At 56.0% G+C, this 57,139-nt stretch carries 53 protein-coding genes and 1 pseudogene (1 of these 54 cut by a window edge); 29 read left to right on the top strand and 25 right to left on the bottom strand.

The window, feature by feature from the left end:
- The 3 genes from ACLTXB_RS00270 to ACLTXB_RS00260 form a co-directional block, all read right to left on the bottom strand.
- A protein-coding gene (locus ACLTXB_RS00270; protein ID WP_428225970.1) for a TRAP transporter large permease crosses the window boundary here: on the bottom strand, window positions 1-1,042 show its 5' portion. The gene continues 155 nt to the left of window position 1, outside the view; the window shows 1,042 of its 1,197 coding nt (coding positions 1-1,042); it begins with the start codon at window positions 1,040-1,042; the stop codon falls past the left edge of the window.
- A gap of 89 nt (window positions 1,043-1,131) precedes the next feature.
- Window positions 1,132-1,704 (bottom strand): TRAP transporter small permease, encoded by a 573-nt coding sequence (locus ACLTXB_RS00265; RefSeq protein WP_151075148.1) that lies wholly within the window; start codon window positions 1,702-1,704, stop codon window positions 1,132-1,134.
- 26 nt (window positions 1,705-1,730) lie between these two features.
- Complete coding sequence (locus ACLTXB_RS00260; protein ID WP_428225969.1) at window positions 1,731-1,901, bottom strand: hypothetical protein; 171 nt, start codon at window positions 1,899-1,901, stop codon at window positions 1,731-1,733.
- A gap of 88 nt (window positions 1,902-1,989) precedes the next feature.
- Between ACLTXB_RS00260 and ACLTXB_RS00255 the strand changes: the two genes are divergently transcribed.
- From ACLTXB_RS00255 to ACLTXB_RS00230, 6 genes are all read left to right on the top strand, one after another.
- Complete coding sequence (locus ACLTXB_RS00255; protein WP_428225968.1) at window positions 1,990-3,012, top strand: alcohol dehydrogenase catalytic domain-containing protein; 1,023 nt, start codon at window positions 1,990-1,992, stop codon at window positions 3,010-3,012.
- 107 nt (window positions 3,013-3,119) lie between these two features.
- Entirely contained in the window at window positions 3,120-3,644 is a 525-nt protein-coding gene (locus tag ACLTXB_RS00250; RefSeq protein WP_428225967.1) for a GntR family transcriptional regulator, read from the top strand.
- Window positions 3,596-3,799 carry an FCD domain-containing protein gene (locus ACLTXB_RS00245; protein WP_428225966.1) on the top strand — a complete coding sequence of 68 codons (204 nt, stop codon included), beginning with the start codon at window positions 3,596-3,598 and terminating at the stop codon, window positions 3,797-3,799. The genes ACLTXB_RS00250 and ACLTXB_RS00245 overlap by 49 nt, the downstream gene beginning before the upstream one ends.
- Window positions 3,800-4,620: 821 nt before the next feature.
- The gene (locus ACLTXB_RS00240) at window positions 4,621-6,021 is read left to right on the top strand and encodes a YfcC family protein (protein ID WP_151075147.1); all 1,401 of its coding nucleotides are present in this window, start codon (window positions 4,621-4,623) and stop codon (window positions 6,019-6,021) included.
- 34 nt (window positions 6,022-6,055) lie between these two features.
- Window positions 6,056-7,747 carry a M28 family peptidase gene (locus tag ACLTXB_RS00235; protein WP_428225965.1) on the top strand — a complete coding sequence of 564 codons (1,692 nt, stop codon included), beginning with the start codon at window positions 6,056-6,058 and terminating at the stop codon, window positions 7,745-7,747.
- Between the two features lie 24 nt (window positions 7,748-7,771).
- On the top strand, window positions 7,772-8,947 hold the full coding sequence (locus ACLTXB_RS00230; protein WP_428225964.1) for a M20 family metallopeptidase: 1,176 nt from the start codon (window positions 7,772-7,774) through the stop codon (window positions 8,945-8,947).
- A 151-nt stretch (window positions 8,948-9,098) separates the two neighbouring features.
- On the opposite strand, the gene ACLTXB_RS00225 is transcribed toward ACLTXB_RS00230, so the two are convergent.
- From ACLTXB_RS00225 to ACLTXB_RS00195, 7 genes are all read right to left on the bottom strand, one after another.
- Window positions 9,099-10,124 carry an acyltransferase gene (locus ACLTXB_RS00225; RefSeq protein WP_428225963.1) on the bottom strand — a complete coding sequence of 342 codons (1,026 nt, stop codon included), beginning with the start codon at window positions 10,122-10,124 and terminating at the stop codon, window positions 9,099-9,101.
- 64 nt (window positions 10,125-10,188) lie between these two features.
- Window positions 10,189-11,364 carry a DNA gyrase C-terminal beta-propeller domain-containing protein gene (locus ACLTXB_RS00220; protein WP_428225962.1) on the bottom strand — a complete coding sequence of 392 codons (1,176 nt, stop codon included), beginning with the start codon at window positions 11,362-11,364 and terminating at the stop codon, window positions 10,189-10,191.
- 11 nt (window positions 11,365-11,375) lie between these two features.
- Window positions 11,376-12,869: a hypothetical protein gene (locus ACLTXB_RS00215; RefSeq protein ID WP_428225961.1), complete on the bottom strand. Its 1,494-nt coding sequence runs from the start codon at window positions 12,867-12,869 to the stop codon at window positions 11,376-11,378.
- Window positions 12,869-14,335, bottom strand: a complete 1,467-nt coding sequence (locus tag ACLTXB_RS00210; protein WP_428225960.1) for a hypothetical protein — start codon at window positions 14,333-14,335, stop codon at window positions 12,869-12,871. Before ACLTXB_RS00210 ends, ACLTXB_RS00215 begins: the two co-directional genes overlap by 1 nt.
- 128 nt (window positions 14,336-14,463) lie before the next feature.
- Window positions 14,464-15,801, bottom strand: a complete 1,338-nt coding sequence (locus tag ACLTXB_RS00205) for a hypothetical protein (RefSeq protein WP_428225959.1) — start codon at window positions 15,799-15,801, stop codon at window positions 14,464-14,466.
- A 43-nt stretch (window positions 15,802-15,844) separates the two neighbouring features.
- Complete coding sequence (locus ACLTXB_RS00200; protein ID WP_428225958.1) at window positions 15,845-16,960, bottom strand: tyrosine-type recombinase/integrase; 1,116 nt, start codon at window positions 16,958-16,960, stop codon at window positions 15,845-15,847.
- A gap of 51 nt (window positions 16,961-17,011) precedes the next feature.
- Window positions 17,012-18,484: a hypothetical protein gene (locus ACLTXB_RS00195; protein ID WP_428225957.1), complete on the bottom strand. Its 1,473-nt coding sequence runs from the start codon at window positions 18,482-18,484 to the stop codon at window positions 17,012-17,014.
- 412 nt (window positions 18,485-18,896) lie between these two features.
- Between ACLTXB_RS00195 and ACLTXB_RS00190 the strand changes: the two genes are divergently transcribed.
- Together ACLTXB_RS00190 and ACLTXB_RS00185 are read left to right on the top strand one after the other, a co-directional pair.
- Window positions 18,897-19,085 (top strand): hypothetical protein, encoded by a 189-nt coding sequence (locus ACLTXB_RS00190; RefSeq protein WP_428225956.1) that lies wholly within the window; start codon window positions 18,897-18,899, stop codon window positions 19,083-19,085.
- The gene (locus tag ACLTXB_RS00185) at window positions 19,078-19,269 is read left to right on the top strand and encodes a hypothetical protein (RefSeq protein ID WP_110442352.1); all 192 of its coding nucleotides are present in this window, start codon (window positions 19,078-19,080) and stop codon (window positions 19,267-19,269) included. The genes ACLTXB_RS00190 and ACLTXB_RS00185 overlap by 8 nt, the downstream gene beginning before the upstream one ends.
- Before the next feature lie 93 nt (window positions 19,270-19,362).
- Here the strand turns inward: ACLTXB_RS00185 and ACLTXB_RS00180 are convergent, their stop codons facing one another.
- Together ACLTXB_RS00180 and ACLTXB_RS00175 are read right to left on the bottom strand one after the other, a co-directional pair.
- A complete protein-coding gene (locus ACLTXB_RS00180; protein ID WP_302668726.1) occupies window positions 19,363-19,542 on the bottom strand; it encodes a hypothetical protein in 180 nt (59 codons plus the stop codon).
- Window positions 19,543-19,619: 77 nt separating this feature from the next.
- Window positions 19,620-21,515: a PfkB family carbohydrate kinase gene (locus ACLTXB_RS00175; RefSeq protein WP_428225955.1), complete on the bottom strand. Its 1,896-nt coding sequence runs from the start codon at window positions 21,513-21,515 to the stop codon at window positions 19,620-19,622.
- A 295-nt stretch (window positions 21,516-21,810) separates the two neighbouring features.
- Here ACLTXB_RS00175 and ACLTXB_RS00170 point away from each other — a divergent pair, with 295 nt between their 5' ends.
- The 8 genes from ACLTXB_RS00170 to ACLTXB_RS00135 all read left to right on the top strand — a co-directional run bounded on the left by ACLTXB_RS00170 (window position 21,811) and on the right by ACLTXB_RS00135 (window position 31,011).
- On the top strand, window positions 21,811-23,205 hold the full coding sequence (locus ACLTXB_RS00170) for an acyclic terpene utilization AtuA family protein (RefSeq protein ID WP_428225954.1): 1,395 nt from the start codon (window positions 21,811-21,813) through the stop codon (window positions 23,203-23,205).
- A complete protein-coding gene (locus ACLTXB_RS00165) occupies window positions 23,183-23,506 on the top strand; it encodes a DUF4387 domain-containing protein (RefSeq protein ID WP_428225953.1) in 324 nt (107 codons plus the stop codon). Before ACLTXB_RS00170 ends, ACLTXB_RS00165 begins: the two co-directional genes overlap by 23 nt.
- 12 nt (window positions 23,507-23,518) lie before the next feature.
- The gene (locus ACLTXB_RS00160; RefSeq protein ID WP_302668722.1) at window positions 23,519-24,442 is read left to right on the top strand and encodes an ABC transporter permease; all 924 of its coding nucleotides are present in this window, start codon (window positions 23,519-23,521) and stop codon (window positions 24,440-24,442) included.
- Window positions 24,442-25,329, top strand: coding sequence for a carbohydrate ABC transporter permease (locus ACLTXB_RS00155; protein WP_428225952.1), 888 nt, complete (start codon window positions 24,442-24,444; stop codon window positions 25,327-25,329). Before ACLTXB_RS00160 ends, ACLTXB_RS00155 begins: the two co-directional genes overlap by 1 nt.
- A gap of 22 nt (window positions 25,330-25,351) precedes the next feature.
- Window positions 25,352-26,854 (top strand): hypothetical protein, encoded by a 1,503-nt coding sequence (locus tag ACLTXB_RS00150; RefSeq protein ID WP_428225951.1) that lies wholly within the window; start codon window positions 25,352-25,354, stop codon window positions 26,852-26,854.
- Window positions 26,855-26,932: 78 nt separating this feature from the next.
- A complete protein-coding gene (locus tag ACLTXB_RS00145; protein WP_428225950.1) occupies window positions 26,933-27,919 on the top strand; it encodes an ADP-ribosylglycohydrolase family protein in 987 nt (328 codons plus the stop codon).
- Between the two features lie 16 nt (window positions 27,920-27,935).
- Window positions 27,936-30,029, top strand: a complete 2,094-nt coding sequence (locus tag ACLTXB_RS00140) for an ADP-ribosylglycohydrolase family protein (RefSeq protein WP_428225949.1) — start codon at window positions 27,936-27,938, stop codon at window positions 30,027-30,029.
- A gap of 94 nt (window positions 30,030-30,123) precedes the next feature.
- On the top strand, window positions 30,124-31,011 hold the full coding sequence (locus ACLTXB_RS00135; RefSeq protein ID WP_428225948.1) for a ribokinase: 888 nt from the start codon (window positions 30,124-30,126) through the stop codon (window positions 31,009-31,011).
- 74 nt (window positions 31,012-31,085) lie between these two features.
- Here ACLTXB_RS00135 and ACLTXB_RS00130 read toward each other — a convergent pair whose 3' ends face one another.
- From ACLTXB_RS00130 to ACLTXB_RS00110, 5 genes are all read right to left on the bottom strand, one after another.
- Entirely contained in the window at window positions 31,086-31,805 is a 720-nt protein-coding gene (locus tag ACLTXB_RS00130; protein ID WP_428225947.1) for a putative ABC transporter permease, read from the bottom strand.
- Window positions 31,806-31,977: 172 nt separating this feature from the next.
- Window positions 31,978-32,532: a DUF308 domain-containing protein gene (locus tag ACLTXB_RS00125; RefSeq protein ID WP_428225946.1), complete on the bottom strand. Its 555-nt coding sequence runs from the start codon at window positions 32,530-32,532 to the stop codon at window positions 31,978-31,980.
- Window positions 32,533-32,616: 84 nt separating this feature from the next.
- Window positions 32,617-34,392, bottom strand: a complete 1,776-nt coding sequence (locus tag ACLTXB_RS00120) for an oleate hydratase (RefSeq protein WP_428225945.1) — start codon at window positions 34,390-34,392, stop codon at window positions 32,617-32,619.
- 116 nt (window positions 34,393-34,508) lie between these two features.
- A complete protein-coding gene (locus ACLTXB_RS00115; protein ID WP_428225944.1) occupies window positions 34,509-36,062 on the bottom strand; it encodes an S-layer homology domain-containing protein in 1,554 nt (517 codons plus the stop codon).
- 447 nt (window positions 36,063-36,509) lie between these two features.
- Complete coding sequence (locus tag ACLTXB_RS00110; protein ID WP_428225943.1) at window positions 36,510-37,088, bottom strand: hypothetical protein; 579 nt, start codon at window positions 37,086-37,088, stop codon at window positions 36,510-36,512.
- Window positions 37,089-37,295: 207 nt separating this feature from the next.
- On the opposite strand from ACLTXB_RS00110, the gene ACLTXB_RS00105 reads away from it, so the two are divergent.
- The 3 genes from ACLTXB_RS00105 to ACLTXB_RS00095 all read left to right on the top strand — a co-directional run bounded on the left by ACLTXB_RS00105 (window position 37,296) and on the right by ACLTXB_RS00095 (window position 39,901).
- A complete protein-coding gene (locus ACLTXB_RS00105) occupies window positions 37,296-38,003 on the top strand; it encodes a Crp/Fnr family transcriptional regulator (RefSeq protein ID WP_428225942.1) in 708 nt (235 codons plus the stop codon).
- Window positions 38,004-38,192: 189 nt separating this feature from the next.
- Complete coding sequence (locus ACLTXB_RS00100; RefSeq protein WP_428225941.1) at window positions 38,193-38,813, top strand: HdeD family acid-resistance protein; 621 nt, start codon at window positions 38,193-38,195, stop codon at window positions 38,811-38,813.
- 134 nt (window positions 38,814-38,947) lie between these two features.
- The gene (locus tag ACLTXB_RS00095; protein WP_428225940.1) at window positions 38,948-39,901 is read left to right on the top strand and encodes an alpha/beta hydrolase; all 954 of its coding nucleotides are present in this window, start codon (window positions 38,948-38,950) and stop codon (window positions 39,899-39,901) included.
- Between the two features lie 44 nt (window positions 39,902-39,945).
- Here the strand turns inward: ACLTXB_RS00095 and ACLTXB_RS00090 are convergent, their stop codons facing one another.
- From ACLTXB_RS00090 to ACLTXB_RS00065, 6 genes are all read right to left on the bottom strand, one after another.
- Window positions 39,946-40,644 (bottom strand): DUF6320 domain-containing protein, encoded by a 699-nt coding sequence (locus ACLTXB_RS00090; protein WP_428225939.1) that lies wholly within the window; start codon window positions 40,642-40,644, stop codon window positions 39,946-39,948.
- Window positions 40,617-41,930 (bottom strand): hypothetical protein, encoded by a 1,314-nt coding sequence (locus ACLTXB_RS00085; protein ID WP_428225938.1) that lies wholly within the window; start codon window positions 41,928-41,930, stop codon window positions 40,617-40,619. Before ACLTXB_RS00085 ends, ACLTXB_RS00090 begins: the two co-directional genes overlap by 28 nt.
- Before the next feature lie 153 nt (window positions 41,931-42,083).
- Complete coding sequence (locus ACLTXB_RS00080; RefSeq protein WP_428225937.1) at window positions 42,084-43,250, bottom strand: 2Fe-2S iron-sulfur cluster-binding protein; 1,167 nt, start codon at window positions 43,248-43,250, stop codon at window positions 42,084-42,086.
- A complete protein-coding gene (locus ACLTXB_RS00075) occupies window positions 43,250-44,803 on the bottom strand; it encodes a phytoene desaturase family protein (RefSeq protein WP_428225936.1) in 1,554 nt (517 codons plus the stop codon). The genes ACLTXB_RS00080 and ACLTXB_RS00075 overlap by 1 nt, the downstream gene beginning before the upstream one ends.
- An 18-nt stretch (window positions 44,804-44,821) precedes the next feature.
- Window positions 44,822-45,262 (bottom strand): hypothetical protein, encoded by a 441-nt coding sequence (locus tag ACLTXB_RS00070; protein ID WP_428225935.1) that lies wholly within the window; start codon window positions 45,260-45,262, stop codon window positions 44,822-44,824.
- Between the two features lie 10 nt (window positions 45,263-45,272).
- On the bottom strand, window positions 45,273-45,671 hold the full coding sequence (locus tag ACLTXB_RS00065) for a helix-turn-helix domain-containing protein (protein WP_428225934.1): 399 nt from the start codon (window positions 45,669-45,671) through the stop codon (window positions 45,273-45,275).
- A 235-nt stretch (window positions 45,672-45,906) separates the two neighbouring features.
- Between ACLTXB_RS00065 and ACLTXB_RS00060 the strand changes: the two genes are divergently transcribed.
- Together ACLTXB_RS00060 and ACLTXB_RS00055 are read left to right on the top strand one after the other, a co-directional pair.
- Complete coding sequence (locus ACLTXB_RS00060; RefSeq protein ID WP_428225933.1) at window positions 45,907-46,890, top strand: MarR family transcriptional regulator; 984 nt, start codon at window positions 45,907-45,909, stop codon at window positions 46,888-46,890.
- On the top strand, window positions 46,884-47,636 hold the full coding sequence (locus tag ACLTXB_RS00055) for a hypothetical protein (protein WP_428225932.1): 753 nt from the start codon (window positions 46,884-46,886) through the stop codon (window positions 47,634-47,636). The genes ACLTXB_RS00060 and ACLTXB_RS00055 overlap by 7 nt, the downstream gene beginning before the upstream one ends.
- A gap of 244 nt (window positions 47,637-47,880) precedes the next feature.
- Here the strand turns inward: ACLTXB_RS00055 and ACLTXB_RS00050 are convergent, their stop codons facing one another.
- Entirely contained in the window at window positions 47,881-49,089 is a 1,209-nt protein-coding gene (locus ACLTXB_RS00050; protein ID WP_428225931.1) for a MalY/PatB family protein, read from the bottom strand.
- A gap of 550 nt (window positions 49,090-49,639) precedes the next feature.
- Here ACLTXB_RS00050 and ACLTXB_RS00045 point away from each other — a divergent pair.
- Together ACLTXB_RS00045 and ACLTXB_RS00040 are read left to right on the top strand one after the other, a co-directional pair.
- Complete coding sequence (locus ACLTXB_RS00045) at window positions 49,640-50,548, top strand: four-carbon acid sugar kinase family protein (protein ID WP_428225930.1); 909 nt, start codon at window positions 49,640-49,642, stop codon at window positions 50,546-50,548.
- Between the two features lie 421 nt (window positions 50,549-50,969).
- Window positions 50,970-51,224 carry a DUF6061 family protein gene (locus ACLTXB_RS00040; RefSeq protein ID WP_428225929.1) on the top strand — a complete coding sequence of 85 codons (255 nt, stop codon included), beginning with the start codon at window positions 50,970-50,972 and terminating at the stop codon, window positions 51,222-51,224.
- A 49-nt stretch (window positions 51,225-51,273) separates the two neighbouring features.
- On the opposite strand, the gene ACLTXB_RS00035 is transcribed toward ACLTXB_RS00040, so the two are convergent.
- A complete protein-coding gene (locus ACLTXB_RS00035) occupies window positions 51,274-51,423 on the bottom strand; it encodes a hypothetical protein (protein ID WP_428225928.1) in 150 nt (49 codons plus the stop codon).
- A 257-nt stretch (window positions 51,424-51,680) separates the two neighbouring features.
- Between ACLTXB_RS00035 and ACLTXB_RS00030 the strand changes: the two genes are divergently transcribed.
- From ACLTXB_RS00030 to ACLTXB_RS00005, 6 genes and pseudogenes are all read left to right on the top strand, one after another.
- Window positions 51,681-53,141, top strand: coding sequence for a ParB/RepB/Spo0J family partition protein (locus ACLTXB_RS00030; protein ID WP_196011294.1), 1,461 nt, complete (start codon window positions 51,681-51,683; stop codon window positions 53,139-53,141).
- Window positions 53,142-53,434: 293 nt separating this feature from the next.
- Entirely contained in the window at window positions 53,435-53,776 is a 342-nt protein-coding gene (locus ACLTXB_RS00025; protein WP_196011293.1) for a hypothetical protein, read from the top strand.
- On the top strand, window positions 53,776-54,489 hold the full coding sequence (locus tag ACLTXB_RS00020; protein ID WP_196011291.1) for an antirestriction protein ArdA: 714 nt from the start codon (window positions 53,776-53,778) through the stop codon (window positions 54,487-54,489). Before ACLTXB_RS00025 ends, ACLTXB_RS00020 begins: the two co-directional genes overlap by 1 nt.
- 112 nt (window positions 54,490-54,601) lie before the next feature.
- Window positions 54,602-55,024, top strand: a complete 423-nt coding sequence (locus tag ACLTXB_RS00015; RefSeq protein WP_207747301.1) for a PcfB family protein — start codon at window positions 54,602-54,604, stop codon at window positions 55,022-55,024.
- Complete coding sequence (locus ACLTXB_RS00010) at window positions 55,011-56,864, top strand: VirD4-like conjugal transfer protein, CD1115 family (protein ID WP_428225927.1); 1,854 nt, start codon at window positions 55,011-55,013, stop codon at window positions 56,862-56,864. Before ACLTXB_RS00015 ends, ACLTXB_RS00010 begins: the two co-directional genes overlap by 14 nt.
- Before the next feature lie 98 nt (window positions 56,865-56,962).
- Window positions 56,963-57,091, top strand: a pseudogene (locus tag ACLTXB_RS00005) (Maff2 family mobile element protein); the annotation flags it as partial.
- Window positions 57,092-57,139 lie beyond the last annotated feature (48 nt).

The raw sequence follows: 57,139 nt of genomic DNA, 5'->3' as shown, positions 1-57,139 counted from the left end.
CGGTGCCCACCGGAGGGGTCAGCAGACCCAGCACACACATGAGGATGAACACCACGCCAAAGTAGCCGGTGTTGATGCCGGCGGCCTTGACGGCAGGCATCAGCACGGGGGTAAGGATCATGATGGTAGGAGTCACGTCCATGGAGGTGACTACCAGCAGAACGATGCCGCAGGTGACCAGCATGAGCAGGGTGGGGTGCTCGATGAAGGGAGCCAGAATGCTGGTGACAATGGCGGGAACATTGGCCACCGTCATCATCCAGGAGGACACCATGGCCGCCGCAGCCAGGAACATAATAATGGAAGAGGACTTGGCCGCAGAGACCAGGCATTCCATCAGCATGGAAAGCTTCAGCTCCCGGTAGACCACCAGGCCCACAAACAGGGCGTACACCGCCGCAATCACACCGGCCTCGGTGGGGGTAAACTTTCCGCTGCGCAAGCCCCACAGGATAAACAGAGGCAGAGCCAGCGCCCACAGGCCGTCCACAATGGCCTTGAGCACCTCTTTGGCGCTCTGGCGGGGCGCGGTGGGCAGCTTGTCCCGCTTGGCCACAAAGAACCACAGGATGCACAGAGAAATGGACAGGTAGCAGGCGGGAGCGATGCCGCCCATAAACAGCTCAGTGACCGACACACCCGCCTGCACGCCGAACACGATCATGGGCACGGAGGGGGGCATGATGGGGGAGAGGATGTTGCCCGCGGCGATCAGGCCGGTGCAGGTGTCCCGCTTATAGCCGGCCCGCACCATCATGGGAATGAGGATGGCGCCCAGGAAGGCGGTGGAGGCTACGGCGGAACCTACCATGCTGGCAAACACCAGGATGGCCAGAATGGATACGTAGCCCAGACCGCCCCGCACCGAGCCCACCAGGGCGTTGGCGGTGTTGACGATCCGCTTGGTAATGCCGCCCCGGTTCATGAACTCGCCGGCCATAATGAAGAAGGGGACGGCCATCATGGAGAAGGAGTCGGCACCGGAAAACAGGTTCTGGGCCAGGATCTGAGAATTGAATCCATCAGGAACAGCATCATACAAACGCCGCTGAACATCAGAGCAAAACACACCGGAATTCCGATGAGCATACCGCCTACCAGGGCGGCCAAAAATACCACAAGTGTCATTGCTTACTTACCTCCCTCTTCGTTCAGGCGCTTGGCATACTCCTCATCGGAGAGATCCTCGCTGCCCGTCTCAGCCATGATTTCGTCCTCATCGGTGGTCATGGACACGATGCTGGAGATCTCGGAGGGATGGGTCACGGCATACACAATGTTGGCAACCGCCATAGCTGCAATGGACACGCCGGTGATGATGCCCACAGAGTAGAGCAACGCATAAGAGATGCCCAGAGCGGCGGTGCGGGACTCGGTGTTCTGCAGAACCATCTTACCCGAACCGTGGACCAGGATACACATCAGCGCCGCGATCACCAGCTGAGAAACCACATACATCACCATCTGCAGGGGGCGGGGAACCCGGGAGATCAGTGTGTCCACGCCCAGATGGCCGTTGACGCGCATGGCGCTGATAGCGCCCACATAGGTAACAAAGACAAACAGGTAACGGGACAGCTCCTCAGACCAGGTCAGGCCGGAGTTGAAGCAGGTGCGCAGAACCACGTTCATGAATACGAACAGCACCATCAGACCGGTCAGAATACCGGTAAGATAGTCGATTCCTTTAAACAACTTATCCATTGTCGCGTTTTTCATCTTCACTCACCTCACTCAATGTCCGCAATCATCTGGCGGACTTCGGGGGCCCACTCATACTGGGAATCCAGATAGTCATAGACGGGCTGGATCATCTCCAGCATCTGCTGACGCTCTTCCTCGCTCATCTCGGTGACCGTCAGCCCCTCGTCCTTACAAGTTGTCTCGTGCTCCTCTCTCAAACTAACACGAGCTTCCCCCTTTCTGAATCTCTATGTTTTATGTCTGAGCACAATCATCATAATGCAATTATGAAAAGGAGTCTTAGTTATGAAAGCGGTCCGAATTGTAAAGCCTGAGCAGCTGGAGCTGATTGAAGTAGAAAAGCCGGTTATCAATGAAAAGGATAACGTCCTGGTTCGCATGACCGCCGCCGGTATCTGCGGTTCTGACGTGGGTATCTACCACGGCACCAACGCCGCCGCCACTTACCCCCGCATCATCGGCCACGAGATCGTAGGCGTGGTAGATCAGGTCGGCCCCAACGTCCAGAATCTTAAGGTAGGGGACCGGGTCATCGTCAACCAGGTCACTAGCTGCGGCGAGTGCTATCCCTGCCGGAAGGGCCGCGGTAATGTGTGCGATCACCTGGCTGTGCGGGGTGTGCACATTGACGGCGGTTACCGGGAGTTTATTGCCGTACCCGAGAGCGACTGTTACATTCTGCCCGACCAGCTGTCCGATGTGGACGCGGTCATGATTGAGCCCACAACCATTGCCATCCAGTCCTGCACCCGGGCTCAGCTGGAGCAGGAGGACATGCTTCTGCTCTATGGCGCGGGCGCTCTGGGCAGCTCCATTCTGCGTATTGCCCGTCAGATGTGCAGCCACATCATTGTCGCCGACATCATGGACGACAAGCTGGCCGAGGCCAAGGCCGCCGGCGCTAAGTACACCATCAACACCCAGAAGGAGGACTTCCTGGAAACGGTGCTGGAGTACACCCACGGCCGCGGCGCCACGGTCTCCATTGACGCCGCCTGCGTCAAGGACTCTCTGCTCAATCTGCTCAAGGCTACCGGCAACGCTGGCCGTGTGATCACCATGGGCTTCTCCACTGCTCCCACCGAGGTCAATCAGTTCCTCATCACCTCCAAGGAGCTGGATGTACGGGGTTCCCGCCTGCAAAACAAAATGTTCGGCAAGGCCATTGAGATGATCCACGCGGGCACGCTGAATCTCTCCGGCTCCGTCTCCCACACCTTCCCCCTGACCAAAGCCCAGGAGGCCTTTGATTTCCTGGATACCCGGGATCCCTCCATTCGAAAGATCGTTCTTACTTTCGACTTCTAAAAAAGAAGGTCTGGCATTTCCCCTGCTGAAGTGGTATGCTAGTATATGGATTTTTTTGCGGACCATTCCGCCAATCATATACCATATAACTGGAGAGGGGATCTTCCATGAAACTTCTTCCAAAGCTCCCCAGAGAAAATGCACGTTCCTACGCCATTCGGGTCTTGATGTATAATATTCAGACGCTGCAGCTGCCGCCGGGAAGCTCCATCAGTGAAAACGAGCTGTCCGCCGCGCTCTCTCTTTCCCGCACCCCCATCCGAGAGGCACTCATCGAACTGTCCCGCATGGATCTGGTGGAGATCATCCCCCAGCGGGGGAGCTATGTGACCAAGATCAGCTATGAGCGCATCGAGGAATCCAAGTTTCTGCGCCTGGTGGTGGAGGTTGCTGTCCTTAAGCTGGCCTGTCAGCAGGGCATCTCTCAAGAGTACCTGGACGCACTGGAAACAAACCTGAACGCCCAGCGGCAGTGTGCACAGACAGATGAATCGGAAAACTTCCTGAGCCTGGATGATGACTTCCACAAACTGCTCTTCCAAGCAGTAAACAAATCTCGTACTTACGATGTGGTAAAACGGATATGCTGCAATTTGACCGCCTGCGCATTATTTCCGCCACTTCGGGCATGAGCCAGTACACCATCCAGGACCACGAAGACATTCTCTATGCCCTGCGCCGCAGAGATGCCGAAATGGCCGAGATGCTCATGACTCGCCATCTCACCCGCCACAATCTTGAGAAGGATGAACTGCATCAAATCCATCCGGAATATTTTGTGGATTGAGCCGCTGTTTGAACATCGCTGCATTTCTCTGCCGGTACATTCCGCTCCTGGGTTCCACTGCCTGCAGGAAAGCACACAGATCTTACTTTTCAGCAAATATACCGATATCCTGACCGTGTTAAGACATACAACAAGAAGAGCCTTGAAATCTTTCGATTTCAAGGCTCTCTTTATATTTCGGCACAAAATTGTTTATTTCCGCCCTCAAACATAAACCTTTTCCATGGTTTTCGGGCGCAGTTTCCCAGAACACCTGCCGTATCTTTGCTGTTATATACGCTCCGTGTCCTATGTGTAAAACGTCACCACTGCTTCCGGCAGAGCATAGTACTTTAGATGCCGCGTCCCCAATTATTCTCGATGCACTCCGTTGTTCTATGAGTGGATATATTGAACAATTTTTCCCATTCATCTTCGTATGTTTTAGTTTTGGCCTTTTAAATTTTAATCAGCACTTTCTATAAACTGACTTACTTCATTTGCCTATTTTACATATTGCAGCACCCCCATGACACATCTCTTTCCAGCAAAATCATCCCAGCAACGCTTTCTTTCCGCCTCAGAATAGCCGCAATCTATCTGCGTCAAACAATAAAATGTTTTGCATTCTTTCGCCCCCTTTTATCCATGGCATATCTCATCAGAAAACACATTTCACTCCCCGCACTTTTTATCCCTTTTCAAATGCATAACATTAGATTTTAGCTAATATTATATTTAAAATAATATATTTGACGCAATAATAAATCTTCACTATGTTAAAGGCGTAAACTTTCCAACACATCCCGTTGGAAAAATAAGATAGTGAGGAGAGTGTTCCTATGGCAGCAGAAACAAAAGCAAAAAAGAGAGGGTTCCGCGCACCTCACGCACTGGTTATCATGGTAATTCTGGTCTGTATTACCGCGCTGCTCACCTATGTGGTTCCGGCAGGCGAATTTGACAGAACAGAAGACCCTGTCACCGGCAACACCATTGTGGTAGCGGATTCCTACCATCGGGTGGAACAGACCCCAGTCAGTCTGCTGAGAGTGCCGGGAATCATGTACCAGTCCATGGTAGATGCGGCCGACATCGTCATTTTCCTGCTGATGATCGGCGGCGCCTTTGAAATCATTCACTCTACCGGCGCCATCACTGCCCTGAGCTGCAAAGTGGCCCAGATTTGCGGGAAGCGAAAAAATCTGGTCATCATTTTCTTTATGGTGCTCTTCGCCATCTTTGGTACCACTATGGGCATGTCCACCGAGGTGTGCATCTTTGTCCCAATCGGTATTTCCGTCGTACTCCCAATGGGCTTTGACCGGGTAACCGGCACTGCCATGATCGCTATGGGTGCCGCTTGCGGATTTACTGCCGGCGTACTCAACTCCTTTAACGTAGGTGTGGCCCAGGAGATCGCAGAAGTTCCCCTGTTTTCCGGCGCGGGCCTTCGTGTTGCACTGCTGGTCGTGCTGGTTGCAGTAAGTAGCGCCTACATCATCCGCTACGCCAACCGGGTAAAGGCCGATCCTACTCGCAGCATCGTCTACGGATTGGGCAGCGAATATGAGTATGAAGAGGAGAGCCAGACCGTTGAGATGACCACCCGGCATGTTCTCATCCTCCTCACCGTCCTGGTTGCCTTTGTCGCCCTGATCTACGGCGTAAGCCAGATGGACTTCTGGTACGAAGAGATGACTGCTATCTTCCTGGTTATGGGCGTGGTAGGCGGCCTCATTGCCGGTTATGGCCCCAACAAGATTGCCTCTGTTTTCAGCCAGGGCGCCAAGGGCATCACCGGCGGTGCGCTGATCGTAGGCTTTGCCCGCGGCATCTCTCTGGTCATGGCCGATGGACAGATTATTGACACCGTTATCAATGCTTTGTCTCAGGTAGTCATGAACCTCAGCGGTCCGGTCCAGGTGCTTGGCATGTACGTAGTTCAGAATCTTATCAATGTACTGATCACCTCCGGCTCCGGACAGGCCGTCGTTGTGATGCCCATTATGGCTCCCATTGCCGACCTGGTAGGCATGAGCCGTCAAACTGCCGTGCTGGCTTTCCAGATGGGCGACGGTTTCTCCAATTCCATCCTGCCCACCTCCTCGGCTACCATGGGATACCTGTCCGCGGCTAAAATTCCCTATGAGAAGTGGCTCAAGTTCATGCTGCCCCTATTCGGCATTTGGTTTGTAGTAGGCGCCATCTTTATGCTCATCGCCTCTGCCATCGGCTATTAAGTGAACGCAAAACCCGTCAGAAGGAGGTTTTTGCATGACATACAGCGAGATCGCACTCCAACTGGATCAGGATCGGATCTGGGCGCATCTGACATATCTCAGTAAGCTGGACAAACTGTCGGGCAGCCCTGCTGCCCGGCAGGCCAGCACCTATATACTCCAGCAGCTGAAGCAAATCGGCCTGCCCTGCCACGAAGAGCATTTCGAGGAATTTTTAAGCAATCCAATTACCAGCTGCCTCACCCTGTCCGACGGCACCGTCATTTCCTCCCGTCCCCGTTCTTTTTCCGCCAACCGCCCGGAGGGAGTGACCGGAGAACTGGTTTTCGACCCTCACTGCCTGGACAAGCAGCCGGACTTGGTCCAGTGGGAGGCCCAGTTGGAGAGCTTCCGAGGCAAGATCGTAGTCGGACACGGCTTTGATGAACGATACATCAAGCGGCTGGAACGCCACGGTGTACTAGGCCTGATTCAGGTTTGGGAAAGCGGAGAACCCGGCATTCACGAAGACACCGCCAGCGGTGTATGGGGTACTCCCACCCAAGATTCCTCTCTGCTTCTTCCCACCATTCCCATTGCCGGCATCAGCGGAGGAGATGGACAAGCTTTGATCCAGCGTCTGGAGAGTCAGCGTCTGGAGGCCACACTGCAGGTACAGGTGGAGACCGGGGTATTTCCGGTAACCATGCCAGTGGCCGACATTCCGGGACGTACGGATGAATTTGTACTTCTCTCCTGCCACTATGATACCTGGTTTCTTGGCGCCACAGACAACTGCGCTGCCAACGCCACCGCCATTGAGATGGCCCGGTGCTTCTGGGTGCACCGGGAGGAACTGGAACGAGGAGTACGAATTGTCTGGTGGACTGGCCACTCCAATGGCCGGTATGCCGGTTCCACCTGGTACTGTGACCAGCATTGGCTTCAGCTCCACACTCACTGCGTCGCCCACATTACTGCCGATCTGTTGGGCAATCGGGGTGCAAACCGGGAAGGCATTCATACCACCGGGGCAGAGGGTCGGAAGTTTTTCCTGGAAACTGCGGCTGCGGCCGCTCTCGGCACAGAAGTAGACTTTTTTTCCATCGGACGGGGGGCAGACCAGTCGTTCTGGGGCACCGGCATCCCCTTCCATTTCTACAGCCGCTCCGTATGCAGATCGGAAGAAAAACAGACGGCTACTCCCGGCCCCGGAACCCCGTGGTGGCACACGGCAGAGGACACGCTGGATAAAGTAGACCCGACCGTGTTAGCCCGGGATGCCAGGATGTTCTATTTAAGTGCCTACCGTCTGGCTGCAGAACGCCGCCTCCCCTTTGCCCTGGAAGAGTACTTCTCCCAGACAGTACAAACGCTGGAAGACTGCGCCAAGCATTGCGACGTATGCTTTGATTTTGCTCCTGTACTGGATCAGGTGGCCTCCCTTTGGGCTGCGGTCCGGCAAGTAGCAGAAGACTGTCAGGAGGAGGACGCCCGCTGGAACCGTCTGGTCCGTGTGGTGTGCGGAACCATGAACCGGCTCAAGCAGAGCTATGGCTCTCCTTACGACCAAGATCTAGCCTTCTCTGCCAGCGGACTGTTTCCACGGCTTTGCTGCGTCAAGGGTAAACGAAGGGAAACCATGGGGGCGGAAGAATACCTGTTCCTATTCACCGATTTCATTCGCCAGAAGAACCGCATGATCGATGAATTGACCATACTGACCAACAAGATCCAGTCTTTCTGACAGAACATAGGAGGTCCCATAGATATGACAAATAAGCAGCTGTATCATCGGATCGACCAGGCTGCCGCAGAACTGTGTGCCATTTCCGATGATATTTTTGACCATCCCGAGCTAAGCGGCCGGGAGTACCACGCCTGCGAAGTACTTACCGCCTTCCTGGAACGGGCAGGCTTCCGCGTGGAGAAGGGGGTGGGCGGCTTGGAAACCGCTTTCCGCGCCACCTGGTCCAACGGTGCCGGCGGCCCCAACTTCGGCTTGCTTTGCGAGTATGACGCCTTGCCTGATCTGGGCCACGGCTGCGGCCATCACGCCCAAGGTCCGGCTATTCTTGGCGCCGCATTGGCTCTGAAGGATATGGCAGACGACAAGCCCTTCACCATCACGGTATATGGTACACCTGCTGAGGAGAGTATTGGCGGCAAAATCGTGATGCAAAAAAACGGCTGCTTTGAGGAACTGGACGTTGCTCTGATGTTCCATGCCGGACAAACTACCACCACTGACATCAAAAGTCTTGCCCTGTCCAGCTTCAAGGTCCGTTTCCACGGCCGCAGCGCCCACGCAGCCATGGCCCCAGAGGAGGGCCGCAGCGCTCTGGACGGTCTGATGCTTGCCTTCCAGGGAGTCGAATACATGAGGGAACATGTTCGCGAGGACACCCGGATGCACTATACAATCACCAACGGCGGCGGCGCGGACAATGTAGTCCCTGCCCTGGCAGAGGGCACGGTGACGCTGCGCTCCTATAACTGCGCCTATCTGGACACTGTAGTAGAGCGGCTCCGGGATATTATTGCCGGCGCCGGTCTGATGAGCGGAACCCAAGGAGAACTGGTGGAAGACCTGCCCTTTGACAGCAAGATCCCCGTGCTGCGTCTCAATCAGCTGCTGATGGAAAAGGCGCAGGCCCTTAACGCCCCCACCATCCGCCCCGCCCGGGAAAAAACAGGTTCCACTGATTTCGGCAATGTGATGTACCGTGTTCCCGGCTCCTGTATCCGGGTTGCCTTTGTGCCGGAGCACTGCGTAGCCCACAGCATGGAATATGTCCAGGCCGGAAAAAGCGAAGAAATGCATCAGGCGTTGCTCATTGCCGCCAAGGTTCTGGCGGCGGCCTGTGGAGACATGCTGGAACAGCCGGAACTGTTAACGGAAATTCGTGAGGAGTTTCGCCAGCGCAAGCAGGAACTGGGACGCTGAACCGCGGTATATGTTCCTGTTATCTCACGTTTGCCGCTGATCGCTCGAACACAAAACCATGTGTGAATCTGCAGCAAAAACACTACACAGATACGAATGAAAGAGCCCTGCCGGCCTTTTTGACCGGCAGGGCTCTTTCATTCTCTTTTCTTTATATCAGGACGCGACGCAAAACAGGAATATAAGAAACCATGGCAGCAAACAGGAAAGACAGCAGTATTGTGCAGCTGCTCCGAAGCAAAAGATAGGGGAGGAGTGCGGCATTTCCCAGAAACACCTTGGTAAACACATTTAAGCTCAGAACATGGCTCCAGTATATGCCAAATACCAAATCGGATGCTTTTTCCAGAGGGCAGGAAAATTTCTCCAGTCGGTCCGCGTACTTCTCAAACCAAGTGCGGAAAAACACCACGATCCCTGCCGCCAGCAGATAGTGGTTGAGCATATATCCGCCGTCCATGGGAAGAGAGATCCCTCCGGAAGACGCCTGGGCCAGATTGCCCAACAGACAGGCTCCGTAACCTGCCAGGCCCCCCAGATAGATTAGCACACGGGAAGCTTTGGGAAACTCTGCGCCGCCCAACAGGTATCCCAACAGGAAATACCCTATGTAGCCCTCCAACAGAGGGTTAAACAAATGGATATAAACAGGGAGAATATGATTTAAGATGGGCCGCAGTGTGGTTGGAAATAAAATAAGAACCCACAAAAAGACAAGCTGCCGCAAGGTACACTGGTCTACCATACGTTTCAAAAACGGGCAGAGCAGATAGATGCCTAGAAGGGTATAGACAAACCACATATGGTAGGTCACACCCTGATTCAGAAACCGGCTCAGGAAATCATGCAGGTCTATGGGGTGCTGTCTGTAACACGCCTCAGCAACATAGTAAATAATGCTCCATACTGTCAAAGGGATCACCAGTTTTGGAATATTCCGCCTATAAAATTCCCAGAGGTTCTCTGTTTTGGGGCTGCTGAGGAGCAAAAATCCGCTGATCATAAAAAACAGCGGCACACCGGTGCGGTCAAAGGGTTCCACAAGCATACACAGATACCAGGAGGGATGCTGATAAAACGCAGGGTTTTCCAGCGCAGCCATAATGCTGTGCAGAATAATCACGAAGATAATCGCCAAACAACGAAGGAAGTCCAGATATAGGATGCGCTGTTTCATACCGACACCTCCCAGTCCCTCTTAATACTATAATACGACATAATTTTAAGTACGCAACAAGTATTTAGGATGAAGAGATATATTCCATGCCGATGGCTGTCAGCACCGCGTGAGGAGGCCGGAGTTTTATGATCCCCATTCCCTTAGCCACGCCTGTGGTAAGCGAAATGCTGTCGGTCCTGATGCACAGCCCCTTTCCGTTGGTCGCCGCCATGAGTACTGCAGGCGCAGCCGGCAGCAGCGCGGCGATCTGATCGCCTGCGCCCACCTGCATCCCCTGCACTCCCTGACTGCCTCGTCCGTGGGATGTGATCTCCGCCGAACCCGCTCTCCGGACTGCCCGACCGGAACTGGTAATGATGAGGTACTCGGTGTTTGCCTCGTAGGGGCAGCAGAGCACCGCATGATCCTCATCCGCCAGAGTCATCCCGGCACAGAGGTCAGCACCTGGGGAGATAACTACATACAAATCCTTTGCCGCCAGCCTCAGCACCTTGCCCCGGGCACTGACAATCAGCAGATCCGCATGCGCAGAACATAGGCAGGCCGACACCAGCTTATCTCCCTCTGGCACCGCAACCAGTTGTCTGCCCTCCGGCGAGATCCGTCGAAGCCGCTCCAATGACACCCGACGAATACTCCCCCGGTCAGACAGGCAGGTAATGGTCCCATCTGACTGTCCCAGCTCCGGCCCCTGCAGCAGGATGCCTCCGCAGCGAAGGGCCTCATAGGCCGGATTGTCCGGCCGGCAAAAGTCCGGGCTGTCCAGCCGTTGGCCCGGCGCAAGCCGATACAGCATTCCGTCTGATGAGAGAATGAGTGCGGGATCCTGCTCCCTGCAACAAAACAGAGCCGCCGGCTCCATATGCTGCCCGTCAAGCAGCCGTTTGCCGGCAAGATTCCGATTGTAGATTGGCTGCCGGTCCGGCAGGGCCTGGATCTCGCCGCTACGTCCCAGAAGATAGAGGCTCCCAGGGGCAGCCGCCGTACCAAACACTTTCGCTTCGGGCCTGCCGGAGCGGACCGGAACAACCTGCTGCACGGGCTGCGGTATATCCACACACTCTGTAGGCTGCGGCAAAACCTGATCCGCTGGCTCCTCAGCCACAAGGGGTGTGAACTGAGGGATTTCCACTACATCTTGGGATCGGAAATTCGCGGCGGGATAGATCGCATGGAGAGACAGCGGGGCAGACTCATGGTCCAGGCTCTCGATCACGGCGGCAGGAGAGGGGAGCACCACAGTTCGGTCTATTGCGGCCGCCAGGCCTCTTCCCCCAACGCCCGCAGCGCGCTGCGGATGCTGAGCGTATCCGACGGATTACCGGGCAAGCAGAGAGGTGCCTGCTGCAAAATCTCCACGCCCTCTGTCTCGACCCTCAGGTTATCGCCGTACTCCGCCCCTAACAGCGAAATCGCAAAAATCCCGCCGCTAGGAAAATACAGATCTACATCCCCGTCCGCACGCACCGAAATCGGTTGATCCTCACAGGAATAGGTATGGCAGGCAGCAAGGTGATCAAAGAACTGGACCAGCGGCCGCCGGCTCATCTTGTCTGCCAGGGCACAAAATGCGTCCGGATTCGCAAAATCTGACTTGTGCACCGACTCATCCTCCTCGGCATGGCCCATCACGGTATAGATTTCCCCCGGTGTAAGCCCGCAGTACACCATGGCCGTGGCAAACTGGTGCCGGCACAGGTAAGCGGTGGCCCGGCCTTCGCAATCCTCCGCCAGGTCCGGATCTGCCCGCATCTCCTGATAGGCTGTACGCATCAGGTCTTCCGCCACCCCTGCCAGCCGATACAGGTTTTTCATTGCCTCGTTTGTCTCCTTTTGTGTACATCGGCAAGCAACGTCCGTGCCCTTGCAGGCCAGAGGCAGATTCTCCACCACCTCCGGCGGAAACTTCTTCAAAAGCTTCCGCTTTCGATCCATCAGAATCTCCGTCAGAAAGTGGGGAACGGGCAGTAGGCGGAAGGCGTTGCTGGTCTTTCCTCCTGCCTGGGTCGTGCGGGCATCCTTGTTGCTGACCTCATAGCGCACCAGCGCCCAGTACCCCGGACGGACCTCCACCAGATGTTTGTATGAAAATCCGGTAGCCTCGCTGGTACGCACTCCCAAGCAGAGCATGAGCAAACCAGCTATCAGCTCCCCATGCTCGCAACAGTTGTCAATCATCCCTGCCGCCAGTGCAAACTCCACATCCAGAGAGATAGACCGGGGCGTACGCACGGCCAAATCGGCCAGGCGCGCTCCCTCTTCCTCCGGATCCTCACAGGGCAACACCTCAAGAGGCGCTCCATCCTCGGGCAGAATCCGATATTGGGGCAGCCCCCACAGCGTGGTCTGGGTCAGCCCCTGATCATACGCCAGCTCCATGATCGTCCGGATCACGACAGACGCAATCTGCAGATGGCTCTGAGACAGACCCGAGCCGCATAAATGATCCCAAAACGCCAAAAACTCATCTTCATCCAAATCTGCAAAAGCCACATCCAGCGGCATCTGCGGCAGGACTTTTTGGGCCATTACACGGTCATACTGTCTGGCGGTCGAGCGCGCCAACTTTCGCTCCTCCCGCAGCTTGGGCCAGAGCATCCGGTAGACCGCAGCGACGGTTGGCCGGCTATCCGCCGTCTGCTGGGGCAGCCTAAGGCTGGCGGGATGTAGCGGGTCATAATTGACCGGCGCGGTTTTGTCCTGAGCCGGCTTCCGGAGTTTCTGATTCAATCTATTGGCCATTACAGTTCCTCCCTTTTCTTAATTGTACCGATGACACCGTGGCGTGAGCAAACCGTAAGGTGAGATTCCGGCTGCGCCCTGATCAGCAGCTGACACCCACTCTGCCCCAGCTGTATCTCTTCTGTTGTGTGCAGGATGCGGCTGTGCCAGCGCGCCAGTTTACCCTGCAACTGCAACAGGACCTGCTCATTTCCCCAGTCCACATAGACAGCCCCAACCGTATGCTCCTGATGGAGCCCCAGGATGGTAGCCCGCTCCGCGTCATTGCAGCGGCATACCGCGCGTAAGTAGTAGTCCGCGGTGTTGCGCAGCAGGTCCGTGTGAGCCATAGTCGGCCGGTTTTCCCCCCGCAAGATACCACCCCGCTCCACAAAGGACAGCCGGGCGCCATCCCGGATGATCTTGTCCAGCACATCCCGCACCGCCGCCTTGTATTGTTGCGGTGACAGACGTGTGCCGTCCGCAGCCGCAATCAGCGGGGCGCCGCGGTCTGCCCGGGACTGTCTCTTGCATCTGGCGACCAGCCGGTGCAGCACTTGCTCCACCGCCTCGGTACACACCACCTTGCGGTAGCTGTTTGCGTCATCCAGCAGCTTGGTCATAGCTGGCATCTGCCCGCGAACCTGTTTATACGCCTTTGTCACCTCAATCCATGAGACCGATCTGCCCCGCTGCCAGTCACCCACCGTGAGTCCATATAGCTCAGGGACCGTCAGCCCTGTCAGGAGCTGCAGGAGCATAGCGTCATAGACGGCCTCGTCTGGGTGGGACAGGCACGTATCCAACAGGGCCGCCACTTCCGCCTCCGTCAGATCTCTCCTGGCCAGTCCCCGGCTGGCAATAGTGGACAGCCGCTCCCGGCATTTACGGGCCTGGGCCCGCAGGGGATTGTCGGAAAGCAGCCCATCCACGCGGCACGCACACTCCAATATATCTCCCAGGATGATCCAATCCACTCGCTCCGCATCCGTATAACCCCGCTTGCTCCGCTTGCGGTGGGTCAGCTGCTCCATTTTCTCTTCCAGTTTGGATGGATCGCCGCACTGGAGCAGCTCCACATCTCCCACCGCCGGGCACAGTCTCTCCTCCCAGTGGCACCAATAGTTCTCCGCCTTGCCGGCCCATTTGTTATAACTCTGGATCGCCCCACGGCGCAGGGCGGCGTAAGTCTCCAAGGTCATGCCAGGCCAGGTACCACTCCGGACGGCGTCAAGGATCACATCCGCGTGTTCTATGGCTATGCGTTGGATTTCCCTCTCCGCCCGAACGATCAAGTCCTGCGCTCCCTCTCCCTTTCTGCTGCACAGCGTGACCCCTCCTTTCTGCAGGGGCTTTCTGTTCGGCCCCAACAAATACAGGGTCGTTTTCCATCGCCCGTCTTTAATCTCACAAGGCTGGGCCACCCGATAGGCAAGCCCGCACCAAGTGGACACGGTTCCAGCCTGATATATCTTTGGTCTGCTCATTTTGGGACCTCCTTTTTGTAAAAATAAAAAAGTGCCTTACCTATACAGATAAGACACTTCTTTATAATTTATATATTTATTATACCATTTAACAAAAACAGAGTCAAATTGGCCCCTAGTCGGCACTATCAGAACCCAAACACCCTCTCACGCAGCGGCAGATTGCCCAGAACCGCCAGATACCGCCGCAGGGGAACGGCAGCATCCTCTTGTTCTGCCAACTGCTCCAGGTATCGGACTGCGGCCTGCACCATGGGTGATTCAGAATGAGCCGCAAAGTCATAGAACATCTCCCGGAACGCAAAGACAGAGGGGGTCCTCCGCTGAATGCGGTCCAGCGTCCCGATCAGCAGTTCCAGCAGCTCGCTGCCACGCATCGGGGGCTCTTCCCGGGCTAGAGTCTCCAACGCAGCGCGGCATTGGGCCAGCCAGGCATTCATCTCCTCGGAAAAGTGGACATCCCCGTCCGGCCGCCACCACCAGGCGCGGTCGTCATCTGAGCAGCGCAGGAACGTGGTGGTGTCCACGGGGACAACCGGTTCCGCTGGCGGGAGATTCCCAAAGTTCCAGCAGTCGCCTCCATCCCAACCAAAGGAGCGCAGCTCCTCCAGCAAGGCCCAAAAATCCTGGGCAAAGGCGTCGGCAAGCAGTTTTGCCGTGATCTCCACCGGAAGCATGGCGGCCATGACCGCGAAGCACTGCGGCGCTCCTTCCGGAAGCCGTTCCATATCCCGGTTTTTGAGGGCAGCTGTCAGCTGCTCCAGCTTTTTCCGATCCGGCTCCTCATCCCCCGCAGTGAACTCTGCCAGCGCCCGTTCCGCCCTGCTGATGCAGTCCAGGATGTTATGGGGTGCCCCCGAAGCCGACTCCGTACTCTCCCACAAGGCCTCCTGGTTGGCTTTGCGGGTGACGGTCAGATAGATGAGCATCCCCACGGGATCCATGGGCGAACCGTCAGCGAGCTGGGTCAGAGGATCATCATCCCGCCGGTAGTCTGGCAGTAGCTGGTAGACGCGCCACGGGTTGCTGGCCCGGCGGTTGTCATAGCGGCTTTGAAACAGGTCGTTGAGCCAGCCGATGATCTCTCGGGCGTCGTAGACATGGGCGTCCTCGCTGGCAATGCCGAAGGAGTCTGTATAAAACTCATAAAGTACATATACAGCGGAGCAGACCAGATTAAACTGGCGCCAGCCCACTTTGTTGGTATGGAAGCTGCAGGAGGTTGGATCATAGCCTCCGGTCTCCCAGGTATCCTGTTCAAAGTAGTTGTGGCAAAACAGGATGGTATCCTTCCCCGGCAGAGCCTGGGGCGGCTTTAACAGCCAAACTCGTTTTCCAAACAGGCTGACATCTTCCAGATCCAGCATCCCGCCCTGGTCCAGAATCGTCAGGACCCGCTGGGTGAATTCCTCCCTTTTGTCCTCCGGAATGGTCTGATCCCCAAAGTAACCCAGAAATGTTCCCATGTGCTCGCTCCTTTCGAAGTTGTTTCCTTTCCTGCTTTTGTCTCTAGCCAGGGACAACCCCACCCGGCTCCTTCCACTTCTTTCTCCGGCACACACGGGGCGCGGTGACAGGCTCCTGGGCCGGGTCCGCCTCAGGCCTGGGAACCCCGCCCCCGACCTGCAAGGACAGGCGGGCCACCGGGGCAACGGACTGCATAGCCCGGCGCATAGCCTCCTGATGGGGATGGACGTAGTAGTGGGTGGTGGTGGTCACGTCCGCATGGCCCAGCAGCCCGGAGACGGTGGCCACATCCACGCCGTTCTCAATGGCCCGGGTGGCGAAGGTGTGGCGCATGGCGTGGTACTTCACATGGGGCAGCCCCAGTCCGGCCAGCACATCCCCAAAGTAATGGCTCAGATTGTCCGGGTCCATGGCCCCGCCCTTGGCGTTATAGAGGATAAAGTCCTCTTTGGCCGGAGCCCGTCCGAAGGTGTCGGTAAAGCGCCGGTACTGAAAATCCAGAAGATCCAGAAGAATATCGGGCAAAGCCAGGGTCCGGCGGGAGGAGTTGGTTTTCGGTTCTGAATAGACCAGGCGGGTTTTCTTTCCCTGAGGCCGGGCAGAATCCTCCGTCACCCGCCGCACCGTCTCCCGGATGTGCAGCTCTCCCCGGGCGGGGTCGTAACAGCTCCACCGCAAAGCGCAGCACTCCCCCAGGCGCATCCCGCTGTACAGCGCCAGCAAGATCCCGGCGCTGTACAGGGTAAGATTCTGAAACAGCCACCCCTCCAGCACCTTCTGCTGTTCATCGGAGAGCACCTCCACCGTCCGGGAGGGACAGCGGCGGCACACGGTGCCGGGCACCGGGTTTTCCTTCATATGTCCGTCGGCCACCGCCCGCTTGCAGCACACATCCAGCACCACCCGGATGTTTTTCACGCTCTTACTGCTGAGCGGCCCGCCGGTGCGCAGGTTGCCGCACTCTCCCATCTGGTTCAAAAACGCCTGCACCACCGGGGTGGTCAGCCGCTCCAGGGAGCAGCGGCCCAGGCAGGGAAGGATATACTTCTCCAGGTTGTCCCGGTAGTGTTCATACCCGCTGGGCTTGGCCACCGGCTTGACATAGAGCTCCAGCCACTGACGGGACCAGGCCTGCAAGGTCATGGACTTCTTGTTCACAAAAGTACCTCCTTCCGCAGCCGGGGAGGCTCAAGCCTTCCCGGCGTATTCTTATACCGCACAGGGATCAATGCCTTCTTCCTCCCAGGTGGTCAGACAAAACTGATAGGGGCGGCCGGTGGGGTCGGTGAAGGAGTTCATCTTTTCCACCAGCGCCTCCACCTCCGGACAGTGGCGCCGGGCGATCAGCATTCCCTGGGTAATGGGCCGCCCATCCAGGGCACAGCCGTCCCAGTACATCCGCAGCTGGTACACATCCAGCGCCCGGGAGCCCGCCTTTTTCGCCTCATAAACCACAGTTCTGTCCCGATAGCTCACAAACAGATCCATCTTGGTGCCCAGATTCAAGGAACGGTAGGTGTCCTCTTCCTGGGCCACCCGCAGTACACCCTCCTCTACCGCCTTATTTTGTGCCAGCACCCGCACCAGCCGCTTTTCCACCGGCTCCTCCTTGGCTGGCAGAGGCACATTGCTGCGGATCCAGGCAAACAGGGCCTCCAGCCTGGGGTCGCCATCCCAAAACCCGGTTTTGGTGGGCTTGGTGGCGGGCAGAGCCGTCCCGTCCTTGGCCCGCAGGTCCACCTGTACCAGGAAGTGGTTGCGGCTGGGGTGGACCCGGCCGTTCCAAATCCGCCGGAACAAGCCCCGCTGGACCACCCGCCCGTTGCAGCGGATCTCTACGCCGCTGGACTCCATATTGCCTTTATAATACAAAAAGGTCTCCTTTCTGCCCCGGATCAAGCCGTAGCGGCACACCAGCTCCACCGGACCGCCCCCCAGGTCACAGGTGACGGCCGGGATCTCCTGGGTTCCGTCTTTATCCCAGATAGGGAAGAGGGGGCGTACCACACAGGTCTGCTTTCCTCCGTCCACCTCCAGCGTCATCTCGCCCCGCTGGAGCACCTGAGCATAGGTATAGGCCAGCTCCTCCACCAGGATCTCTACCAGGGTGTCAAAGCTCTTTTCCGCCCGGTCGCCCACCGGGCGCAAGGTCTCAAACCGCCGGCGGGTGCAGCGGAAGGAGATCGCCGTCCCGGTAGGGCGGATGAGCTTGCCCCAGCCCGCCCGGTACTGTCCCATCATGGGGGCTTCCTCCAATCCGTAGGGCCCCTCTACCAGCAGGTGCTGATCCAGCTCGTTGTCCTCCGGGGTGCGGGTTTGGATGCTCCAGACACACCCCTCGTCGTCCACACTGGCCAGGGCGTGTTTGAGCCCCATTCCATGCTCATTCAGCGGAGATTCCGCCCCGCAATGGCTGCCCAGGGTGAGGGCGGCGTGGATGTTGCGGATGCCGGTACCGGTGTCGATGACGTCCACATCCACCCAGCTCTCCTGCTCCCGCAGTACAATGCGCACCTTCCGGCTGGTCTGGGGATCCAGGGCGTATTTACGGAAGTTGGACAGGGCGTTGTCCACAAATTCACAGATGATTTCGGAAAAGCGGTCGAAGTTTCCGGAGATGGACTGCCACAGCTCCCGGCCATTGGGAGTGTTTTCAATGGGGAAGGTTTTCAGGGTACACATACATTTCATTCCTTTCAGGGCCGCATGGCCGCATGTTCGGAAAACAAAACACCGTGCAGGGCATAGGCCTACACGGTGGAAAAAAGGTATGAAAACCCTGCCGCACCTGGGGTTTCCCTTGCGCAGAGGGGGAAAAAAGGGTATACTAACCCTGCGGTGCGGACGCAGTCCGTTGTGTAGGTGGGCAAGCACCTGCGCAGGTTTAGATGGGTTGCTGCCCTTCTAAACTGCCGCTATTTTGTTTTCATACAAATTATAGTATATATGACGTCATATATCAATTGTATATGTAGCTGAAAAACCGGGCATCCATTTGTCGAAAATATATGACGACATATATTCTCTTTTATAATATAATTATGTATGGATTGTGTTAATCTGCGGGGTGTAGACTGTGACATATTCAAAATCTATGGCCAAAGCAATCAAAAAGTACGAACAAGAGAAAGTTGAACGCATTATGTTCCGCGTCCCGAAAGGGGAAAAAGCGCGCATTCAAGCCCACGCAGCCTCCAGGGGAGAGTCCACCAACGCTTTCATCTACCGCGCCATCAATGAGACCATTCAGCGGGAAGGAGAAACGGGGCAGAACCATGATTGACCGTGAACAGGAAAAGGGATTTTTTGATATGACTGCGGCAGAAATTGAAGCCGCCTGCAAAAAAGCGGTTGCGGAGCGCGAAGGCAACCCAACTATGGACTATGTAACCATGCTGGATGAAACAACAGGCAGAATCATCAAAAAATACAAGGACGGAAGGGTGGAGTACATCCTCCTCGGATAACAGTATGGTTCCGATCATTTGAATCTTCAAAAAAGGGTCTGCTGCAGAACGGCTTTGTTCTGCAGCAGACCCTTTTCTCTGCCGTATCCAACATCATTCGCTTTGGTAATCATCGCGCCTTTCTGCACGAATCTCTTTTACCATGTCTACAACACCTTGCTCATCCTTGATCCCAAGTTCATCCGCCGTGCCCCGGAAGGCTTTTTGTACTTCCAGCAGCGCATCAACGGGAATGGTGCTTTGACCGTTCGAGGTCATCTTTGCAGGTTCCATACTAAGCCTCCCTTTCACCTAAAGGTGTGTCGTAAACCCTTGTTTGCGACACACCTTTTCTTTTGGCTTATATTGCTTTAAAGAGTCAGCGACGGACTGCAGCGCAGCTGCTTATGATGGGTGCCCAGGTACTGCTCCAGAGAGTCATGGTCCACCAGAGCAGGGATCACCCCTTGCTTAGTGACACAGAATCCCGCTGCATGGCTTGCGATCTCCACCGCATCGGGCAATTCATGTCCATCCAACAAATAGACCGCTAAAGCAGAGATAAAGGCATCGGCCGCTCCCGTGGTGTCAACCACCGATACGGGAGGCGCATCATACCAAATTGCCTGCTCGGCATTGCGCAAATAGCATCCTCGATGCCCCAGCGTGATGATTACATTTTTTACGCCCTGCTGCAGGAAATAAACTGCCTGCTCCTCCACGCTTGAGAAGGGAGCCAGCGCCGCGGCCGCATGGCGGTTTGGAACCAGGATATCAATGAGCTGGTATAGCTCCGCGGAGATTTTTTCCCGGGCAGACGGTTTGAAAATTGTCTTGGCCTGATACTTTTTGGACAATTTGGCCGCTTGGAGCACACAGTCAGTAGGCGGTCCGGGATTGAGCAGGCAGTAGCCCGCATTTTGAAACATCGGTGCCATGGAGCGAATGTACTCGGGCGTGACCGCCTGGTTGGCGCCGGGCACCAGGGTAAGCATGCTCTCTCCGTCTTCCTGGACATGGATATAGGCCTTTCCGGTGGTATGGGCCAGATCCCGGCGGATTCCGCTGGTATTGACCCCGCCGCCGTTCAGTTCCTGCAGCGCCATAGTGGCATCGGCGTCATTTCCCACCTTTGCGATCAAACAGGCCGTCCACCCCAGCTTTGCTACCCCCATAGCCTGGTTTGCGCCCTTTCCGCCCAAATTGACCGACATATTATGACTGACTACGCTGCTGCCGATCTGAGGCAGGCTGGTAACGTTGAGCGTAATATCCGCATTGATGTTGCCCAACACAATGACATGCTTCTTGCGGGCATGGAAAGCCCGGTCCAGGGTCACGGAGCTGTTCAGGCTCAGGGCAGGACGCTCCGGCTTGGGAACCGCCTTCTGATCCTCACACTGGGCGATCAGATCCTCCACCAGCGTGCGTCCATATGTCTCGAAGGGGACCGCCTGCTGGGAAATCCGTTGGGAGGGAGTAGGTACGTCATCTGCAAGAGCAATGACGGATACATCATTGGGCACTGTATAGCCCACCGCGCTCAGCACATTGATGACATGCTGGGCAGACTGGGGAGTCACACAGGCAAAGGCACTCACACCGGAGGCCACCAGTTCCGGAAAGGAGCTGTCCGGCGGGAGGATCAGGTTGGGATCGTGAGGAATCCGGTTTTGATACAGACACTGCTCATAGCCCATACACAAAGGCGCAGAAAAAGTGCTGCTGGGCTGAGTCACAAAGGCAATGGTCCGGTGGGATAGATCCACCAGCTGCTGAGTCATGATCTGTCCCAGCTGACAGAACTGGTCGTGATACCAGTCGGGGATCGCCCCGTTGAAAATCTGATAGCAGATGTGCTGTTCCTGCAGCTGCTGCTCTACGGCATCCGTGTGGTAGATGACCGGCTCCCACAAAAGGCCGTCCACATGGTGGCGGGTGAGATTCTGAAAGTTGGATGCCTCCTGGGACTGGGACAGGGCGCTGTCAAACACGAGAACGGAATATCCCCGGTCTTTTGCACCCGCAATGATCCCCTTGAGAAGGGTTGAGGATGCGGACACGTTGCGCAGCATAACAGCCAGAGTAAAGCCCTTGCTGTTCAGCGCGCTTTTGATCTTGCTATATGGAACATAGTGGTTCTTTTTGGCAATCTCCAATACACGGTCAATGGTGGCTGGACTGATGTTATCGGCTTTATTGTTGATAATTTTGGAAACGGTAGAGACCGATACGCCAGCCTCTTGCGCAACATCCTTGATTGTCATAAAAAAATCATCCTGTAACTTAAGATTCGACCGCCGCGGGAAACCCTGCGTGCTGATCTGGAAAAACCGGGAAAGCGCAAGGAAAATTTGGATCAGACGAAATTTTCTATATTATGACTTTACGTTATTTCTTGTATTTTGTCAATGCAGAAATAGAGCGTTTTTGTAATTATTATTAAACGAAAGAAATTTCGTAAAATATTATACTATGCTTTTCATACAAAAAATTGTTGACTTTTGTAAAAACTGTGATATGCTGATGAAAGTTAAACCAAGGAGGGAAAGTGCAAGCGATATGGAGCAGATGAAGATTCTCGCCCCCTGCGGCATTTTGGGGTATGGCTTCCCCAAAGAGTCCTTTTTGAGGGGAATCGAGCAAAAGCCGGATGCTATCGTCGTGGATGCCGGAAGTACCGACGCCGGACCCCATAAGCTGGGAAAAGGCGTGGCAATTGTCAGTAACACGGCCATGTTCAAAGATCTGGAGCTGATTATCACTCACGGATACCGCCTGGGCATCCCCATGGTGATCGGCTCTGCCGGAGGCGCGGGCGGAAAGATCCATGTGGAGCGCACGCTCAATGTCATTTATGACATCATCCAAAAGCACAACCTGCAGGACCTGGATACCGCCGTGGTCTGGGGCGATATCGACAAGGACCTGGTGCGCAGCAAGCTGGAGCAGGGGAAGGTCCACCCCCTGGGCAACACCGTCAAACCCCTCACCGACCAGCGCCTGGATGAGACCAACGCCATTGTGGCCCAGATGGGACATGAGCCTATCTTAAAGGCCCTGCAGAGCGGAGCAAAGCTGGTGGTGTGCGGCCGCGCCTACGATCCCAGCCCCTTCGCTGCGGTCACCGCCTACTACGGCTTCTCTCTGGACTACGGCTATCACATGGGAAAAATTTTGGAGTGCGCCGCTTTGTGCGCCGTGCCCGGCACCACCAAGGACTGCATGATGGGCACCGTGGACAAAGAGGGCTTTGTGGTGGAGCCTCTCTCCGACCAGCGCCGGTGCACCAAGCTCTCGGTGGCTGCCCATACGTTTTACGAAAAAGAGCACCCCTACATCCTCCACGGTCCCGGCGTGGTCATGAATCTGGAGCAGTGCCGGTTCCTGCAGCTGACCGACCGAAGTGTCCGGGTGGAGAATAGCCGTTGCCTGCCCGCTCCGGTGTACCAGGTCAAGCTGGAAGGCGCCCGCCAGGCCGCCTACCGCACCTTTGTGATCGCAGGCGTGCGGGATCCTCTGATGATCCAGCAGCTCCCCCAGATCGAAAACGAAGCTGTGGAGCAGGTGGCACGCTATTACAGCGACGTCAGCCGGGAGGATTATCAGATCAACTTCTTCAACTACGGCATCAACGGCGTACTGGGAGACCTGGAGCCGGTTCAAACGCTGCCCCACGAAGTGGGCCTGCTCTTTGAGGTGGTCGCCAAGACACAGGAGATGGCCGATATGCTCTGCGCCACCCTGCGCTCTACCATTCTTCACTTCGGATACGAGGGAAGAAAGTCCACTGCAGGAAACCTGGCTTTCCCCTTTGCCCCCAGCGATGTTTCCTTTGGCCCTGTCTATGAGTTTAGTGTCTACCACCTGATGGATCTGGACCCGGAAGAGATTTGCGGGTTGTTCCCGGTGGAGCGTCTGGATTGGAGGACTTATGAAAAGCGCGAAATTGTATGATTTGGCCCAGGTGATCCGCTCCAAAAACAGCGGACCCTTCCAGACCACTCTGGATGTCATTTTTGACGACGAGGCTCTCTATCAGCAGATCAAAAACAGCGGCCAGATCACGCCCGAGCGCGTGGCCCAGTGCTACCACATGTCGGTGGACCGCATCTGCGAATTTGTGTTTTTTGACACCGCTCTCGGCTTCAAAATTACATTTGACCGGGCAATTTCTTCTGGAACGGTAGGTGACCGGGATGTCTACGGCGCTCAGCAGCATGCGCCGCTGGCCATGATGGAGATCCAGGTACAATAAGGGGGCGGATGTATGAAACGAAAAGAAGCTCGCTCTCTGGCCGTCCATTCCACCCTGCTGAACATCAAGCGCAGCCGGGTACTGTACTTAATGCTGGCCCCCGCCCTGATCTACTTTGTGGTCTTCAAGCTGCAGGCTATCCTGGGCATGGCCCTGGCCTTCTATGACTACCGCATCGTAGGTCCTCACGAGTTTGTGGGTCTCAAGCACTTCAAGGAGCTTTTCTCCACCCCCGCTTTCTGGCAGATCATGAAGAACACTCTGGTGATCAGCTTTACCAAACTGATTATCATCACTCCGTTCCCTGTCATGTTTGCCATCCTGCTCAGCCAGATGAAAAGCGGCAAGCTGAAGAAAATCACCCAGGTGGTCTCTTATCTGCCCCACTTCCTCTCCTGGGTCGTCATCGCCGGTATCTGGTTTGAATTTTTGGCCATGAACGGCGTGGTCATGGATCTGTGGGATGCCATGGGCGGTACCCGAACCAATCTGCTGACCAACAAAGACACCATCATCGGTGTGCTGGTAGCCTCGGAGATGTGGCGAAGCGTGGGCTGGGACTCCATCATCTATCTCTCCGCCATCCTGGCCATCAGCCCCGACCTGTACGAGGCCGCACGGCTGGACGGCGCCAACCGCTGGCAGATCATCCGCAACATCATTCTGCCCGCGCTGATTGCTCCCATCATCACCGTGCTCATCGTCAATGTGGGCGTGGTGCTGAACGTGGGCTACGATCAGATCCTGAACTTTCAGAATGACGCGGTGCTAAGTCGTGTGGACGTCATCGACACCTACGCTTACCGCATCGGCCTGCAGGGGACCCAGTACTCCTTTGCTACCGCGGCCTCCCTGTTTAAGAGCGTGATCAGCCTGGGTCTGATCCTTATCACCCACTTCACCGCCAAAAAACTGACCGGAAAGGGGGCCTGGTGATGCTGACACAGAAGAAAAAATTCAAACTGCCGCAGATTTCCTCCGTGTGCATCAACGGAATCATGGTCTTTGTCTTGCTCGTGGTTCTGGTCCCCATGCTCAACCTGGTGGCAAAATCCTTCTCCGATCCCGCCAAGGTGGCCGGAATGCCGGGCTGGCAGATCATTCCCGCTGGTTTCTCCCTGATCAACTACGAAATCATTTTCTCCAACCCCGCCATTTGGCGTGCTCTGCTCAACAGCGTGTTCATCACCGTGGTGGGTGTGGCCCTCAACGTGGTGGTCACTTCCATGGCCGCCTACGCCATGACCCGCCCCGTTCTCCCCGGAAAAAAGCTGTTTATGGCCTTTTTCATCATGATGATGATCTTTGAGCCGGGCATCATCCAGGAATATTTCGTCATCAAGGGGTTGGGACTGATGGACAACCTGTGGTCCATGGTCCTGTATAACACGGTCACGGTGTACAACCTCATTTTGTTGATGCGATTCTTCTCCGACACCCCCGAAGCCATCCTGGAGGCCGCTGCCATTGACGGCGCAGGACACCTGAACATTCTCTTCAAGGTCTTCCTGCCCATGAACAAGATCCCCATTATGACCGTGGGCATGTTCTACGCGGTGGCCCGCTGGAATGAATTCTTCCGCAGCAGCGTGTTCCTTACCAGCAACAAGAACACCGTTCTTCAGGTGTTCCTGCGGCGGTTCGTGGTGGAGGGCGACTCCACCGTCCTGGCCTCTCTGGGCAACATTGACCTCACCGGCGTCAATATGACCTCTCTGAAAAGCGCAACCATCGTTGTCGTTATCCTTCCCATCCTGTGCATGTATCCCTTCATCCTGAAGCACTACACCAGCGGGGTCATGCAGGGCGGAGTAAAGGAATAATGAAAAATAGGAGGAAGAAAAAATGAAAAAGCGCATCCTGTCCGCGGCACTTGCACTGGCTCTGATGCTCCCCATGTCTGGTTGTCTGCCTCAGAGCAATACCACCGGTTCTGGAAACAACACCTCCAGCAGCACCAGCCAGAACGTCGACCCCAACAAGCCCCTGGCCCTGGGCGATGTGGAAAATCCCGTCACCCTCACCATGGTCATCAAGGACCACTCTCCGGAAAACAAGGCGGATGCCGACTGGATCAAGCTGCTCAACGAGGAGCTGCTGAAGGCTGGCATCGGCGCTCAGGTGGAACTGGTGGCCATGCAGTCCGGCTCCTATTCCACCAACCTGGGCCTGATGCTCAGCGGCGGCAACATCCCCGACCTCATCTGGTTCCAGGGCGGCGACGAGGAGTTCGCCCTCACCCAGAAGATCCTGGTGGACATGACCGATTACGTGGAGAATTCCGTCTACATGAAGGACGCCATGGAGGAGTACCAGCTCCAGCGTCTGGAGAACTACCCCTACCTGGTCTACCTCACCCCCGCCTCTGTCAAGGTTCCCGTCATGCGCAGCGATGTGCTGGACTCTCTGAGCATCAAGGACGAGTTCCTGGCCAACCCCACCATCGACAACTACCACAAGCTCTTCCAGGAGCTCAAGGCCAAGGGCTATGAGGCCGTTTGGACCGTTCCCGGCGATCTGTCCGAGATCAACAACACCTTTGACCAGGCCTTCGGTCTGACTTCCACCTGGCTTAAGCAGGAAGACGGCTCCTACATCTACGCCCCTGTTTCCGATCAGGCCAAGGAGAAGCTGCAGTTCTATGCCCAGCTCTATAAGGAGGGCATCCTGGACAACGACTACCTGACCGACACCTGGGAGACCAAGGAGAACAAGTTCTACAGCGGCCAGACCGCCATCGTCTCCGGCACGCAGGGCGCCGTCATCGACGTCTACAACAACAACCAGGTAGCCGCCAACGGCGAGAGCGCCAGCCTGACCGTTTTGCCTCCCGCCAAGGGCGATGCCCAGGGCTACACCCCCTTCTCCGTGGCCAAGGAGACCCGCGGCATGGCCATCTCCGCCCTGTCCGAGCATCAGGATCTGGCCTTCCAGGTTCTGGACTTCATGTGCAGCCCCGAGGGCCGCTTTGTGGAGATCCTGGGCACCGAGGGCAACAACTACGAAGTGGGCGAGGATGGTAAGATCACCATCACCAACACCTGGTATGTCCCCATGTTCAACACTCTGAACAACTTTGACGAGTCCGTCCTCAGCAAGCCCTACTACTCCGACGTGGCCCAGTCCTCTCTGGACATGGTCAACGAGTACATGTCCCTGGACAACGACTTCGCCATCTCCAGCGACCTGACCGTCTCCTGGGACGCTGCCCAGAACGTGGTCTCTGAGTTCTATGCCGACTACATCATCGGCAACAAGACTGACGCCGACTGGGATGCCTTTGTGGCCTCCTTCTATGAGATGGGCGGTCAGGCTGTGACTGACTACGCCAACTCGGTCCTGAAGTAATCAAATCACCCCTAACCCAATGATGCAGGGCGTCTTGCCGCGCCCTGCATCACCTATGACACGAAAAGGAGAACGGATATGTTAACAAGACAGGAACTGCTTTCTAACCGTGAACTGCTGATCGACAAGACCCGGGGCGCCCTGTGCGGACTGGCCATCGGCGACTCCTTCGGCGACGCCGCCCGCACCCCCGACAATCAGCGGGATTATGGATTTATCACCGACTTCCACAAGGGTGACTCCTGGAGCACGGACGACACGGAATTTGCTCTCATGGTGGCCAAGACCATCATCGAAGCCGGCGGAGATTTCACCTCTCAGGACGTGGTAAATGCCTGGCTGGAAAACGTCGCGACTGAGGACGAGCTCAGACGCGGCGGCGTCAGCGAAGTGGAGGCCTGCAACAACCTGCGCCGCGGGATCCGTCCTCCTCACTCCGGCCGCTTCAACCCCTATCACCAGAGCGACGGAGCTGCCATGCGCAGCGGCCCCATCGGCATTTACTGCGCCGGTGACCCCGAGAAGGCCAAGTATCTGGCCCAGGTGGACGCCGAGGTCAGCCACAGCGAGGAGGGCGTGTGGGGCGCCCAGGCCGTGGCCGTGGCCGTCTCCCTGGCCATGGTGGACGCTACCATGGACGAGATCTGGGATGGCGTTATGAGCTGCGCTCCCAAGGATTCCTGGTTTGAGGAGACCCTGAAGCGGGCTGCGGACATCGTAGAACGTGCCCAGGGTGACATCGCCCAGGCCTGGATGCCCCTGCACAACGACCTGTTCTCCACTCACCGCTCCACCGTCTGCGAGGCGCTGCCCGAGGTATTCGGCTGCCTGAAGCTGCGCCACGAGAACTTCAAGAGCGGACTTCTGCTGGCCTGCAACTTCGGCCGGGATGCGGATACCATCGGCGCGGTGGCCGGCGCGGTTCTGGGCGCCCGCTACGGAGCCGGCAGCATCCCCCAGCACTGGATCAGCAAGACTCAGTTCCCCTCCGGCACCTGCCTGAGCTTTACCAAGGGGATCGATATTCTGGATTACACCGATAAGATCGCCGCTCTGATGAAGTAAAATAGGGAGAATCACCATGCAAAACGATTATCTGGCCCGCGTTTATGCCGGATTTCTTGGAATGAACGTAGGCATCCGGCTGGGCGCTCCCGTGGAGCCCACCATCTGGACCTACGAGCGGATCAAGGAAACCTACGGGGATATCCGCGGCTATGTAAAAGACTACAAGAACTTTGCGGCGGACGACGACGTCAACGGCCCGGTCTATTTCTTCCGCGCCCTGCGGGACAGCTCCAAAAACGGAGAGCTCACTCCTGAATACGTCGCCAAAGCTTGGCTCAACTACGCCCGGGACGGCATCGGCATGTTCTGGTGGGGCGGCTATGGCGTGAGCACCGAGCACACCGCCTACATCAACCTCACCCGAGGCATTCCCGCTCCCCAGTCCGGCTCTGCCGCCACCAACGGCAAGCTGCTCTCCGACCAGATCGGCGGTCAGATCTTCATCGACACCTGGGGTCTCATCTGGCCCGGACGGCCCGACAAGGCCGCCGACTACGCCCAGGCCGCGGCCAGCGTCTCCCATGACGGCGAGGGCCTCAACGGCGCCCGCTACATTGCCGCATGTATTGCCCTGGCCTTCCAGGAGCAGGACATCGGCAAGATCGTGGAGCTGGCGCTGAAGGAGATCCCCTCCGAGAGCCTGTACGCCAAGGTGGTGGAGGCGGTGATCGCCCACCACAAGGCGCACCCCGACGACTGGGAGAGCTGCCTGGAGATGCTGCACCGGGACTGGGGCTACGACAAATACGGCGGCGTGTGCCACATCATCCCCAACGCCGGCGTCTGCGTGCTGGCCATGCTGTACGGAGCCGGCGACTTTAACCGCACGGTAGAGATCGCCACCATGTGCAGCTGGGACACCGACTGCAACGCCGGCAACGTGGGCACCGTTCTGGGCGTGCTCACCGGTCTGGACGGCATCGCGCCCCACTACCGCGCCCCCATCAACGACGGCGTGGTCCTGTCCGGTATCTCCGGCTATTTGAACATTCTGGACCTGCCCACCTACGCCAAGGAGCTGGCCCGCACCGGGTACGCTCTGGCGGGAGAGGCCGTGCCCCAGGAGCTGGAGGAGACGGAGGGCGAGCTGCATTTCGACTTCGAACTGCCCGGCTCCACCCACAACTTCCGCACCTCCGACCCGTTCTTCCTCACCCTGAAGCACAGCACCGCTCAGGCCGCCCAAGGTACAGGCAGCCTGGAGATCCTGGTGGACCGCATGGTGCGGGGCAACCGGGCCAGAGCGTACTACAAGCCCTTCTACACCCGGGCAGATTTTTCCGACGAGCGCTATAAGCCCGTCTTCTCTCCCCAGGTATACAGCGGCCAGACCATGGAAATGCAGCTGTATTTCGACCAGTGGGCCGGCTGGGACAGCATCTTTGTCTCTCCCTATTTCCGCACGGTATCGGACCAGAAGATCCACACCCACGGTTTTATCAAGATCAAGCCCGGTCAGTGGCAGACCATCTCCTGCACTATTGAAGATACCCAGGGCGATATGATCGACGAGATCGGCATCGTGGTGGAGGGGGATACGCCTACTACCGTGAAGACGCTGGGCAAGCTCTATCTGGACGAGTTCCGGGTCTTCGGTAAGGCGGATTACTCCATTGACCTGGCTAAGCAGAAAAAGGAGCTGGCCACGGTTACCCCCTTCGCCGTGAACCACGGTGCCTGGGAGATCGAAAACGATCGTCTGGGGCTGATGTGCTGCGAGGAGAGCCTGGCCTACACCGGCAACTACTACGCCAAGGACATGCGCGTCCAGGCCGAGGTCGAGCTGGAAAACGGAGATTTCCCCGTCCTGCTTCTGCGCGCACGGGGCGCCAAGCAGTCCTACATGGCCGGATTCCGGGACGGAAATGTCTGCATTTGGCGGCAGGACTTCGGTCTGGAAGAGCTGGCCCGCGCCCCCTTCCCCGTGGAATATGGCCGCGCATACCAGTTGACATTCCAGGCCGTGGGAGATACTCTGTCTGTGGATGTTGACGGCGTTAATGTGCTCCAGGTTCAGGACAGCACCTTTACCAGCGGCATGGTTGGATTGGGCGCCTGTTCCATGGGCCGCACCTTCTTCGGAAAGCTCCACATCCAGGAACTGTAAGTTTTCCTTCCCACAAGGCAACGCAGCCCCCTGATACAGTCCTCTTTCTGTACAGGGGGCCGCTCTTATCACGCTATCAAAACGGAGGCAGTTTATGGGCAAAATTTTAACATTTGGATCGCTGAATGTGGACTATGTTTATCATGTCCCTCACTTTGTCGCCCCCGGTGAAACCCTGGCCGCTTCCAAACGAGAGGTCAACTGCGGCGGAAAGGGCCTCAATCAGTCCATTGCCGCTGCCCGGGCGGGTGCAGAGGTATTTCATGCCGGAAAAATCGGAGCAGACGGCCAGATTCTGACCGATATGCTTAGTCAAAGCGGCGTGGATATTTCCTACATTCAGCACAGCAGCGGCCCCAGCGGTCACGCCATCATACAGGTGGACCCCAGCGGACAAAACTGCATCCTCCTGTTTGGAGGAAGCAATCAGGAGATCACCACCCAGGAAGTCGATCAGGTTCTCGCAAACTTCGGCCCCGGCGACCGGATCATTCTGCAAAATGAGATCAACAATCTGTCCTATATCATGCAGCAGGCGGCTGCACGGGGGCTGGATATCGTCTTTAACCCGTCTCCCATTGACGCCTCCATCCAGTCTCTGCCGCTGGAGCTGGTCTCCCTGCTGGTACTGAATGAAATCGAAGGGGCCGCGCTGGCCGGGACAGAGGACGAGTCCCTTGTGCTGGAGGGGCTGCGCAAGCAGTTCCCCCGCTGCCGCATCCTGCTCACCCTGGGCAGCCGGGGGTGTATCTATGACGACGGCACACAGCGCATCCAGCAGAAGGCCTGCTCCGTGGAAGCGGTGGATACCACCGCAGCGGGCGATACCTTCACCGGTTACTTTGTGGCCGCCGATGCCGCTGGGCTTCCGCCCCAGGAGCGCCTCCAGCTTGCCACCCAGGCCGCAGCCATCGCCGTCTCCCGCCCAGGAGCCGCACCCTCTATCCCGGTTATGGCGGAGGTCAAACAATTTTCCCTTTGATTTTTTCATACTACTTCCTTCCCAATAAAGAGACAGAGGACCATCCCACGGATGGTCCTCTGTCTCTTTATCCATCAGGAAACGGAGTGGGGCAGCTCCATGTTCTGATACCGCTGCTGCATAGCCTGGTCCCCGTACCAGGTATCCAGCATATACTCCAGGTAATTGCTGGGCACAGACCCCCGGCTGCGCTCCTCCATCCGCCAGAAGGCCGCGGCAGAGAGGAGCATATCCAAAGCAAGCAAGACCGCCAATCCCGCGAATATGGCTTGTCCGCTTTTGCGGGGGATCTTTTCTGCCAAGCGGAGCAGATACGGAGCCAGCCAGTATACCCACACCACTCCGGCCAGTCCCCAAAAGACTGCATACAGGAAGTTCGTGCGTCCATCCAGGTTGAGAGGCAAATAAGAATAGTCCCAGAACAGGCGTTGAAACACCCGCTCCAAAAGCAGGCTGGTCAGGTACTCAAAGCCGCCGCCCAGGATGACTCCGCTCCCAAAGACCGCCCATTTGCCGTATCGGCGCAGGGGAGCAAGGACCAGTGTCATCAGCACAGCGCCCAGCCCCCAGACAACGCTGATAGCTCCGTAGAGCAGGCTGCTGCGGCTCATCAGAACGCCGGTTCCCAGCCACACGGCCCCCATTTCAAACAGGCACCCCAAAAAGGCACTGCTCAGAAAGAGGAAAAACCACTGATGCCAGCGTAGCTTGGGCACACGAAACGGCCCGGAGGCTGCCTCCGCCGAGGAAAGGAGGACAAGGAGAAGAAGGAGCAAAATAATAAAAATTGCCATGGATTTACCTGCTTTCTGCGCTCGATCATAACGAAATATTTCTTCTGGATCTGTCTATACCCATGGTATCATGGCGCAGATTTTCATTCGGTTGTCCACACAACCCAGTCGAAATGTGGAAAAAATAAAAAACAGGACGCTTTTGTGCGTCCTGTTTTCAGTGTGTCTGTGGTTACGGAGTGCCTGTGCCGGGGGCTGTCTTGCGGGAAATGAGGGCGGTGACCAGATCGCTGACTCCATCCGCCACCAGGGCGGCGCCGAAGATCATAATGGCCAGCTGAGCCACATGGAAGGGATTGACCACCAGCAGAACTCCCAGAGCAATGGGGATCAGGGAGGAGAGGACCAGGGGGATCAGGATGGGGGGCTTGGACTGAATGGCGGCAATGGCCAGCGGAGCTTTTCCCACACCGTCTACCAGCAGCAGCGCACCCAGGACCAGGGGAAGGAAGGAGAGGATGGCCTGGGGCCAGGAGATGGAGAAGATGGCGAAGGCCAGGGGCAGGACGGCCAGGAAGAGATCGCCTCCGGAGGTCCGCTCCATTTTGCGGCCCTGGATATACCGCCACAGGTGGCTCACGGCGTAGACCGCCGCGCCCGCGGCCAGGGCCCATACAAAGACGGAGCCGCTGGCGCCGGGGAAGAGGAGCAGGGGGAGGCCAAGGATGATATAGAGCAGTGCGATCCAGATAGAGGCTGTCCGGGACCAGAAAAATTGCAGTTTCATAGTAATTTTCTCCTTAGATTCAAAATAACGTAGGGTGAAACGAGGGACAGCCGGAACCGGACAGCCCGTGGAATCAAAACTCATTTATACCAGATCGTAGCGGTACAGCAGCTCCATCAGGGTGGTTCCGTCCAGCTTGTCCAGTCCGGCGCGCAGAGCGATCTTCAGATGCAGCGGCAGCTTCATTTCAGTCAGCTTCCGTCCGTCCAGCAGATAGCGGGTGGCATTGCGCAGGCAGCGGACGTCATAGACCGAACTGTACACTTCCGGCACACCGCGCTCTACATCCAGCAGGGTGTAAACCGCCTCCATGGCTGTCCGTACCGAATACTCGGTGGTGAAGATGGTGTCCCGCTCCGTCTGAGCAAACTGTCCCAGGAAGGCGAAGTTCACGCAGCCCTCGGGCACCACATCGGGCCGGTCACCCGCAGCGCGGGGCATAAAGAAGGCGGTGACGTAAGGCATCATACAGGGGACCGTGCTGGCGCTCTCCCGGGCCAGCTCTTCGATGAGGTTCTCCGGCACACCCAGGTGATACAGCCACTCCATGCAGATCTCGGCTCCCGTGCACTCCTCCATGGCTTTTCCCACATAATCGCCCGTCTCATTGGGATAGAGGCCGTAGATCCAGCCCACCAGCTGCTCCTTGGGCTGGGCTTTGAAGTGGGGCTGGCGGTTGAAGGTCCAGCTCATCAGCCAGGCGGAGTCTTTTACTGTCACGATCCCGCTGGTCACCACCTTGCCGGAGTAGGGGTCCCGCTGGCAGACCTCCTGGATATAGGGGGCGATCCTGTCATCCAGAAGGGTGACGGTGGCCGACTCCCATTTGGTGGCCTGAATATCGGAACAGAACTTCTCCGGACGCCCGAAGAGGGGATTTTGTGCCGCGAGGTGCTTCCACAGGGACCAGCTGCTCCCTTCGCCGCTCTCTACCGCAAGCTGGGGCGGGTGGTCGTTGTCCCCCAGTGCTGCGCTCTCGGTGCAGGAGCCGTTGGTGACAAAGACCAGGTCGTTCTCGGTGAGCTCCATCACTTTCTCCTTGCCGTCACGGAGCAGGATCAGCTGGTGGGCGACCTTTTTATCCGGGAAGAAGTGGAAGAGTACATTGGTCACCCGGACGTTATAGTGGAACTGAACGCCGTGTTCCTTGAGGTAGGACACCAGGGGGAGGATCAGGGACTCGTACTGATTGTACTTGGTGAATTTCAGCGCCGACAGGTCGGGCAGGCCGCCGATATGGTGGAGGAACCGCTGCAAATACAGCTTCATCTCCAGGGCCGAGTGCCATTTTTCAAAGGCGAACATGGTCTGCCAGTAGAGCCAGAAGTTGGACTTGTAAAACTCCTCATCCAGCACATCGTCAATGGTCAGGTCATAGAGCTCATCGTCCGGCGTAAAGAACAGCCGCATCAGCTGCAGCGCCACCTCATCGCTGAGTTCAAACCGGTTTCTGGTATCGGCGCTCTCACCCCGGTGCAGGGTGGCCCGGTTTTTGGAGAAATTGGGGTCGTCTTTGTTCAGCCAGTAGAACTCGTCCAGCACGCTGGCGTTTTCCACCTCCAGAGAGGGGATGGAGCGGTACAGGTCCCAGAGGCACTCGTAGTGGTTCTCCATCTCCCGGCCGCCCCGGATGACAAATCCCAGCTCGGGGATGTGCAGTCCGTCGCAGGCGCCGCCCGGAAGAGAGGCCTCCTCCAGAATGTGGATGTGGTCGCCGGGCATCTGGCCATCCCGGATAAGGAATGCGGCGGCGGAGAGACTGGCCAGGCCGGAACCTACCAGCCAGGCGGACTTGGCGTCCACGTCTTTGGGCTTGCGGGGGCGGGCAAAAGCTTCATAATTTCCATTGGTATAGTACATAAATCGCACCTCCTAGTAAGTAGTCCAGCCATTTGGCTGGTAGGTTTTCCCTATGAACCTATCTTAGTCCTTTGGGATGGGATTGCAGGTTGTCCACACAACGGAATGGATTTTATTTATTCCAGCAGGCCTTCCCAAACCTCCTTCCCGTCGGACTGCGTGTAGCGGTGGGCATTGGCCGCCTCACAGATGTCGTCATAGGCCCAGTGAAATGCCGGTACATCCAGGAAGGTGTACAGTCCCGTATGGCCGGAGATAAAGTCCGGGTCAGCCTTGCGGCCCAGCATGCGGTTTACCATCACGGACATTTCTCCCCGTGTCACCAGGCGCTGGGGGCAAAAGCTTCCATCGGGATAGCCGGAGATCCAGCCGTAGTCTGCCGCGCTGAGCACGGCCTCGTAGTACCAATCCCCCGGGTGTACATCGGGGAAGGAGCTGTCGGGACTGGACACCCGGTGTGCAAACCCCATTGCCATGGTCACAAATTCCGCTCGGGTGATGGGCTGGTCCGGCAGGAACCGGTCTTCTCCCACACCGGAAACCAGCCCCAGGGAGGCAAGGGTGTTGACCGCCTTGGCATACCAGGCGTCGCTGGGCACATCGGAAAAGCCGGCCGTTACCGGAATATTCGCATCGTTCAGCAGCCCGTAAAAAATCTGTGCTGCCTGTGCCCGGGTCAGGAAATCATCCGGACCAAACCAGTTTCCGGGATAGCCGGAAACATAGGCATCGTGGTCTTTGGTGTTGAAATAGTCCGACACACCGGTATCATCGGGGGACACAGGGGTGTCCAGAGGGACAAAGCGGGCGGATATGGTGTGATTTTTGGTCACGGGAGCAAAGCGGTAGGTGCGCTCTGTATCCACCGGCTTGCCGTCTACCAGAACAGCATCCAGGCGGTAGCCTTTGTTGGCGCGCATGGTGAAGCCGGGAGTCTGACCCCGGGTAACCCGAACCGTTCCGCTGGGCGTGATAGTCCCGCCCCCTGTGGCGTTTGCGGTGATCACGAAGGTCTGGCTGCTGCTGTCACCGCCGCCGCTGCCGGTGTTCTCCGTGAAGATGCAGCTGACCGTTCCGGTATAATTTCCTTGGAAATGAATGAGAAAGCGAACGCTCCCACCTTGCTCTTCAAACTCGGTCACATAGTCCTTACCCTTTTCCAGGGTCCAGTCTCCGTGCCGGATGGCCAGATTTTCCGCCTCTGCGCGGCTGGTGATCTGGGGAATGGGCAGCCGGGTGCCGTCATAGGGGGCAACCTGGACCAGGACGGGGATATGCTGCACCACCTGATAGTCGATCCAATCCTCCGGCACATAAAAGGCCAGGTGGGTCTGCTCTCCGGCATTGCCTACCCGCAGGCTCCCGTTTTCCCAGAAAAACTGGGGCTCCAGGGATACATCCGCCAGATAGTCCCCGTAGGTGGCCGTCTTTGTATCCGGGGCAAGGTACTCCGGAATGGCGGGATCAATTCGGAAGGAAGCTACCGCCTCCAGGCCCTGATACTGGGCAGTCTCCTCCACCAGAGCCTGGACGTACCACGTCCCTGCGCGGGTGGGCATTTCAGGCTGGAACGGCCCCTGGGGGGAAGATCCGTAGCGGAATGACACATTGCCAAAGGCGGACTGTGCCACCGGCTGGGGCGCCGGCTGTCCATAGGTCCAGTTTTCCATGCTCAGCGGCACGGTCCAGCTGTTTTCCCCTGTCACCGAGACAGAGGTATCCAGAGCCGCGATCCCATCCGTATAGCGGTATGTGAGCAGCTGGTTGGGTGCGTCCAGCTGGATACGGTCCTCCAGCAGGGTTCCTCCGCTAAGCTGACTGATGTAGCTGGACTCGGCCCATGGAGCAAGCTCGTTCAGGGGAATGCTGTTTTCTCCCTCCGGCAGAGGGAAGGAGACGGGACGCTGTCCGGTCAGATTACAGAAGGTAACGCTGTCCTGGGGCAGCCGGATGGCCAGCAGGCGGTTGCCTCCGGCATAAACAGTCTCCAGGTTGGTGTTGCCGCTGAGGTCCAGGGCGGTGATCTGATTGTCCGTGCAGTTCAGGAAGGTGAGCTCGCTCTGATTGGACAGGTCCAGGCTCTCAATCCGGGTGTGGTTCCACAGCAGGGTATCCAGCTACGTATTGTGAGACAGGTCGGCCTGTGCCAGGTCTCCCCCCAGCACATGGAGGGTATGGAGCTTGGGATTCCCGCTCAGGTCCAACTCCGCAAGGGGACTTCCTCCCCAGGCCAGGTAGCTTAGATTGGGAACGTCATGCAGGTTCCATTCAGATAGGTTGGAATGGAAGCAGTAGAGGTGTTCCAGCGCGGGTGCACCGCTCAGATCCAGGGTCTCCAGCCTGGGATTTTCATTGCAGGTCAGCGACGTCAGCGCGGGCAGATCGGGCAGCTCCAGGCGGACCAGATCATTTTCACTGCAATTGAGCTCCTCCAGTGCGTCAAACCACTCCAGGCCGCTTAAATCCTGAATCCCCAGCTTCCGAAGGTCCATCCGGGTAACCGCTTCCCGCTCCGCCTGGGAGAGAGCGCCGTCTCCATCGGTATCTTTCTCTTGCACCCAGCGCAAAAACGCCGGGTCAGGAAAAGAAGCAGAATCAATGGGAACAAGCCCTGCTTCCGCGCTGCCGGTCATGACCATACCCGCAGTGATACTCAGCACCATCAGCAGGGCGAGTCCTTTTTTCCATAATTTCATCGCAAGTTCCTCCTTGTAACATAGCAAGCGGGTGTGTTTTTTGCCGCTAGGAAAAGTATGGAGGAAATGGAAGGTGGATTCGGTTGTTTATGCAACGAAAAACAAAATTTTGCCCCGCTCCCCGCGTTCCTCTGGAATTGACAAATCTCCCTTCTTTGGCTATGGTTATTCTAGGAGTGTAAGAGACTGGAAAGGAGCCGGATGGATATGACAGACGCGGCAAATATGCTTCCCGTTTTAAAGCAGAGCCTGCTGTTCCGGAACATGGAAGATCGTGAAATTCTGGAGGCGCTGGAAACCATCGCATCCCACCGCCGGGTCTATCCCAAGCGCACCCTGGTGATGCGGGATGGGGACCCTATGGACCAGGTGGGCGTCATCTTATCCGGGAACCTTCATCTATTCCACATTGACGCCAACGGAAACAGCAATTTAATGGAGAACCTGGGCAAAGGGGAGTCCCTGGGCCTGCTCAACGCCATTGGCGGATACCGCCTGCATATTTCCGCGGAGACCACGGAACAGACCGAAATTCTATTTTTAAATGTCAGCCAGCTCCTTCGAAAAAATGTACTCACTGCGCCAGTCCAGATCCGGTTTTTGCAGAATCTCACCCTTGCGGTGGCTCAGCAGGCCCACCGGCTGACCCGAAAATTGGAGGACAGCATCCACCGCTCTACCCGGGACCGCCTGCAGGACTATTTGTCGGGCCAGTTTCATCAGGCTGGGAACCGCACCTTCTCCATTCCCTTGAATCGGCAGGATCTGGCTGACTTCCTCTTTGTCGACCGCAGCGCCATGTCCAATGAGCTGTGCAAAATGCGGGACGAGGGACTTTTAAAATTTGAGAAAAGTAAATTTGAACTTCTGATTGAGATGCCCATTACCGAAGAGGAACCGGATCCCAATCGCTGAGTGGATGACAGCATAAAAAATGTGCTCTGAAGCAGACCTTACGTCCTTCAGAGCACATTTTTTGTCTTTGGTTGTCTGGACAACCGTTCCGGTATCTCTTTCTTGCTATGATGAGATCAGCCTCAGGACACGCAGCCGTCTGCTGCCCACACAGGAGGCGACTTCAAACCAATACAGGAGGAATCTTTTATGAAACAAAACGACCATCTGTCTTACACCATATTAGACGCAGAGTACCAGGTGCTTGACGCGGAGCAGCCGGTAAACCGGGGCGTCCGCCGAGGTATCCTCATTACGGCGCTGATCCTGGTGGCACTGGGCCTGTCCGCACTGATATTTCCAGAGGTGATCGGCACCGGACTTGCCTTTTTCATCACCGCAGGCCTGTTTCTGTACGGCTTATCCCAGAGCCTGCTCTTTTTCCAGGCTTCGAAAGAGATGCGCAGCGGCTGGACCTTAGCTAACGGCCTTTTGTTGCTGGTATTCTCCTGGATCACCATGTTCAGCGCATTTATGGGTGAGCTTGGGTTGCTGCAAATGATCTCCGCCATCTCGTTCCTCATGGGACTTCTCACCGCATCCATCGGCCTGAGCCAGATCTCCGCCGCTATTACAGCCGGAAGCCAGCTGCCCGACCGCGGGTGGATCTTTCTGGGGGGAGGCCTGAATCTGCTGCTCAGCCTGTTCATGTGCATCAACCCCGTGGTCAGCTGGTTCGCCCTGACCACAGCTTGGGGCATCTATCTGATCGCAGCCGCCATCGCTTTGCTGTTTCTTGTATGGTCAACACGGTCCAAGGCACACGCTTGACCGGGCCGATTGACAACCCGATTCCATGCTCCCATGTTCCGGCCTGACAAAAGCGCGTTGGCTGTGCAACCGCATGTATCCCCGTAACCTGTCATAATAAAACCATACCACAGCAAAAGAAAGGTGGATTCCGTATGAATTCCAAACTCAATATAACAAAAACCAAGCAGGAAACAACAGAGCTTCTCAACCAGAAACTGACTGACGCCATGATGGCCGCCCTGAAAACCGTCCACAGCGCCGCTTCCCCCGACTCCACAGATCTGGAGGACCTAGCCTTTCAGCGCAAAGGCCAGGAGGTCCTGGGCCGCCTGATGTCCCCGCCCATCGGCTTTAGCTGGGAGCCCTTCTCCCTGGATGAGATGCCCATGGCCTGGGTCCGTCCGGAGCGTGGACATGACCGCAACAAGGTGATCCTCTATTGTCACGGTGGCGGATACACCAGCGGAAACCTGGGCTATGCCAGGGTATTGGCCGCAAAAATGGCCAGTGCCACGGGCTGCGAGGTTTTGGCCTTCCAGTACCGGCTAGCCCCTGAGTTTCCCTATCCCGCCGCGCTGGAAGATGCGCTGGCTGCCTGGGAGTATCTCATGCACCAGGGCTGGGGAGCCCGAGACATCATCCTGGCCGGAGACTCCGCAGGAGGCAATCTGGCCCTGGAGCTGACCCTCGCCCTCAAGGAGCAGGGACGCTTCCTGCCCGGACGGCTGGTCCTCTTTTCTCCCTGGACCGATATGACGGCCAGCGGCGATTCCTACACCCAGCGGGAGGAGCTGGACCCCATGCTCACCAACCGCTACATCCAGTCCGTTCGCAGCGCTTACGCCCCGGACGCCGATTACAGCCAGCCGTGCTTTTCGCCCCTGTTTGGCGATTTGACCGGGTTTCCTCCCACTCTGATTCAGGTGGGAGAGCGGGAGATCCTCTACTCCGATTCTACACGGCTCCAGGATGCTCTGATCGCCGCAGGCGTTCCCTGTGTTCTTCAGAGCTGGCCGGATATGTGGCACGTCTTCCAGATGTTCCCCCTGAAAAGCGCGGGGGAGGCCATGACCGCAGTGGCAGACTTTCTCCATCAGCTTGGATAGCAAAAAACAGTGCCTGCCAGATGGCAGGCACTGTTTTTTAAGTCTCAGAAGTGGAAGCGGCGGCGCACCTGACGGCGCAGGTTGGGCCGGGTGCGGATCACCGCCAGCGGCAGCATCATCGTGATCCCAACCGCTGCGGCAATGAGGGACCACATAGGGTGGTAGGCCCCCAAAAAGCGGTCAATCACAAACTCCAGCCACAGCAGGAAGAGCACGATGCCGCTCAGAACCAGCAGGCTTCGGCTGAGGAACGAGCGCTTGCGCGCGGTCTGCCAGATGATCAGCAAAAGCAGCGAGAATCCGGCCCACACGGGCAGGGCGATGCCAACAAGCCAGCTCTGCCCATGGGTAGCCGCACTGATCAGCACCAGCAGACCACCCACAGCCAGCAGATCGAGAAGAAGGAAAACCACCGACGGCACCTTCCGCAGCACAAGGGGCGGCACCAGCCATACCCACAGCATGGCGCAGGCTCCCATGACGAACCAGGACCAGGGGACACCCCGCCACAGGAGAAACAGATTCAAAAGGCCGCAGCAGACGGAGGCACACAGCGCCATGGCACTGAGCAGCATGGCAAGTTCCTTCCGGTCCACCGGCTCCACTTCCTGGCGCTCCAGGGGGAAATTGGGGGTCATTTCCGTATCCGGAGGACAGACCGGATTGATGACAGGAGTCTGGCACAGCGGACATTGTACCGCATCCCCATCCAGCTCTACTCCGCAGTTGACACAGTATGACACGACACACACTCCTTTCGGTTGGAGGTCACTTTCACATGCAGCCCCTCCCGCACCAAGGTTTGGAAAAATTCCCGTTCCACATCGCTTTCCTTCACCGTACCTGCAAAGGTGATCTCCATCGTATCGCCAAAGCTGATGGCCGCACAGTTGACCCGGGGGGTGTAGGACTGCCCCAGCACCACCTCCATATGGTGGATACAGGGCTTCATCTCCTCGGGCACCTGGAAAATTCCCGGGTTGGTAAAGGTAGTGGAGTAGGGACGGCTCCCGGCAATGCGGTATCCCAGATCCATGGCCAGGTTCTTTACCGGAGAGGGCACCAGCTGCAGGGGCAGCGTATGCTGGAGCGAAACATTTTTGGTGATGACCGCCTGCATCTCCTGCCTGGTGATGTGCAGGCGCATATGGTGGTGGACCTGGGCGATGATCTCATCCAGCGTGTAGTCGCCCAGCTCCGGGTTAATGCTGGGCCGCACCGTGAGGATAAAATTGCGCAGCGTCTCCGAGGGAAAATAGGGCCGCAGGTTGATGGGCACCGCCAAAGAAACCGGAAGCTCCCGCCTGCGTCCCTCCCGGCGCTGGCGAATCAGAATGGATTGCAGCAGGATGGCGGCCAAATATTCCGTAATGGAGGCCCCGTGCCGCTTGGCTGCGGCATGGAGATCCCGCACCGAGACAAACCCCATGGTGGTATTCAGTGTGTAGAAGGGCTCTGGGGTTCCGGTACAGGCGTAGGCTTTGGGCTCCCGCATGCTGAGATGGACCTTGGAGTGAGCATACCGGGCGTAGGCGTCCTCCCACTCCTCCGGCCTGGGCGGCTGCGTGATGTCCAAAATCCCGTTGGTATTGGGAATTTCGTGACCCATCTCCCTTAAATATACCGCCAGCAGTGTTTTGAAGAGCACCAGGGCTCCGCCGCCGTCTGCCAGGGCGTGGAATACCTCCATGGAGATCCGCTTCTCATAGTAGAAAAAGCGGATGAGCTTATCATGGTTCTGAAACCGCACCGGCTGACAGGGATTGCGGATATCCCGCTGCAGGATCGGTCCGGGGGCATCGTCCCGCTCAAAATAGTACCAGAAAAATCCTCGGCGTATTTTCACCTGAAATCCGGGAAACCGGGGCATGGTTTTGTCGATGGCCCGCTGAAGAAGCTGCGGGTCCACCGGCTGTGTCATCACGGCGGAAAACCGGTACAGAGCGGAGTAACTTCCGCGCTGGATGGCAGAGTACATCATGGCCGCGTTATCCAGATGGTACCAAGGGTGGGAAGCAGAAGATTCCATATCTTTTTCCCTCCAAGCTGAAAGACTGTAACGCCTGAAACAGTGACCTCATTATAGCACAAAATAGAAGTTTTTTGAAATGCTGGATGGCGGACCCCAAAAAAGAAACACCCTTGAAATCGTTCAATTTCAAGGGTGTTTCCAGGTTATTTCTTAGTAAGCTACCGGCACGTCGATCTCCATATCCTCCAGGGGATAGGTGACACAGGGATGGATAAAGCCGAACTTCCGGTCCGCCTCCCGGCGGCCGTCCCGGCCGTCCGCAATACGATAACTGCCCGAGAGCCACTTGCTGTGACAGAAGCCGCAGCCGCCGGCACGGCACTTGTTGGGGGCATTCAGCCCGGCCCGCTCCATGGCCGTCAGCAGGGTCTCGTTCTCCTTGGCGGGAATGATATACACCTCATCCCGCATGTGAACGGTGAGTTTGAAGAGGCCGGGCTTCTCCACCGGCAGATCGCGGCAGCAGGCCGCATCCCGGTGTACCGCCTTTTGGGGCAGGTTCAGGGGTTCAAGCTCCTTGGCGATAAACGCATACATGGCGGGCGGTCCGCACAGGAAGAAGGTATGGTCGGTGAGATCGGTGTACTTCTTCATCAGCTCGGCGGACACAAAGCCCTTTTCGCACCCGGGCTGCTCCTCATCGCTGAGGACATACACCACCTTCAGGCCCTTGCAGCGCTCCGCCAGCGCGTCCAGCTCTGCTTTGTAGGCCAGCTGCGCCGCAGTGCGCGCACCGTAGAACAGGAGCATGGAGTAGCTCTCATCCCCATCCGCCATGCTGCCCGCCATGGACAGGAAGGGCGTGATGCCGCTGCCGCCTGCGATGCAGATGATATCCTTGCTGTCCCGCAGGGTCTCATAGTGGAACTCGCCGGAGGGCTCGGTCATTACAAAGCGGTCTCCCACCTTGGCGGATTTGTTGAGGTATTCGGATACAAAGCCCGCATTCTCCACGGCCAGCACCAATTTGTTTTCCAAGGCCTGCTGGGGCGTGGAGACGATGGAATAGGGCCGGCTGACTACGCTGTCCCCAATTTTCATCTGAAGGGAGACATACTGTCCCGCGCGGAAGAAGGGGAACGCACCGCTGTCCACCCGCTTGAAGGTCAGCTCCCGGATGGTCTCGGTGAGCGGCCGTGCGGCAACCAATTCCACCTGCATATAGCCGGGATGCAGCTTTTGGGCCAGCACGTTGGTGCGGTATTCCTGAGGCAGCGGTTTATTTTCCCCCTGGGCCAGCATCTGCCGGCGGGTGGGGACCAGCTTTTTAAACCGCAGCATATCCATAAACCCAAAGATTTGTTTCTTGAAGTTCATTATGCCTTCGCCTCCTTCTTCAAATCGCCTACCGTCTGCCGTCCGGACAGGTCGCCGGAAATATAGGCGCTGGAATATCCGCTGGAGCGCATGGCGTAGCCGCCTGCAAAGCGGATGCCCGGGTTCATCAGGGCATCCTCCTTCATCATCATCATGCGGGGCATCAGGCTGTCCCAATCGGCCGTCTCATAGCCGTAAATGACGCCTTCCGGATGACCGCAGTAGCGGGCATAGGTGGTGGGGGAGGCCACACAGATCTCCTCGATGGCGTCCCGAATCTTGCAGCCGGTCTCCCGCTCAAACACGCGGATCATGTCATCCGCCACCTGGTCTTTCATCTTGAAATAGTCCTTTTCGGTCACATTTCCCCAGTCGTCGGACATGAACATGGTGGTAAAATACATGATACAGGTGCCCTTGGGGGAGCACTCCGGGTAGGCGTTATTCAGGCAGACTGTGGCCTGGACGTGGTTGGTGCTGACCTTTTTCTTCAGATCGTACTGCTTGACGGTATCGGCGGCGTCATAAATAAAGTAGTTGTGGCTGGTAATCCCCAGCTCCTCCGCGGAGCGGTTGAGGCCCAGGAACAGCGAGAAGCCACGGCCGGCAAACTTTCGGCTGTTGGTGGCCCGGACCATCTGCTCGGTCACGGCCTTCTTTTCCAGCATCTTGCCAAACACCAGATGGGGGGAGCAGTTGGCGATGATGTGGTGAGTCTCGATCATCTTGCCGTCGGTGAGCTGCACGCCGCAGATCTTGCCGCTGTCATCAGACAGGATCTTTTCGGCCTCGGAGTGGTACCAAATATCGCCGCCCAGCTCCCGGATGCGGGTATCCATAGCCAGGCTGATCTCATGGGAGCGCATCTTGGGCATCCAGGCATCCCGGGTGATATAACGAATGACCATGGAGCCGTAGTGCAAAAAGCTCATGCGGTCGCAGTCCACGCCCAGGTAACACCAGTAAGCGTTGATAATATTCTTGGCCTTCTGGGGCATTTTCAGGGCATCCAGCACCTCGTTGACCGAATAGCTGCCCGCCTTGACGAAATTGGGGAAGGTCTTCTTCATATAGTCGGAGTCGGTGTTGCCGTTGACGGAGTTGGAATAGGTCTGGGCATCCCGCACCTCGTTGCACAGCTCAAAGAACTCCGTGATGGATTTCCGGGATTCCGGGCAGTACTCCACCATCTTGTCGATAAAGGCCTGCTGGCCAAAGGGCATGACGCAGTCATACTTTTTATCGGTGGTAATGAGGTGGTACGCCTCGGGGATGCGTACCCAATCGATCTTGTCCTCCACGCCCAGGTCGCGGAACAGCGTGCGCACATCGCCGGGCTCTTCCGGGGAACCAAAATCATTGAGCTCATGCAGGCTGGCCTCAAATTCAAAGCGTCCCCGCTTGAAGCTGGTGGCAAACCCGCCGGGCAGATTGTGCTTTTCCAGCAGCAAACAGGAGTATCCAGCCTGCAAAATCCGAATGGCGGCAACCAGACCGCCGTTGCCTGCGCCTATGACCACCACGTCATAGGCTTTTTTCGCTTTTGTTGCCATAGTGTTCCTCCTTTTTATTCACACCAGCAGATTTCGTGACCGTTCCAGCCAGTGCTGTAGTTCTTCTTCCGTTTTGACCTGCTTATAATAGCTCAGCATGATGCGGTAATATTCGGTCAGCTCGGTGCTGATCTCCTCTTCGCTGAAATTCAGGTAGCCGGTGGCCATCATCACCGCCATGGAGTAGCTGTAATACTGCATCCTGCGGTGCATTTCTGCCGCCTTCTGCCGGGGAAGCTCCAGGTTTACCTCCAGCTTATGGATGGTCTGCATCTCGTTGGGGTCCTCAAAGAGGGTTTCTCCTTCGTTCCGGTGCCGCAGGTAGACCAGCTGAAACAGGTTCTTTTCCCGCTGGGCAAAGTGCAGGAAGGAGAGGGCCACCTGTTTATAGCTGCCGGCGTCCTCACGGAGATAGTGTTCCCGGATATAGGCCATCAGTTCCTCCCGCAGGGTTTCCATGTTTTCAAATTCAGAGTAAATGGGCTGGGTGGAGCAGTTTAGGGCTCCACTTCCAGCGCCGCCTGTTCCGGCCTGCCGCTGAAATAGTGGTACTCCGCCAGCGCAATGTCTCGCTGGGGACCCTCTGCCATGGCCTGACCGTCTCCAGGCAGCGGCCCGGCAAGAAGGGGGTGTTCATCAGGGGCATGAGCATCCCGCTGTCGCACACGTCCTCCGGCTCGGGGGATTTCAGGGAGGGGGAGCCTTCCCCCTGTTGGGGATGGGCGGGCTTTTCCGCATTGGCGGGGATGGCCCAGGCCTTTCCAAACTTCCCCGCGCCGGGAATTCGCCCCTGGGTACACAGCTGCTGTACGCTCCGGGGGGAGAGATTCCATTTTTCGGCGGCCCGCCGCACAGTCATATAGTCCATAGGAACCTCCAAAAATAACCGTTTCTTCCTTTTTATTATAGAAGATGTCGGGCCAGGGGGTCAAGAGAGGAACAGGCCAACTATTTCTCATATTCCACTACATTTTCCTCCAAGAATGGGTTCCAAAGGCTTTACAAAATTCAGCGGTTATAGAATACAGATTTCTGACCAAACTATTTGTTACACAAGTAATACTAACAAAAATATTGTTTACTAATATTTTATATGATATTATATGTTTGAGGTGATGCTGATGCTCTCATACCTAAATGAGACCCTGGGTCTGTGCGCAACGGAACGACCATGGGACGATGCAGATCGTTTGCCCCTCTTTTTACGGAGCGGCCGCACATATTCTGTCCTCACCATTGAAAATACAGATCTTTTACTCATCTATCTGGATGTCGACCAGTTTCAACTCTCCGCATTTCTGAAACAGAGAAATAAACTCCTGGAATTTTGGAAGGGTGACATGGTGCTCTGCTTCCGTGCACTCACTTCGTATCAACGAAAGGTTTTAATTGAAAACCACATTTCTTTTCTTGTCCCCGGCAGCCAACTATATCTGCCATGCCTCGGTATACTGCTGCAGGAACGTACTGCCGCAGCCCAAAAAGCGGTTTCCAGGCTCTCCCCGCAATCCCAGTTTCTTTTGTTGTATTTTATATACTGCCATAATTCCACAGCGCTGACAAAAGTACAGTTATCTAGACAGATAGGAGTTTCGCCCATGAGCATTACCCGTTCCGTACAGGAATTGGAATCTCTTGGCCTGGTTTCTGTGCAAAAATCCGGCCGCAGCAACTATGTCACCCCAGTACGCACCGGCAAAGAGTTGTTTGATATGGCCCGGCAATATTTCATTGATCCTGTGCAAAAGCGTTTATATGTGCAACAAACCAACGAACTGATGAAATTACCGCTAAGCGGAGAATCTGCGCTTTGTGAACGCACCATGCTCAATATGCCTCCAGTTCCCTGCCGGGCAATTGACCGTAAAGCTTATAAACGTCAACAGGAAGCCGGACTGAAGCGTATCGAGCCTGCGTGGCAAAGCAAAACAGATTACATGCAGCTAGAAGTCTGGCGCTATGACCCGGTGTGCTTTTCCCATGCCGGCACGGTAGACATTGTCTCCCTGGCCGCATCCTTTCGCTCTCATCCAGATGAGCGTATAGAAATGGCGGTAGACGAAATGTTGGAGGACTATCAATGGTAACAGGATTCGAATCATTCCGTGCCCATTTTCAAGGGTATGAGGACTGCTACACAATTATTGGCGGGACGGCATGTGATATCTTGATGAGTGAGGCCGCCTTGCCCTTCCGTGCCACCCGCGACATCGACATGATCCTTTTAATTGAAAACCGCTTTGAGGAGTTTGCTCCCATTTTTTGGAGTTATATAAAGGCCGGTGGTTACAAGTGCGGATGGCGCAATTCAGAAGTGCCCCATTTTTACCGTTTTACAGAACCGCAACTTCCAAACTACCCAAAAATGATCGAGTTGTTTTCTAAGCGGCCGGATTTTCAGTTGGCACATCCGGAAGTTCACTTGACCCCTCTGCCCATCTCAGAAGACATCTCCAGTCTTTCGGCTATTATGCTCAACGATGATTACTATCACCTGATGTTGGAGGGGCGGCACACTGTAGACGGAGTTCCCATACTGTCAGCGGAATATCTGATCGTATTCAAAGCCAGAGCATGGCTTGATTTAACAGCGCGGAAAGCTGCGGGGGAACATGTCAATGATCGGGACATAAAGAAACACAAGAACGATGTGTTTCGCCTATTTGCCATCGTAGATCCGCAGGCCAGGATCAAACTCAGTCCATTCGTTGCAGCGGATTTCCGCCAGTTTATCTCTGCCATGGAAGATGAAGTGATTGACCTGAGAGCTATGGGCATCCAGGGAATCACTGTACCCGAGATTCTTTCTGCGTTGGAGAACATATTCTTATAGAATAAACTTACATATTGCTTTTACTCTGGTTGAGGCAGGCATGTTCAAGACAGAGAGATGGGCATAGCAAGGTTGTTTTGATCCAGCAAACCACAAAAAGCGAACTGGTTCCCCAAAGGATTTTATAACGGAAAACGCCTTGAAATCAAATGATTTCAAGGCGTTTTCCGTTATAGGGCATCTCCCAGGCCACTGTCAGATACCGCCGAGGGATTCTCAGCACAAATCTCCGTTATGGAAACGCTTATTTATCAAACACATAGTTGTCCAGGCGATTAAACGCCTCCTGGATACGGGAGAGGGGAGAGGCCATGTTCATGCGGATGTGGCAGGGACCGTTAAAGGCCCGGCCGTCCTGCCAGCCCACGCCCACGTCCCAGCCGGCCTGAATGACCTCGTCCAGGGTCCGGCCGGTGCGCTGGCAGTAGTCGGTCAGGTCCAGGAACAACATATAGGTGCCCTGCGGCATGGCGGCAAACACACCCTGGTAGTGGTCCCGGATATGTTCATAGGCATACTTGCAGTTGCCTTCCAGCACCTGGAGAAGCTCGTCCGTCCACGCCTGTCCCTCGTTGGAATAGGCCCCGATGAGGGCGTGCATGGAGAGGACATTCATTTCATTATAGTGGGTGGCATCACCCCAGGCCTTCACCCGGTCCCGGAGATAATCATTGTAAATGATATGGTAGCTGCCAATGAGGCCCGCCAGATTGAAGGTCTTGGACGGGGCGTAGACGGCCACAGTGTGCTCTCTGGCCCAGTCATTGACCATCAGGGTGGGGATGTGCCGGGTGTAGGCAATGTCCGCCCAGATCTCATCGGAGATCACCAGGCACTGGTTGGCCTCATACACCTCCATGGCCTTTTCCAGCTCCCAACGCTCCCAGACCCGACCTGTGGGATTGTGGGGGGAGCAGAAGATGGCCAGGTGGATATGGTATTTTTTCAGCTTCCGGTCCATGTCCTCATAGTCCATGCGCCACACGCCGTTTTCATCCCGTTTGAGCGGGCTGTACACAGATTTCCGTCCCAAGCCCTCCACATCGGCGCGAAAGCCCACATAGGTGGGACTGTGGAGCAAAATCCGGTCTCCGGGAGCCGAGAGGGTCTGAACGGCGCTGGTGACACAGCCGTGGACCCCGTTCTCATAGCCGATGTAGTCCCGCTTGAGTCCGGCAAAGCCATTGCGCTTGGTCTGCCAGTTTATGATGCTCTGGTAGTATTCGTCCCGGGGCAGGAAATAGCCGTAGAGAGGGTGCTTGGTGCGCTCGATCACAGCGGCGGCAATGGCCGGACAGGTGGCAAAGTTCATGTCCGCCACCCACATGGGAATGGAGTCAAATCCTTCCTTGGGGGCGGCGGGCTCGTTGCCCCACACCTTGTGGCCGATGCCGTCCACGGCAATGGAGTCCATGCCGCGGCGATCAATGATGGACGTGAAATCGTACTTCAAAGTCGTCTGCCTCCTTTCTTAAAATCGCTTTTGGATGGTACACAGAGTTTCCCGGTAAATGCAGTTTTTTATTGTGTTTTTCTTCATTATACAGACATTTGAGTACAATTTCAACGCATCATCCGCCGAGATTTCACTTATCTCCAACGCAGCAATAAGCAAATTTTAAAACGCCTGCCGACATTCTATTTTTATATCTAGAATGCCGGTAGGCGTTTTTCAAATCAGTTGCTTTATAAGTGCAGTCGACGCAATATTTTCTTTTTCCTCACCTTTATTTTGTACTGATATCAAGATGCAATTCAGTTAATGCAAGCAAGCTTGTCGCTGCACATTCCGTAAAACAGTACAGATGTACCATAAATTGTTCCAAAATAGTTTCACATTTAAACACTTCCTCTTTTCTCGGCTGTTGCAAATGTGGGCTTAAGGTGCTATATATTTATTGTAACAAAAAATAATGTTATTTATTTTCAAAAAGAGTTAAAAACGCACAACCGTCTCGCCATTTTGTGTGTTTTAATTTGAAACATTATTGGAAGGTGCCGCTATGATCAAACTACTGGTAATCGCAGACGATTTTACCGGAGCACTGGATACGGGCGTACAATTTAAAGCCAAACAAACCCTAATTCAAATCGCTTCAGAAAAATGCATTGAATCTCTAAAAATAAGCGATCACAACCTCCAGGTTTTGATTGTAGATGCGGAAACGCGACACATGACGGCACAGGACGCTTATCAGACAGTATATCAAATTGTTCAAACAGCAGTAGAGGCAGGAGTTCCCTGTATTTATAAAAAGACAGATTCCGGACTGCGGGGCAATATCGGAAGCGAATTGACCGCCGCATTAAATGCCTCAGGCAATAAACAGCTCCACTTTATTCCAGCTTTTCCTCTCATCAATCGTATCACAGTAAATGGAATACATTATATTGACGGCAAACCCGTCGCTCAAAGCGTATTCGGAAAAGACCCTTTTGAACCAGTACAAAGTTCCAAAGTAAAAGAAATTATTTACAGTCAAAGTCCTGTGCATACCCACTTAATGGGCTCCACCGTTCCCGACGTTCTCCCACAGGGCATTCTGGTGTACGACTCAGCTAAGGATGAAGATCTACAGCAGATCGCCCAAACGCTAAAGCTTCGAGGGGAGCTAAATTTGCTAGCAGGGTGCGCAGGCTTTGCCTCTGTACTACCAGATTTATTAGATTTAGATCGAATTGAACCTCAGTTTCCACCGATTCCACAGAAACTATTGGTGATCTGCGGCAGCATTAACCCAATCACTCTGCGTCAGCTGGATGAGGCCCAGCGAGCCGGTGCTCCACGAATCCAACTTACACCGGAGCAAAAACTGGATGACCGTTGGCTGACCAGTCCAGACGGGCTGCAGATCACTGCGGAATGGATGGCGCAGTTAAAAGACGCTCCTTTAGCTAACCACTTTGCGTAGTCCAAAACAAAAGGCAGAGACCGCAACTTCTATGCTGTTTGTCCCCTCAGGAATTGCACCACAAAACAAAACCGCCTGCCGCACTCTGTTTTCTGTACAGAATGCGGCAGGCGGTTTCAAATCAACACTTGGGCAGGGGAGGGGAGAGGAGCGGCACATACCCCACCTGTTTTGTACTAAATTTTGACCTCAAAAATGGCCAGATTTAGTACAAGGGATCCCGGAGGCCTGATCCGAGACCTTCCGGTTTGAGAAAAGGAAAAAGCCTTAAAATCGTTGGCTTAACAGTGATAAGGAACTAAATCACTTATCAACTGTTAGCTGACGGTTTTCGGGTGCATACGAAACTCCCGTCTGATTCCTAACAGGAATTAGGCGGGAGTTTTTCTTGTTAACAGAGCCTATATTGGAGGATAGCATTATGAAAACATTACTTTCCTGTGAATTTAACATGGACACAGGTTGCGTTGAACTAAGATATTCCGACGGCAGCATGGTTTCCCTCAACTGCACCGCCGTTGAGGATGAGGTGGCGAATAGTCGTTTCCAGTGGTCTGAACTGGACTGGCTCATCTACAACGATCCGCTGTCCTATGCAGAATTGATTTTGAATGGCGATCCGGAAGAATACCTGCGAACCGTAACGGAGGCTCCACAGTTAGATTTTGATTCATAAGCAAAACCGCCAGAGGCACATCCATGAGATGCTGCTTCTGGCGGCTTTTTTACATTTTGTCAATTAAAGCAAACACTACGGCTTGTTGCTCTTCACTCAATCTTGACCATCGTTCCAGGAGCTTCCTTTGTGAATCAGTCAGAGAAACCGGTGAATCTTCTTCTGCGAATAGCTGAGAAAGCGTGATGCCAAAAGCCATGCAGATTTTTTCCAACGACGGAATAGTGGGAACCATATTCTTATGATTGTTTCTTATTAGGAACGCTGTAAATACAAGGCTTTTCGGGGCCTGCAATCCGAAAAAAATAATATTTGATCTATCACATTACGCAGAAAGCCGTCCAGGTGCTATCTTGGGCGGCTTTTTTGCGTGGATAGACCGGAAGGAGGTAGAAAAATAATTACAGAAATTTAAGCTCGAAAATTGTGCAACTTTCACGAAAAGGAGGTTAGTGAATGGCAGATGAAAAACTGAACACGGGCCCCGAGGTGCAGAAAATCGAAGAGGCCCCCGCGCCCGCTGTGGCTGATCCGGCTCACGGGGAGGCCGCCGTTCCCGAACACCCGCCGGAACAGGCCGGGCCTGCCGATCCCGGAGATGTGGTAATCTCTGCGGAGCAGATTGACGCGCTCATGGCAGAAAAGCGGCAGGCGGCCCGGGCCGAGGTGGAAAAGGCAGAGGCATCCCGCGAACAGGAGGCCGGGGCTCCTGCACCGGAGCATCCTGTCGCTGAAAGCAAGAAAGCTGAAAAGCCGCGCCGTGGCCGTCCCCCTAAGTCTGATAAAACAGAGCGCCCCGGGCCGGAGGCTGAAAAAGAACCCAAAAAGGCCGGGCCCCGCAAGGGCCGCCCGTCTAAGGCTGACAAGGCGGCCCCCGACAAGGCCCAGCCGTCACAACGAGACAAATTGTCCCGAAGTGGCGGGAAGGCTCCCGAAGCTCCTGCTCCCCCGGATGCCGGAAAGGATAAGCCCGCAAAGGAGGCCGCTCCCCCGGAGCAGGGTGTGACGGAGCCGACTGTACCGCCCCGCCCTGTGGAGGAGGGAAAGCTGGTCTATCTGAAACTTTCCGAGCTCCACCCGTTCCATACATTCCGCCCCCATCCGTTCAAGGTGCGGGACGATGCCAAAATGCAGGAAACGGTGGCATCCATCAAGCTCAACGGCGTTATGGTGCCCGGACTTGCCCGCCCGGAAAAGGATGGAAACGGCTATGAGATTGTGGCAGGCCATCGCCGCTGCCGTGGCAGCGAACTGGCCGGGCTGGAGGAAATGCCCTTTATTGTCAGGGATATGACCGACCACGAGGCGGTGGAGGCCATGAAGGACAGCAACAAACAGAGGGATCAAACGCTCCCCAGCGAACTGGCCGCCCTTTTGGATCTGGAGGTAGAGGACATCAAGCACCAGGGCTCCCGGCTGAAAGGTGTGGCCGAGGGCGATGTGGGGAAACGCTCGGTTGAGATTGTGGGCGAGGCGCATGGCATGAACTATAAAAAGGTTATGCGGTATCTGCGCCTTAACCACCTTGTCCCGGAGCTCATGGATAAGGTGGACGATAAAAAGATGGGCTTCATGCCTGCGGTGGAGCTTTCCTATATCAAGCCGAAAAACCAAAGGCTGATTGCCGTTTCCATTGACGGAGAACAGGCGTCCCCATCTCTGGCCCAGGCGAAACAGCTCCGGGAGCTGGATAAGGAAGGCAAGCTCAACGGCGATGTGATTGACGGCATATTAAGCGAAAAGAAAAAGGAGGATCGCGGCGTGATTATTTCGATGGCTGAACTGGAGAAGTATTTTGGCAAGGAGGCCACTCCCGCCAAAATGAAGGAGCAGATCATGACTTTGCTGGACGAGTGGAAGGAGAAACAGCCGCCCGAGCTGGCAAAAGCCCCGAAAAAGATGGAAAAAGACAAGTAACCCGACCACACTTCGAGACAAATTGTCCCGAGGGGGCCCCTCCTGCAGAGGGCTCTGTGGTGATATATCCCCCGTCGCCGCCTACCTTCCTGTACAGCCGGGAGTGGGCCGTCAAGGGTGCAGCGCACCGCCGCTTGCGGCGGCCTGCCCTTTACGGTCTGCCCCGGCTGTGCTATTTCCAGCGGCGCGGCGGGGGTATATATATCCTCCAGAGCCGCCCCCTTTCCCATGACTGGGAAAGGGCGGGGGGATTGGGCTGAAGTATCTTTCTTCAATGAATGGAGGTTTTGACAATGAAACGGCCACTTGCTTATATTACCGCCGGATGGCTTGGCGGTGACAGTGAAAACGCGGAACAGGCGGCCCGCTACTGCCGGGCGGTATATGAGGCGGGATTTTCGCCCATCTGCCCTACCCTGTATCTGCCCTTATTCCTCAATGACGCAGTGCCGGAGGAGCACAAAAGCGGTATTGACATGAGCCGCGACCTGCTCCGCCGCTCCCATGTGCTGGTAGTCTGCGGCCATACTATGACCGAGGCCATGAAAAACGACATCGCCGTTGCCCAGCGGCTGGGGATTACTGCTACCACCCTTGATGGCATCCTTACCGTCAAGGGACAGGGCCGCCGCTGATGGCGGCCCTTTTCGAAGCCTACATCACGAACCTGGGAAAATATAACGAGGGCGAGCTGGTAGGAGAAACGCTGAAATTCCCCACTACCACGGAGGAGGTGCAGGCGCTCCTAAAGCGCATCGGCGTGGATGGCGTGCGGTATGAGGAGTTTTTCATTACCAGCTTTGACGGCGATGTGCTGGGGCTCTATGACTATCTGACGGAATACGAAAACCTTGACGAGCTCAACCATCTGGCCTGCCTGCTTTCCGAATTAGAACAAAGCGATTTGGAGAAATTCGAGGCTGTGATTGACAGCGGGGAGCACACTTCCAGCGTGGCCGACCTTATCAACCTCACGCAGAACCTGGACTGTTTTGAATTTTATCCCGGTGTGGGGGACGATGAAACGCTGGGCCGTATCTATGTGGAGGACATGGAGGCTATTGATGTGCCGGAGCATTTGCTGAATTATTTTGACTATGAGGCATACGGGCGTGATATTCGGATCAATGATGACGGCCACTTTGCCCCCGGCGGCTATGTGCTGAATAACGGTGGGAAATTCATCGAGCACTACCACGGGATCGAGGATATTCCCGCCGAGCACAGGGTTTTCTCCTATCCGAAACTTTCCATTCGGGAACAGATGGCGGCCTACAAGGAGATTATTGACGGCTCCTCTTTGGAAGGCTCTCGGAAACTTTCCCATAAGGAGCGTGAGGAACGATAGGCGGCACTTCGAGACACTTTGTCCCGAGGCGGCCGCCGGAAAGGAGGCGGTATAACTGATTGATGAAGATGTTTCCCGGCGTACCATAGCAATTTCCGTCCGGGCAAGCAAGCTGACGGCGCGGGGCCTTGCCTATGTGCTGGGGGCTGTGGGCCGGAAGATCCGAAAGGCTTACCGGGAACGCCAGACGCCCCACGGCAGGCAGAGCGTGAAAAAGCTCATGGGACACGGAGCGGCTACAAACAGCATCGAGCTTTCCGGGGACACGAAGGTGTTTGACCGGGTGGCCCGGAAGTGGAATGTGGACTATGCCTTTTATAAAACCGGGCCGGACAAATACTTGTTGTTTTTCAAGTCGGGGCAGGCGGATGCGATCACCGCCTGCTTTTCTGAATACTCGCGGAAGGTGCTGAATAAATCCAAATCCCGCCGCATCCCCATCCGGGAACAGCTTAAACAGGCGGCGGATCAGCTTGCGAAGGAAAAGCCCCGCAAGCGGGAACGGGTAAAGGAGGCGGTTCGTGAGGACAGATAACATCAAAAAATATGTACTTCCAAACATCCCCTATCTGTTTGTGCTGTGGGCCTGCTTAAAGCTGGGGACGGCTTACCGGCTGGCCGCTGGCGCAGATTTCGCCCATAAGCTCATGGGCCTGGGGCAGACTATCGGCCCGGCCTTTGCCGACTTTGCGCCGGGGCTTGCTCCCTTTGACTGGCTCATCGGCATTGTGGGTGCGGCAGGCTTCCGCCTGCTGATCTACTTCAAAAGCAAGAACGCAAAGAAATTTAGACGGGATGAAGAATACGGATCGGCCCGCTGGGGAACGGAAAAGGACATCAAGCCCTTTATCGATCCGAAGTTTGAAAACAACATCATTTTGACCGGGACAGAGTTCCTTACCATGAACACCCGCCCGAAAAACCCGGCCAACGCCCGCAACCTTAACGCCTGTGTGATCGGCTCGTCCGGCTCGGGCAAAACCCGCTTCTGGCTCACTCCGCAGATTTTGCAGGCCAGCGCGGATAAAAACGGCGGATGCAGCTATGTGTGCGTCGATCCGAAAGGCGGGGTGCTCTCCCAGGTGGGATCTTTCTTACAGCGGCGCGGGTATCGGATCAAGGTATTCAATTCCATTGATTTTTCAAAATCCATGCACTACAATCCGCTGGCCTATATCAAGAATGAGGCCGACATCCTTAAATTTGTGGATGCGCTGATTTCCAATACCAAAGGCGAGGGCAAGGAAGGCGATCCGTTCTGGACGAAGGCGGAAACGCTTTTGTACTGCGCTTTGATTGCCTATATCATTTTCGAGGGCCCTGCCGAGGATCGGAACATGAATACGCTGGTGGATATGATTTCCGGCATGGAAGTAAAGGAGGACGATGAAAACTACTTAAACGCCGTGGACTATATGTTCAAGGGGCTGGAAAAGCGCAAGCCGGACTGCTTTGCGGTCAAGCAGTACCGCAAATATAAATTAAGTAGCGGCAAAACCGCGAAGTCGATCCTGATTTCCTGCGGGGCCCGCCTTGCGCCCTTTGACATCCCCCAGCTTAGGGAGATTATGGCCTATGACGAGATGGAGCTTGACCGCATCGGAGATCGGAAAACGGCGGTGTTCTTTATCATTTCGGACACCACGCAGACCTATAACTTTCTTGTGGCTTTGGCCTTTTCGCAGATGTTCAATCTTCTGTGTGAGCGGGCCGACAATGTTTTCGGAGGCCGCCTGCCCCACCATGTACGGGTGCTGTGGGACGAGGCGGCCAACACGGGACAGGTGCCCCAGCTCGAAAAAATCTGCGCGGTAATCCGCTCCCGCGAGGTATCGCTGACGCTCTTTTACCAGCAGTTGGCGCAGTGCAAAGCCATTTACGATAAACACGCGGAGACAATTCTCGGAAATATGGACAGCGTGGTATTCCTGGGAGGCCGTGAGGCGAGCACCATCAAGGAAATATCGGAAAACTGGCTGGGGAAAGCCACCATCTCCATGCAGACCGACAGCCGCTCCCGTGGGCAGTCGGAAAGCTACAGTCAAAATAACCAGCGGCTGGGCCGGGAGCTGATGACACCCAGCGAGCTGGCAACCATGCCCGGGGATAAGTGCATTTTACAGCTTCGGGGCCTGCCCCCGTTCTATTCCCCGAAATACGATTTGAAAAAGCACCCGAACTACCGATATACGGCTGAAGCCGACAAAAAGAAAAACGCCTTTGACCTTGACCGGCTCATTAACCGCCGCAGGCGGCCCGGGCCGGACGAGCTGTGTGAGGTGTATGCCGTGGCTGTGCCGGACGATGGGATCACAAGCGAGGACGAGGACATCCTCAATTATGATGACATCGACGATCCGGACGCCTTTGCATAAATAGGGCTTTGGGACAAAGTGTCCCGAAGTATGTAACCTGCCGCCAGAAATGGCGGCTTTTTTCATGGCCGGGAATACCCCGGAGAAAAGGAGGCTCTATGCAGTTTTTCACTTCCGCTATTGATACTTTGCAGACTCTTGTTGTAGCCCTCGGCGCTGGACTTGGCGTGTGGGGCGTTGTCAATCTGCTGGAGGGCTATGGATCGGACAACCCAGGTTCCAATGCTCATGTACGGTAAGGAAGCAAGCAACCGAAAACAAGAGATAGACCGCCA

This window comes from Flintibacter sp. (assembly GCF_046973065.1).
The sequence above is the reverse complement of the archived record's forward strand: the minus strand, read 5'-3'. Positions and strand labels throughout refer to the sequence as shown.

What these genes read in the sequence shown, in the direction of transcription:
- ACLTXB_RS00265 (WP_151075148.1), bottom strand. Translation starts at nt 1,704, where the DNA reads ATGGATAAGTTGTTTAAAGGAATCGACTATCTTACCGGTATTCTGACC.
- ACLTXB_RS00255 (WP_428225968.1), top strand. Translation starts at nt 1,990, where the DNA reads ATGAAAGCGGTCCGAATTGTAAAGCCTGAGCAGCTGGAGCTGATTGAA.
- ACLTXB_RS00250 (WP_428225967.1), top strand. Translation starts at nt 3,120, where the DNA reads ATGAAACTTCTTCCAAAGCTCCCCAGAGAAAATGCACGTTCCTACGCC.
- ACLTXB_RS00245 (WP_428225966.1), top strand. Translation starts at nt 3,596, where the DNA reads ATGCTGCAATTTGACCGCCTGCGCATTATTTCCGCCACTTCGGGCATG.
- ACLTXB_RS00240 (WP_151075147.1), top strand. Translation starts at nt 4,621, where the DNA reads ATGGCAGCAGAAACAAAAGCAAAAAAGAGAGGGTTCCGCGCACCTCAC.
- ACLTXB_RS00235 (WP_428225965.1), top strand. Translation starts at nt 6,056, where the DNA reads ATGACATACAGCGAGATCGCACTCCAACTGGATCAGGATCGGATCTGG.
- ACLTXB_RS00230 (WP_428225964.1), top strand. Translation starts at nt 7,772, where the DNA reads ATGACAAATAAGCAGCTGTATCATCGGATCGACCAGGCTGCCGCAGAA.
- ACLTXB_RS00225 (WP_428225963.1), bottom strand. Translation starts at nt 10,124, where the DNA reads ATGAAACAGCGCATCCTATATCTGGACTTCCTTCGTTGTTTGGCGATT.
- ACLTXB_RS00215 (WP_428225961.1), bottom strand. Translation starts at nt 12,869, where the DNA reads ATGGCCAATAGATTGAATCAGAAACTCCGGAAGCCGGCTCAGGACAAA.
- ACLTXB_RS00210 (WP_428225960.1), bottom strand. Translation starts at nt 14,335, where the DNA reads ATGAGCAGACCAAAGATATATCAGGCTGGAACCGTGTCCACTTGGTGC.
- ACLTXB_RS00205 (WP_428225959.1), bottom strand. Translation starts at nt 15,801, where the DNA reads ATGGGAACATTTCTGGGTTACTTTGGGGATCAGACCATTCCGGAGGAC.
- ACLTXB_RS00195 (WP_428225957.1), bottom strand. Translation starts at nt 18,484, where the DNA reads ATGTGTACCCTGAAAACCTTCCCCATTGAAAACACTCCCAATGGCCGG.
- ACLTXB_RS00190 (WP_428225956.1), top strand. Translation starts at nt 18,897, where the DNA reads ATGGCCAAAGCAATCAAAAAGTACGAACAAGAGAAAGTTGAACGCATT.
- ACLTXB_RS00185 (WP_110442352.1), top strand. Translation starts at nt 19,078, where the DNA reads ATGATTGACCGTGAACAGGAAAAGGGATTTTTTGATATGACTGCGGCA.
- ACLTXB_RS00180 (WP_302668726.1), bottom strand. Translation starts at nt 19,542, where the DNA reads ATGGAACCTGCAAAGATGACCTCGAACGGTCAAAGCACCATTCCCGTT.
- ACLTXB_RS00175 (WP_428225955.1), bottom strand. Translation starts at nt 21,515, where the DNA reads ATGACAATCAAGGATGTTGCGCAAGAGGCTGGCGTATCGGTCTCTACC.
- ACLTXB_RS00170 (WP_428225954.1), top strand. Translation starts at nt 21,811, where the DNA reads ATGGAGCAGATGAAGATTCTCGCCCCCTGCGGCATTTTGGGGTATGGC.
- ACLTXB_RS00165 (WP_428225953.1), top strand. Translation starts at nt 23,183, where the DNA reads ATGAAAAGCGCGAAATTGTATGATTTGGCCCAGGTGATCCGCTCCAAA.
- ACLTXB_RS00160 (WP_302668722.1), top strand. Translation starts at nt 23,519, where the DNA reads ATGAAACGAAAAGAAGCTCGCTCTCTGGCCGTCCATTCCACCCTGCTG.
- ACLTXB_RS00155 (WP_428225952.1), top strand. Translation starts at nt 24,442, where the DNA reads ATGCTGACACAGAAGAAAAAATTCAAACTGCCGCAGATTTCCTCCGTG.
- ACLTXB_RS00150 (WP_428225951.1), top strand. Translation starts at nt 25,352, where the DNA reads ATGAAAAAGCGCATCCTGTCCGCGGCACTTGCACTGGCTCTGATGCTC.
- ACLTXB_RS00145 (WP_428225950.1), top strand. Translation starts at nt 26,933, where the DNA reads ATGTTAACAAGACAGGAACTGCTTTCTAACCGTGAACTGCTGATCGAC.
- ACLTXB_RS00140 (WP_428225949.1), top strand. Translation starts at nt 27,936, where the DNA reads ATGCAAAACGATTATCTGGCCCGCGTTTATGCCGGATTTCTTGGAATG.
- ACLTXB_RS00135 (WP_428225948.1), top strand. Translation starts at nt 30,124, where the DNA reads ATGGGCAAAATTTTAACATTTGGATCGCTGAATGTGGACTATGTTTAT.
- ACLTXB_RS00130 (WP_428225947.1), bottom strand. Translation starts at nt 31,805, where the DNA reads ATGGCAATTTTTATTATTTTGCTCCTTCTTCTCCTTGTCCTCCTTTCC.
- ACLTXB_RS00125 (WP_428225946.1), bottom strand. Translation starts at nt 32,532, where the DNA reads ATGAAACTGCAATTTTTCTGGTCCCGGACAGCCTCTATCTGGATCGCA.
- ACLTXB_RS00120 (WP_428225945.1), bottom strand. Translation starts at nt 34,392, where the DNA reads ATGTACTATACCAATGGAAATTATGAAGCTTTTGCCCGCCCCCGCAAG.
- ACLTXB_RS00115 (WP_428225944.1), bottom strand. Translation starts at nt 36,062, where the DNA reads ATGGAAAACTGGACCTATGGACAGCCGGCGCCCCAGCCGGTGGCACAG.
- ACLTXB_RS00110 (WP_428225943.1), bottom strand. Translation starts at nt 37,088, where the DNA reads ATGAAATTATGGAAAAAAGGACTCGCCCTGCTGATGGTGCTGAGTATC.
- ACLTXB_RS00105 (WP_428225942.1), top strand. Translation starts at nt 37,296, where the DNA reads ATGACAGACGCGGCAAATATGCTTCCCGTTTTAAAGCAGAGCCTGCTG.
- ACLTXB_RS00100 (WP_428225941.1), top strand. Translation starts at nt 38,193, where the DNA reads ATGAAACAAAACGACCATCTGTCTTACACCATATTAGACGCAGAGTAC.
- ACLTXB_RS00095 (WP_428225940.1), top strand. Translation starts at nt 38,948, where the DNA reads ATGAATTCCAAACTCAATATAACAAAAACCAAGCAGGAAACAACAGAG.
- ACLTXB_RS00085 (WP_428225938.1), bottom strand. Translation starts at nt 41,930, where the DNA reads ATGGAATCTTCTGCTTCCCACCCTTGGTACCATCTGGATAACGCGGCC.
- ACLTXB_RS00080 (WP_428225937.1), bottom strand. Translation starts at nt 43,250, where the DNA reads ATGAACTTCAAGAAACAAATCTTTGGGTTTATGGATATGCTGCGGTTT.
- ACLTXB_RS00075 (WP_428225936.1), bottom strand. Translation starts at nt 44,803, where the DNA reads ATGGCAACAAAAGCGAAAAAAGCCTATGACGTGGTGGTCATAGGCGCA.
- ACLTXB_RS00070 (WP_428225935.1), bottom strand. Translation starts at nt 45,262, where the DNA reads ATGGAAACCCTGCGGGAGGAACTGATGGCCTATATCCGGGAACACTAT.
- ACLTXB_RS00065 (WP_428225934.1), bottom strand. Translation starts at nt 45,671, where the DNA reads ATGGACTATATGACTGTGCGGCGGGCCGCCGAAAAATGGAATCTCTCC.
- ACLTXB_RS00060 (WP_428225933.1), top strand. Translation starts at nt 45,907, where the DNA reads ATGTTTGAGGTGATGCTGATGCTCTCATACCTAAATGAGACCCTGGGT.
- ACLTXB_RS00055 (WP_428225932.1), top strand. Translation starts at nt 46,884, where the DNA reads ATGGTAACAGGATTCGAATCATTCCGTGCCCATTTTCAAGGGTATGAG.
- ACLTXB_RS00045 (WP_428225930.1), top strand. Translation starts at nt 49,640, where the DNA reads ATGATCAAACTACTGGTAATCGCAGACGATTTTACCGGAGCACTGGAT.
- ACLTXB_RS00040 (WP_428225929.1), top strand. Translation starts at nt 50,970, where the DNA reads ATGAAAACATTACTTTCCTGTGAATTTAACATGGACACAGGTTGCGTT.
- ACLTXB_RS00035 (WP_428225928.1), bottom strand. Translation starts at nt 51,423, where the DNA reads ATGGCTTTTGGCATCACGCTTTCTCAGCTATTCGCAGAAGAAGATTCA.
- ACLTXB_RS00030 (WP_196011294.1), top strand. Translation starts at nt 51,681, where the DNA reads ATGGCAGATGAAAAACTGAACACGGGCCCCGAGGTGCAGAAAATCGAA.
- ACLTXB_RS00025 (WP_196011293.1), top strand. Translation starts at nt 53,435, where the DNA reads ATGAAACGGCCACTTGCTTATATTACCGCCGGATGGCTTGGCGGTGAC.
- ACLTXB_RS00020 (WP_196011291.1), top strand. Translation starts at nt 53,776, where the DNA reads ATGGCGGCCCTTTTCGAAGCCTACATCACGAACCTGGGAAAATATAAC.